The organism is Thiomonas delicata (genome assembly GCF_900088825.1).
Taxonomy (GTDB): domain Bacteria; phylum Pseudomonadota; class Gammaproteobacteria; order Burkholderiales; family Burkholderiaceae_C; genus Thiomonas_A; species Thiomonas_A delicata.
In genome coordinates, this window is record NZ_LT592170.1 from 1 (window position 1) to 54,773 (window position 54,773).

Consider the following 54,773-nt stretch of genomic DNA (forward strand, 5'->3'; position numbering starts at 1 on the left):
CCAACAAGCCAGTCAACACGCCATTCCGGCATGACTTAAACCAACTAGCCTCCACGAAACCCGGGGCGGTTCAATCACGAGTGCGGAGGTGGCCAGCCAGACCAAGGTGTTTGTCCAGCCCTCTGGGCGCTGCGCGACAGGTCTCAAGGACGCTAGCTTCCTGTAGTCATCGAGCTGCAGCCACGCCAGGCGCACTGGATTGAAGACTTCGAGATTCGAAGCCCGTCCGCGCTCTTCACGTCCGCCATGCAAGCAAAGCAAACGCTGCTTTCCTGGCGCGTTGTGCAAACGTCGAGCCTTCAATGCGGCCAACTCAGCCCGGGCGATGGGCAGCACGGCATCGGCGAGGTCATCAAAAGACAGCTTGACGACTTCCCCAAAAAACTCATCGACGAACAGGGGCCGACACGTCTCCGCAGCTTTGGGGTTCCACGTGCCAACCAGTCGCAGGATGCGGCTGGCATCCTGGGCGGAAGCGTCGGCACCGAGCGATTCAAACAGCTTCACGAGCGCCGATTGCACGGCAGCCCACCGTGGATATGCGGCTTTCGGGAGCGCCTTGGTCAAGTACCACTTGACAGCCAGGCCACGGCCCGTCCAGTACACCGCGGACGGCTGTGGCACCCCTTCGCCTTTACACCGAGCCAGGGTCAGCTTGAGCGCAGCGTCTGGGGAGAGACGCCTCAGATGCGGCGGCGAGTTTTCATGGCGTAGGTCAATGTCGACCCAGCATGCCGCGATATGGGCAAGGTTGATTTTCTGCCGGTTGGGCTGCGAAAACTCCGCTTGCGACAGCCAGATGCTGGTCGTCTCCGGCGAGTCTCCTGGGAGAAGGTCAATATATGCCCAGGGGTCGCGCATTGCTTCAGGCAAAGCAGTCAAGCGCAGTGGAACTTGCTTGAAGGCCTGGCCCTTTTGCGCGTTCAACTTCGCTTGGAGTGTCTCAGTCTCCCGCGGTGTCAAGTCCGTCGGGGGCCAATCGTGCCTCAGCCTTTGGAAGGCCTCGCGGGCGAGCGTCCGCCCGCTGCCGGTCGAGTAGCACAACGCGACAAAGCCGGGGCGCTTCGGTGAGTGATACAGCGCAACCTCGTGAACCGGTTGCGCGTAGATGGCGAGTGCTGACATCAGGGCTGTCTCAGTGACAGCCCCGGCAAGAGGCGAAATTCACATGCCCTGGCGCGACAAATGACGGTCGCTATACATGTCCGGCCCTTGGAAGGGGTCGGACGCTTTTGATGTCCTGCACGCCCCCTGGCCGGGGCGTGTTTTATGCGCTGACTTTGGCGGTGCCAGCAGGCGCGCACGCTGACTGGAGCGAACCCAGCCATTGCCGCACACCGTCATCCGGAAACCGCAGAAGCCGGCCGACTTTGACGGCAGGTGGCAGGTCCAGCCCCTTGGCTTTGCGGTGGTAGACAGTATGAATCGAGATGCCGAGCAGGGCGGCGAGGTCGGCGGGGGTCAAGAGCTTGGGCATGGGGCAGGTTGTTTGAGTTGTACGTACTGACCTGTAGCAACCGCTGTTTATTTGGAGAGGCTGCAAATACCCATCGTGCGTGCAAAACCGGCGTCATCGCTATCGCTACACGAAGTCCAAGGCCAACTTTCTTGGCAAAGGACCTAAGCATGAATAAGAAAACCTCACCACAAAGCGCCAACGTCACCTTCGGCACGCTTCTGTCAAGGCAAGAGCTCCAGCAGGAGTTCAATACGCTCAAGCAACTCCCGACCGCGACCAGCCACGCGCTGTACGCAACGCTACCGGACGCCATCGTCCGCCATCTTGAATCTGCACTGCTGCCGCAAGCGGCAGCGCTTGGCATCGCGCGCAGCCCCGGCGGCATCATCTGTGCTGTGCTCACGACCCAGGCTGGCTCAACACAAGTTCGGTTCATCGTGCCGTTGTTGACGGATAAGGCCAAGACGTGGCTCACAGAAGCCGCAGAGGAAAAGCACCAGATGCAGTGCGCCCTGGACATCGTCGAGACGCATCAACTTGCACTCGTGCAGGTCATCAACCCGCTCGCGGGTGACTCACGAGGTCAATGGCCCGCCGTCAAAGCCATGCTGGACAAGCCGATGCCTACAGTCGACGTTGCAAGCCAGGCTCAAGAACTGGTGTCCCTGGTTCATATCCTGGCCGGCGAGGGCGAGTCGCTGCTGCCCATTTTCTCGATTCAGGAGGTTTGGTACGTGCTTGTTGACGAGCTTCCACCGCCTCCAGCGCCGGGTTCGGCGTCAAACCCGAGCACCGCGTTGCATTAACCGAAGAGGCCACTACGGCACCATTCACCGGACCCTGCTAGGGTCCGGTCTTTTTTGTCGGCTCAATCCAGCTTGCGTGCGAGCTCTGTGGCATCCGTCTTGTAGTAACCCATCAGGCTTTTCAACGTTTTATGCCCGGTGATGGCGGCGAGCTCAATCACGTTGGGGACCCGTTTTGCGATACGCGACGTCGCCTCGTGCCGAAAATCGTGAAAATGTAAATCGTGCAGGAACCCAGGGCGCCAGTCGCCCTGCTCATTCGCCAGGCTGCGTGCGCGGCATTTCCCCCGATGGTCAGGTCAAACTGCTCCACCTTTGGCCGGTCAAACTGCTCCAGGCAGGACGGCTGGATTATGAGGCATCGGCGGTGACGGCGATGCGTGCGGCGGCCTCCTTGAGGCGGTAGCTGCGACCCTCGAACTCGAGCATGGTGGCGCGGTGCATGAGGCGGTCGAGGATGGTGGTGGCCATGGTGGCGTCGCCGAGGTAGCGGCCCCAGTCCTGCACGACGCGGTTGGAGGTCACGACGATGGATCGGCGATGCTTGTAGCGCTGGTGGACGATGGCCTGCAGCAGCTCGGCCGCGGCGTCGCCGATGCGCCGGGCGAGGAACAGGTCGTCGAGCACGAGCAGGTCGGGCTCGACCCAGGCGCGCAGCAGCGCGGCCTGCTCCTGGGTGCTGGCCAGGGCGTAGTGGGCGAACTCGGTGTCGGCCTCGACGTAGCGCACGTCGAAGCCTTGCAGGGTGGCCTGGTAGGCCACGGCCTTGGCGACGTGACTCTTGCCGGTGCCGGGCTTGCCGACGATCAGGGCGTTGGCGCCGTCGCCGATGAACTTGAGGGTATGCAGCTCGAAGCAGGCCGCGCGCGGCAGCTTGGGGTTGAAGCGCCAGTCGAAGTCGGCCAGGGTGGCCTTCTCGTCGAGACGCGATTGTTTGAAGCGCCGCTCGGTCAGGCGCGAGTGGCGCCGGTCGAGCTCGTCCTGCAGCATGGCGCCCAGGGTGGCCAGGAACGGCTCCTGGCTGCTCTGCGCCTGCAGCACGCGGGTGGACAGGGTGTCGGCGATGCCCGAGAGGCGCAGCTCGCGCAGGGTGCGTTCGATCTCATTGAGGGTCATGCTGGGGGCTCCGTTCATGGTTGAGGGATTCGGCGGCGGCGCGGGCGAACAGATCGGCGTACTCCTCGGCCGGGCGGATCAGTTCGTGCTGCTGGGTCAGGGGCTCGGCGGTCGGGCCGCGGTCGAGGGCCTGCAGGGCCTCGGTGACGAGGCGCTCGGTCAGCGCCTTGACATGGCGGTAGCTGTAGACCCCGTCGGCCAGGGCGGCGGCGCAGGCGGCATCAACGAGGCGGCGCGGATAGCGCCCGGCCAGCGAGACGATGCCCCAGAGCTTGCGCTGGCCCACGCGGCCTTCGACGGCGAACAGCAGCTCGCACAGGCGCAGGGCCTCGGCCCCGATGGCGCGCGCCTGGGCCAGGATGCGGCGGGTCTCGCGCGAGGGGTTGAACACGCGCTCCTCGGCGGGCAGGACCACGGTGCCGGGGTGCTCGGCGCGGTCATGGGTGCGCAGCAGCTCCTGGGTCTTGAGGTCGCGGATCTCGATGCGCCGGGCATAGATGCGCACCAGCACCTGGGTGCCGATGCGCGCCGGACGGGCGGCGTAGCTGCAGTGGTCGACGCGCACGCAGCTGTCGTCGGCGACGGTGCGCTCGACCTCGGTGAAGTACTGCATGCCCAGCACCGGCAGCGGCTGCAGGTGGGCTCTCTCCTCCTCGAACATGGCCTGCACCTGCCGGCGCGCGCTGCCGTGGATGCGCGGCGCCGCCCACTTGGTCTCCCAGTGCTCCAGAAAGGCGTTCTGCTCCTCGATGCTCTCGAAGCGCCGACCCTTGAGGGCCGTGGCCTGGGTGTGGCCGATGGCGTTCTCGACGCTGCCCTTGCGGTTGGGGTCGCGCACCCGCGCCGGGTCGGCGACGACCCCGTAATGCGCCAGCGTGGCGGCGTAGACCTTGTTGAGCTCGGGCTCGTACAGGTCGGGCTTGAGCACGCCCTCCTTGAGGTTATCGAGCACGACGTAGTGGGCCGAGCCTCCGAAGTAGCGCCAGGCCTGCTCGTGCAGCTCGGCCCAGACCTGCTGACTGGACTTCCAGACCACGCGGCGGAAGCTGCGCCGGGAATAGCGCAACGTGGCCACGAACAGGCGCGGGCGGCGGTAGCGGGCGGTGCCGGGCACGCGCGTGAGGGCGCCCTCGCCGTAATCGACCTGCATCTCCTCGCCGGGGGCGAACTCCAGGCGGTCGAACTGCTCGGGCTCGCGGACCTTGAGCCGGGCGACGAAGCGCTTGACCGAGTTGTAGTGGCCGGCGAAGCCGAACTGGTCGACCAGGTCCTGGTAGATCGCGGTGGCGTTGCGCTTGAGGCGCAGCTGGGCCTCGATGAAGGTCCGGTGCGGCTCGCACAGCGACGTCGTCGTGGCGGTCGGCGCCGGTGGCCGGGGTGGAGCAGTTTGCTCCTGCGAGCCGGTGGCCACCCCGGAGCAGTTTGCCTCGGACTCCTCGGTGAATCGATGCTGCCAGGCCCGGATGGTGTGGCGCGAGATGCCGGTGACGCGCTCGATCTCTCGCTGCGTGGCGCCGGCCTCCAGCAGCGTGCGAATGGTGGTTTGCAGATGCGGCTTCAAGACGTTCACTCCCGTGCCTCTCCCTCGACGTTGAGGGAGTGGAAAGTAACGTCCTGCCGGCTGGCCCCGAGGTGGTCGCCGTCGCCGCGATCAGCGGCTCAGATCACCCCGGCCAGGTGGAGCAGTTTGGGTGGCCAGAAGTGGGGCAGTTTGGGTGGCCGCCGGGGTTTCAATTTTTGCCACGCCTTTTGATAGCAATCGGACTTCTCGTACGCCGGAAAAATGCGCGCGGTTTCGTCCATCGCGCCCGGCTTGAGTGCATGAAGCAACGCCAGGGCGCGCGAGCTGAGGGGCACATCCCGGTCCTCACCGTTTTTGGTGTCGTAGAGCTTCACAAAACGCTCGTCCAGGCGCACGTCCCGCCAGCGCACACGAAGCATCTCACCCGCGCGCATAGCGGTCTCAACTGCGAGCTGCATGATGGGCAGAAGCGGTGAATCGTACTGACGCGCGGCCAGTAAGAGATACCGCTCTTCGTCGGCGCTCACCCGGCGTTTACGCTGTGCTGAGTGGGGCAATTTGGGGTTCTTGATGTTTTCCGCTGGATTGCTCGGTATCTTCAACCCCCAGGCCAGCCGTGCGTGGTTGATGACTGTGCGTAGGGAGTTCAAGTCATGAACGACGGTCTGCGCGGAACGCTGCGCCAAACGCCTGAGCTTGAAATTTTCGATGACCTCGGGCTGGAGCGCGGCTAAGGTGTAGTGGCCGAATTCGCGCTTGAGCATGCGCAGGCGCTGAGCTTCTTTTGCAGCCGATTTCTTGGTCGGCGTGACTTCGGCGATGTAGCGCTCGAGCAAGTCGCCCATGTGGGTCTTCACGGCGTGGCTGCGGTCGAAGTAGGTTCCCAGAATCACCTCAGACGAGATGACGTTCGCCCAGCGCTCGGCTTCAGCCTTAGTGCGCAGGGTCTTGGTGATGTAACGGCCTTCGATGCGTACGCGGACTTGATAGTGTCCGGAGGGACGATGCGTGATGGCTGCCATGGTGAACTCCAAAAAATGTGGAGTTCGTGTAGCGAGCGCGTTGGAGGAAACCTGTTTACGGCAGATGTCAGCAGCGTTACCGCGCCACGCGACTGGCATGGAATTGGCGCGGAATTGGCGCAGCGGCTGCGCGTTATATTTCAATGCGCTTATCGGTAAACGCTAAGCTATTGTTTAATCAAAAGAATTTGGTGCCGCTTATCTGACTCGAACAGATGACCTACCGCTTACAAGGCGGTTGCTCTACCAACTGAGCTAAAGCGGCGCGATTGATCTGGCTATGCGTTCACAGCAACCGCAGTACAAACTTCCTGCGGATTACTTCACCCGTTTCAGGTGCGGCCCCGAAGGCCTTGGCGGTGGCTCTGGCGGGTCGAGCTCATCCGCCGTGGCTGGCGCCGATGGCAGCACGGTGGGTTTGCTTTCCCCCTTAGGACCGCCGGAAGGAGACGCCGAGGGGTCAGGCACGGCGTGCAAGTGCACCGACTCTCCGGGATTCGACAGCGGCAGGTCAAGTTTGATCCGCGGTTGATCTGCTTCCCCCGTTTCATCGTGGCTGGCCTCGGGCACAGGGAAAGCCATGCCCTGCCCGTTCTCACGCGCATAGATGGCGGTGACATGGCTGACGGGGACCAGAATGTCGCGCGCGACGCCGCCGAAGCGCGCTCTGAAGCTGACATCATCGTTACCGATCTTCAAGCCGCTGGTAGCCCCGAAACTGATGTTGAGTACGATTTCACCGTTCTTCACATGCTCGCGTGGAACACGGACCTGGCCATCGACATGCACGGCCAGGTACGGCGTGAATCCATTGTCGGTGCACCATTCGTACAGTGCGCGCAGCAGATAGGGCTTGGTCGAACTCGGGCTTTCGGCGGCGTTGCTCATGACGGAAACGTGGGCCTCATTCCTTGCTACTTGCGCATGACCTTTTCTGAAGGTGTCAGCGCTTCAATATAGGCCGGGCGCTGAAAAATGCGTTCGGCATACTTGGCCAGTGGCGCGGCCGATTTCGGCAAATCGATGCCGTAATGGTCGAGACGCCACAGCAGCGGGGCAATGGACACGTCGAGCATGGAGAAGTCGTCGCCCAGCATGAAGCGGTTTTTGGTAAAAATGGGAACGAGCTGCGTGAGCCGATCACGAATGGCAGCGCGCGCCTTCTCCATGGCCTTTTCATTGGACCTGCTGGCACGCGACTCCAGGGTCGAGACGTGGACGAACAGCTCCTTCTCGAAATTGAACAGGAACAAGCGCACGCGTGCGCGCGCCACCGGGTCTCCGGGCATGAGCTGTGGATGCGGGAAACGCTCGTCGATGTACTCGTTGATGATGTTGGACTCGTACAGGATGAGATCACGCTCGACCAGGATGGGCACCTGGCCGTAGGGGTTCATGACGTTGACGTCTTCGGGCTTGTTGAAAAGGTCGACGTCGCGGATTTCGAAATCCATGCCCTTTTCGAAAAGGACGAAGCGGCAGCGCTGCGAGAACGGGCAGGTCGTGCCTGAGTAAAGCACCATCATGAGGGGCGACTCCTGAAAAAGCGAAGGGAGTGAGCAGGCTCACCCCCGAAAAACCTTCCGAAAGAAAGTCGGATGCGGGCGGGGCGCGGAGTTTTGGCGACTCGGCCCCGGCCTCGATTACTTCACATCTTTCCAGTATTCGGACTTGAGGCGCCACGTGATGAACGTGAACACGGCCAGGAACAGCAACACGATGACACCGAGTCGCTTGCGCTCGAGTTGGTCCGGTTCGGCCATCCACTGCATGTAGGCCACAAGATCGGCAATCTGTGAATCATACCGCCTTGCGCTCAAACTCCCCGGCGTGAGCTGCACATAGCCCGCGAAGGTCTTGAGTTGGACATGGGGGTCGGCGGGGTCGCTCTTGAGTTCGAACCGGGCCGCGCGCTCCCCTTGCAGAGGCCAAAGTGGATTGGGCATGGCCACATTCGGAACCACCAGGTTATTCCACCCGGAGGGCCGCGTGTCGTCGCGATAGAACGACAACAAATAGGTGTAGAGGTAGTCGGCCCCCGAACCGCGGTGCGAAGCCAGTGCCCGTTCGATCACGCTCAAGTCTGGCGGCGCCGCGCCGAACCACGCCTGCGCCTGTGCAGGCGTCATGGCGATTTTCATCGTGTTGCCGAGCCTGGGTTCGCTGAACATGAGATTCTTCTGGACCTGCTCGCCCGTCAGTCCGATGGCGCGCAGTTTTTCATAGCGCATGAATTCCGCGCTATGGCAGTTCAGACAGTAGTTGACGAAGAGCTTCGCGCCATTCTGTAGCGCGAGCAGGTCGTTCACACGATACGGCGCCTGTTGCAGCGGAACGCTCTCTTGTTCGGCGGCGGCAAGTGCGACCACCGTCGTGGAACCCAGTCCGAGCATGAGCACGAGGCGCAGGAGCGCACGAAAGATGTGGGACATGTTCATCGCTCAGTGTGGGTGGTAGACCAGACGCTCGGGCACAGGCCTAGGTTCCCCCAGCCTGCTCCACCACGGCATCAACCAAATGAACCCGAAGTAGATGAACGTACAAGTCACCGAAATCCAGTATCCCGTGGGGGATGGCTCCTCAATGCCGAAATAACCGAGCACGACGAAGGCCAGCGCAAACACAAGAAGCACAGAAAGATGCCACTTGGGGCGGTAGCGAATGGACTTGACCGCGGAGTGATCCAGCCATGGCAGGAAAAACAGGGAGATCACCGCCCCACCCATGACCACCACGCCCCAGAACTTGGCATCCACCGTGGCCAAAGCCCACAACAAGAAGGCCATGCCGGCGGCCAGGACGGCGAGCCGCAAAGGATGGCGCCGCAGGCTCCAGGCGCGCCACAGGCCTGCCACGCTCGCGACCGCCATCCAGATGTGCACCGAGGTACTGGTGGTGGCGCGCAGCATGGAATAGAAGGGAGTGAAGTACCAGACCGGCGCGATGTGCGGCGGGGTCTTCAGCGGATTGGCGGGAATGAAATTGTTGTGCTCAAGAAAGTATCCACCGAAGGTCGGCGCAAAGAACAACACGGCGCAAAAGATCGTGAGGAAGACCGAAAGTCCGAACAGGTCATGCACCGTGTAGTAGGGATGGAAGGGAATGCCGTCGCGCGGGTTCCCCCGCGCATCCTTGTTGGCCTTGATCTCGATGCCGTCGGGGTTGTTGGACCCGACCTGGTGCAGGGCGATGATGTGCGCACCGACCAGCCCGATGAGCAGCAAGGGAATGGCGATGACGTGGAAGGCGAAAAAGCGGTTCAGCGTGGCGTCGCTCACCACATAATCGCCCCGGATCCAGAGCGACAGATCGGGGCCGATGAAAGGTATGGCCGAGAACAGGTTGACGATGACTTGCGCGCCCCAGAACGACATCTGGCCCCAGGGCAGCAAGTAGCCGAAGAAGGCCTCACCCATCAGACTGAGGAAGATGAGACAACCGAAGATCCAGACCAGCTCGCGCGGCTTGCGGTAGGAGCCGTACAGCAAGCTGCGGAACATGTGCATATAGATGACGACGAAAAACGCCGATGCGCCGGTCGAATGGATGTAGCGGATCAGCCAGCCCCATCGCACGTCACGCATCATGTATTCGACCGAGCCGAACGCCAGTGCGGCATCGGGCTTGTAATGCATGACGAGAAAAATGCCGCTGACGATCTGGATGCCCAGCACCACGATGGCGAACGAGCCGAAGTAGTACCAGAAGTTGAAATTCTTGGGGACGTAGTACTCGGTCAGATGTGCGGCCCAGAGCGCCGAGAACGGGAACCGGTCGTCGACCCATTGACGCAAGCCCCCGCGCGGTGCGGCTCCTGGCACGGGGGTGTCTGGCAAAGTCTGTTCAGCCATGCTTGTCTCCTGTTCGAGGCGATCAGGCCTTGTGTTCGCCGAGAAGAATTTTTCGGTCGTTGACGTAGTGGTACGGCGGCACCACCAGATTGTCCGGAGCAGGCATGTTCTTGAACACGCGCGCCGCCAGATCAAAAATGGAACCGTGACAAGGGCAGAGGAAGCCCCCCTGCCAGTCGCTCGGCAGCGAAGGTTGCGGGCCGGGCGTGAACCGATCCACGGGCGAACAACCGAGATGGGTGCAAATACCGACGACCACGAGGTACTCGGGCTTGATCGAACGCCACTGGTTCTGTGCCCATGGCGGCGTAGGAAACTGGGTACGCTTGGACAGGGGGTCGGCCACCAGCGACTGCGTGATGTTGAGCGACGCCAGCATCTGCGGCGTACGGCGCAGGAACCACACGGGCTGGCCGCGCCAGAGGATGGTCATTTTCTCGCCCGGGCGGAGCTGGGAAATATCCACCTCGATAGGGCCGCCCTCGGCTTTGGCCTTGGCCGATGGCTCCATGGATTCGACGAAGGGGACGGCCGTGGCAACCCCGGCGACACAGGTGGCGGCACCTGTGGCAATCAACCAAGTTCTGCGTTGGGAATCCATCATGTGGGTGCGGTAGTGAAGCGATGGAATTCTGGTCCCGCAGCGCGAATTTGGCATTAGGAAAAGCCTGTATAAGAGATCACTGATTTAGGGCTCGCGCATTGCGTTTGATCAATAAAATGGATGTTGCGCCGCAATATTTAGGCTTCTCACCCCGTTTGGATGGAAAACATGAGGCATCAAGAATGACGTGCTTTACAGATATATCGAAATTTGCAGCATTGCTTTACATTCCAGCTTTCTCTACCGTTTGAACGGAGCGTGCTATGAGTTTCCTCAATGAGTTCAAGGAATTCGCCGCCAAGGGCAATGTCATCGACCTGGCAGTCGGCGTCATCATCGGTGGAGCGTTCGGCAAGATCGTCGACGGTTTGGTCAATGACATCATCATGCCGGTGGTCGGTGCGGTCATTGGCAAGATCGATTTCTCGAATTTCTTCATCCCGCTGGGCGTCGTGCCTTCAGGCACCGAGATGACGCTGGCTGCGCTGAAAAAAGCCAATGTCCCGGTGCTGGCCTACGGCTCTTTCATCACCATCGTGATCAATTTCCTGATCCTCGCGCTGATCATCTTCGTCATGGTCAGGCAGATCAACAAACTCAAGCGATCTCAGCCCGCGCCTGTGCCGGCCGCCACGCCCGAGGACATTGTCCTGCTGCGCGAGATCCGCGACGCGCTCAAACGCTGACCGCAGCGTTGCCGGCCGCCGCCGCGAGTCGCCGCGCCATGGCGATGGCACTGACCAGGCTGGCCGGATTGGCCTGCCCGCGCCCGGCAATATCGAACGCGGTGCCATGGTCGGGACTGGTCCTGATGAAGGGCAATCCCAGCGTGACGTTGACCCCTGCGTCCAGGCCGAGGTATTTCACAGGGATCAATCCGTGGTCGTGCAGCATCGCGACCACCACGTCGAACTCGCCGGGATGATCCGGCGCGTTGCGCGCCCGCATGAACACCGTGTCCGGCGCATGGGGCCCGCTCGCGTCGATGCCCTCGGAGCGGGCCTGCGCGATGGCCGGGGCGATGACGCGGCTTTCCTCGTCGCCGAATAGCCCCCCTTCGCCCGCGTGCGGGTTGAGTCCGGCCACCGCGATGCGTGGATGCTGTTGGCCCCAATGCGCGGCTGCGGATTGGGTCATGCGCAAGGTTTCCAGCACCGACTCCGTGGTGATCGCCTCGATCGCCTTGCGTACGCTCATGTGCACGGTAACGAGCACGGTTCGCAGCGCATCATTGGCCAGCATCATGCGGACCGGCGCTCCAGCGCAAAGGTTCTGGAGCAGTTCGGTATGCCCTGGGAAGGGCACGCCCGCCGCGTGCAAGGACTCCTTGTGGATGGGTGCCGTCACCAGGGCCGCGACGTCGCCGCGCAACGCCGCCTGGGCACCGGCGACGATGGCTGCGTGCGCGGCCGCGCCGGCGCGCGCGTCGACACGCCCCAGCGCCAAACCTTGCAATCCTCCTGGCGGCAGGCCCGGGGCCTGGATCACGGGAATCACGCCGACGGGCAAATCGGCACGCCGCAAGGGCGCGTCGATGCGGGCCACGCTCGGACGCCCCGTATCGGGGTCGAAGGCAAGCCGCATGGCCGCATCGGCGATCACTTGGGCGTCGCCATACACGACGCAACCGCCGGCCTGCCCGGCGGCAAAGGCCTTCACGATGATTTCCGGCCCGATGCCGGCGGGATCCCCCATCGAGATCGCCAGGGTTGCGGTGTGGTTCATGCCGGGTTGTCGATGTCGATGAAACGATGTTCGAGGCCGAAGCTGCGCGCCAGATGCTCGCCCAGGGCCTGGACACCGTAACGCTCCGTGGCATGGTGGCCGCAGGCCAGATAGGCCACGCCCATTTCGCGCGCATAGTGGGCCGTGGGCTCGGATATTTCTCCGCTGACATAGGTATCGGCGCCCGCCGCGTGCGCCTGCTCGATCCAACCCTGCGCCGCCCCTGTGCACCAGGCCAGCCGGCCAACCGGCGCCGACGCATCCCCCACCAACACGGGCTCGCGCCGCAGCCGCACACGGAGCGCGGCGGCCAGGTCGGCAAGCGTGGCCTGGGGCGCCGCTCCGAGTCGCCCAAGTCCCTGCTTGCCGAATGTGTTCTCGACACGCCACCCCATATGCGCCGCGAGCTGGACGTTGTTGCCCACCAGCGGATGCGCATCCAGCGGAAGGTGATAGGCGAACAAGTTGATGTCTGCGCCGAGCAGTGCCTTCAGGCGAAGCCGCTTTTGGCCAACGATGCGCGGGTCCTCGCCGCGCCAGAACCAGCCGTGGTGCACGAGGATCGCGTCGGCCCCGGCATCGATGGCACGCTCGATCAGTGCCAGGCTGGCAGTGACGCCGCTGACCACCCGGGCGATCCTCTCCTTGCCCGCGACCTGCACGCCGTTTGGGCCATAATCTTCAAAGGTATCCGTCTGCAAGAAATCGTGCAGATACGCGGCCAGTTGTTCGCGGTTGATCATGTTCCGGAAAGGTGCATATGCGCAGGTTGTGGTTGATTTTCGCTCAGGTGACGACAGTGGCCCTGGCCGTGCTGTTTGCGGTGCGCATGATCGCACCGCAATGGCTGGCGCGCCCCCATGAGGAATCCAGGCTCATGCTGCAAATCCCGAGCGCGCGCACGCCGGCACCAACTGCGGCGCCCGGCTCCTACAGCGCCGCAGCGCTCAAAGCCATGCCGGCCGTCGTCTCGGTCACCACCACGCGGGCACGCAGCCCCCGGGGAGGCTCACCGCTCGAGCGTTTCTTCGGCGGCCCGGATCCGAGTCAGCCGACGGTCGGGCTCGGGTCGGGCGTCATCGTCAGTCCGAATGGCTATGTGCTGACCAACAACCATGTGATCGAAGGCGCCGAGGAAATCGAAGTCAAGCTGGCCGATGGCCGGGAGGCCGCCGCCAAGGTGGTCGGGCGCGATCCCGACACCGATCTGGCCGTCCTGAAAATCGGCCTTCCGAATCTCCCCACGCTGGCCTTCGGCGACGACACCAAGGCCCATGTGGGCGACGTCGTGCTGGCCATCGGCTATCCCTTCGGTGTCGGTCAGACCGTGACGCAGGGCATCATCAGCGCGCTGGGCCGAACCCAATTGGGAATCAACACCTTCGAGAACTTCATCCAGACCGACGCGGCGATCAATCCGGGGAATTCCGGCGGCGCCCTGGTGGACGTCTACGGCAATCTTCTGGGCGTCAACACCGCCATCTTCTCGCGCTCCGGAGGGTCGCTCGGCATCGGCTTCGCGGTGCCGGCATCGACTGCGCGCAATGTCCTGCAACAGCTCATCGCCACCGGCCACGTGGTGCGCGGCTGGATTGGCGTGGAGCCCCAGGACGTCACCCTGCAGATGGCGCAAGCGTTGAACTTGCCCGAAGCCGAGGGCGTGATCGTCACGGCCGTGCTGCGCAACGGCCCCGCAGACCTGGCCGGCATCCGTCCGGGCGACGTGGTGATGGATGTGGCGGGCCAGCCGGTGCGCAACACCGGCCAGTTGCTGAATGTCGTTGCCGCCCTCAAACCCGGGAGCGACACAACCTTGCGCGTGCTGCGCAAGGGTCGCGAACAGAATCTGCGCGTCAAAGTGGGAACGAGGCCGCAGCTTCCCGCCCCCGCAAACCCGTCCGATGACGATCAGCCGTGAGCTGAAGCGCGCGGCACGCTTTCCGCGGGATGCGTGCCGTCACGCCGGAGGCTCTGCATCGGCTGGTTTCTCGGCCTCGTCCTCGGGCGCCCGGGCGTACTTGCCCAACATGCGCGAGCCGACGATCCCGACCTCGTAGAGCAGGATCATGGACACGGCCAGAGACGTCTGGGAGAACACATCGGGAGGCGTGATGACGGCGGCGATGATGAAGGCCACCACGATGAAGTAGCTGCGCCAAGCCTTGAGTTGGGCGATGGTCAGCACCCCGAAACGCACCAGCAGCATCAGGACCACGGGCACTTCGAAGGCCGTGCCGAACGCCAGGAAGAGCGTGAGCACGAAGCTCAGGTACGACTCGATGTCGGGCGCTGCGGTGATGACCTTGGGCGCCACGTCCTGAATGAAGGTGAACAACCTCCCCAGCACGATGAAATAGGCGAAGGCCACGCCGAGGTAAAACAACAGCGTGCTGATGAAGATCAGCGGCACGACCAGGCGCTTCTCGTGCGCATACAAGCCGGGAGCGATAAAGGCCCAGAGCTGATAAAGCACCACGGGCAGCGCGATCATCAACGCCACCAGCATGGTGAGCTTGAGCGGCACCAGGAACGGCGTGATGACGCCGATGGCGATCATGGTCGAGCCATGGGGCAGATGCGCGATGAGCGGTTTGGCGAACAGGTCGAAGAGTCCTGAAGGTCCGGGGTAAACGGCCAGAACGGCGAAGACGACACCCACGGACGCGACGGCCCTGATGAGCCGATCTCTCAGCTCGACGAGATGGGTCACGAAGGGCTGCTCGGCTTCCGGGGATGGGGAGTCGGACGGCTTGGGATCGGTCACTTGAACGGCGAAGAAGGGGAAAGCGGGCTCAAAGACCGGAGCGTGGACGGTGGCGCGCGACCCGGGCCGCGCCGGACAGGGCATGGCTGCGGACGCGGGCTTGGCGCCGGTACCACAGCGGCACGGCCTGGCCCGTGGATTTTTTCAAACGCTTGGGTTTGTGATTGTCCAGGATGAAGCCGTCGCTCGGGGCGTCCGTCGATTGCGCCTCGCCGGACAGACCGGCGGTGGCCTCTCTCCAGGCCGAATCGAATTCGTGATTCACCTCGCCGATATTCTTCGCCACCGTGCTTTGGATGTCCTGGGCGGCCGACTCGACCGTGGACTTCATGCTGCGCAGTTCCTCGAGTTCCATCTGCCGGTTGACTTCGGATTTCACGTCAGCCATATAGCGCTGCGCGCGGCCGAGCAGATTGCCGACCGTACGCGCAACCTTGGGCAGCTTTTCAGGACCGAGGACGATGAGCGCGACCACGCCGATCACGCCCAGTTCGGAAATGCCGATATCGAACATGGCTGCTTGTCAGTGCCTATCGCCCAGGCGCCTGGGAACAAAAAGGCCGGCTGCATGGCCGGCCCGGCGCCGCTGCGCGGAATTCAGATTTTTTCCTTGGCCTCGACATCGATGGCGTCCTTCTTCACCGCGCCAGCCTGGCCTGCAAGCTGCTTGTCGCTGGCCGCCGGTGTTGCGGACGCCGATGCGTCGGGTTCGGCTTCACGCATGCCGTCCTTGAAGCCCTTGACGGCCGAGCCGAGGTCGGAGCCGATGTTCTTCAGTTTTTTCGTACCGAACACCATCATCACGATGACCAGGACGATCAACCAATGCCAAATACTCAATGAGCCCATCACGATACTCCTTAGCGACTTTCAGATCGTCGCGCGTTTCCAGGGGCGGGGGCCCCCCAAGACATGAATGTGCAGGTGGTAAACCTCCTGCCCGCCATTCGGCCCGGTATTGATGACGCTCTTGAAGCCGTCACCGCAGCCCTGCCGCTCGGCCAGTTGCGGAACCAAGATCATCATTTTACCGAGCAAGGACTGGTCACCGGGTTCCACTGCCGCGAGCGTGGCGATATGCCGCTTGGGCACGAGCAGGAAATGAACCGGCGCGGCCGGGTTGATGTCGTGAAAAGCGAGGACTTCGTCGTCCTCGAACAGCTTGTTGCTGGGAATGGTCCCAGCAATGATTTTGCAGAAAACGCAGTTCGGATCGTGCATGGTTTGGATCAGGACGTAGTCGTGTGAATGTTGGCGACAGGCATGGTTTGCCCAAGGCGACGCCGAGGTTCAGGACTTGGCGCCGCGACGGGCGAACTCCTCGATGCCCGACAAGCCCTCGCGCCGTTCCAGTTCCGCCAACACCTCGTGCGGACGGATGCCGTGGCTGGACAGCGCCACCAGGGCGTGGAACCACAGGTCGGCCGCCTCGTAGACGATGTTCTGGCGCTGCCCGCCCTTGCAGGCGAGCACGAATTCGGTCGCCTCCTCGCCCACCTTCTTGAGCACCGCATCCTCGCCCTTGGCGAACAGCTTGGCCACATAGGAACCGGCGGGATCGGCCTGCTTGCGGCGCTCGATCACATCGGCCAGACGGCCAAGCACGTCCGCGGGCTGGACCGGCTCGGATTGGGCAGAGGGCTTCATCGGTAGATTTGCTCCGGATCCTTCAAGACGGGCTCGACCGAGGTCCAGCGCCCTTGCTGCAGTTCGCGGAAAAAACAGGAGTGGCGCCCGGTATGACAGGCAATGCCCGGCTCGTGGCCGAGCTGGCGCACGGTCAGCAGCAGCACGTCGCCATCGCAATCGAGGCGAACGGATTCAACCTTCTGCACGTGGCCGGATTCCTCGCCCTTGTGCCATAGACGCTTGCGCGAGCGCGACCAGTAGACGGCCTCGCCGAGTTCGAGCGTGCGCTTGAGGGCATCGCGGTTCATCCAGGCCACCATGAGGATGTCCTTGCTGCCGGATTCCTGCGCGATGGCCGGCACCAGGCCGGCGGCGTCCCAGTGAATGTCGTCGAGCCAGTTCATGCGGGAAGTGTAGTGATTGCGGCGCCACGCTGTTTTGCCGCGCGGCGTCCGGCTGTCGGGTCAGGCCGCCAGGCCGGCGTCGAGCCGCATCGGAATGCCCCGAGCGGCCATGAAACGCTTGGCTTCGCCGACCGTATGTTCGCCATAGTGGAAGATGCTGGCCGCGAGCACCGCGTCGGCATGCCCCTGGGTGATGCCGTCGGCCAGATGCTGCAGGCTGCCCACCCCACCCGAGGCGATGACAGGCACGGAAACCGCGTCGGCCACCGCGCGGGTGAGTTCCAGGTCGAAGCCCGCCTTGGTGCCGTCGCGATCCATGCTGGTGAGCAGGATTTCTCCGGCGCCGGCCGCGCTCATGCGGCGCGCCCAGTCCACCGCGTCCAGCCCGGTGTTGCGCCTTCCGCCGTGGGTGTAGACATCCCACCCCGCTGCGTTGTCCCTGCGCTTGGCGTCGATGGCCACGAGAATGGCCTGCGCACCGTACTTGCCCGAAGCGTCGGCGATCACCTGCGGATTGGCGACCGCGGCGGAATTGAAGCTCACCTTGTCGGCGCCGGCGTTGAGCAGGCGGCGCACATCCTCCACGGTCCGCACGCCGCCGCCCACGGTGAGCGGGATGAACACCTGCGCGGCAACCGCCTCGATCACATGCAGCAGCATGTCGCGCTCGTCGCTGGTGGCGGTGATGTCGAGAAAGGTGAGTTCGTCCGCCCCCTGGTCGTTGTAGCGCGCGGCGATGTCCACGGGGTCGCCGGCGTCGCGCAAGCCGACGAAATTGACGCCCTTGACCACGCGTCCCGCGGTCACGTCCAGGCATGGGATGATGCGTTTGAACAGCATGGGATTCCGATCGACCGGTGTGGACAGACTGCCCCGAATGGCCGGGCTCAGGCGGACTCGGCCTCGACGCGCTGCTGTGCCGCCTTGAAATCCAGGTCCCCGGTGTAGATGGCGCGGCCGCAGATGACGCCTTCGATGCCGCTGCTCTCGACCGCGATGAGGCGTTCGATGTCGGCCATCCCGGACAGCCCGCCCGAGGCGATGACGGGGATGGACAGCACTTCGGCCAAGCGCACGGTGGCCTCGATGTTCAGGCCGGTGAGCATGCCATCGCGGCCGATGTCGGTGTAGATCACGCCCTCGACGCCATAGTCCTCGAACTTGCGCGCGAGATCCACCACCTCGTGGCCGGTGAGCTTGCTCCAGCCGTCCGTCGCCACCTTGCCGTCACGCGCATCGAGTCCAACGATGATGTGGCCGCCGAAGGCGCTGCAGGCCTCCTTCAGGAAGCCGGGATTCTTCACCGCGGCCGTGCCGATGATGACATAGCTCAGGCCGTCGTCGAGATAGCGCTCGATGGTCTCCAGATCGCGGATGCCGCCGCCGAGTTGCACTGGAACGTCCTCGCCGACCTCGCGCAGGATGGCCCGGATGGCGGGTTCGTTCTCGGGCTTGCCGGCAAAGGCGCCGTTGAGATCGACCAGGTGGAGGCGGCGCGCGCCCTGCTCCACCCAGTGCCGCGCCATGGCGGCCGGATCCGAGGAAAACACCGTGGCGGCCTGCATTTCGCCTTGTTCCAGGCGGACGCACTGGCCGTTCTTGAGATCGATCGCGGGGATCAGCAACATGGGACGGAACGACGACGGTTCGGGGCCTTTTGCCAGCGTGTCGGCTCAAGGCCTCCAGTCGAGAAAATTGCGGTAAAGCACGAGGCCTGCCGCGGCGCTTTTTTCAGGGTGAAACTGTGTGGCGAAAATAGTATCCCGCGCAATGGCGCTTGCAAACGTCACGCCATATTCGGTACGGCCCGCGGTGTTGCGCCCTTCCGACGGCTGCGCATAGAAGCTGTGCACAAAGTAGAAGGCGGCACCGTCGGCGATGCCAGCCCACAAAGGATGGGGGCGCCCATCGTGGACCACCTGATGCACGGTGTTCCAGCCCATGTGCGGCACCTTGTAGCGGCTGCCGTCGGGCTGGATCTGACCGTCGAGTTGGAAGCGGCGCACGTCGCCCGCGATGAGCGCGAGTCCTTGAGTTGCCCCTTCCTCGCTGCGATCGAGCAGCATCTGCATGCCCACGCACACGCCGAACAGGGGTTTGCCGTCTCGCGCCTGCGCGCCAGCGGCCTGCAGCACCGCGTCCTGCAGGCCAGAGTCGCGCAACTCGCGCATGCAGTCGGGCATGGCCCCCTGGCCGGGCAGCACGATGCGATCGGCCTCGCGCACCTGCTTGGCGTCGGATGTCACGACGACACGCCAGGGCAGCCCCTTGGCGACATGCTGCACGGCCTGCGACACGGAGCGCAGGTTGCCCATGCCGTAATCGACGATGGCGACCGTTTTCATGCGGACGTCGGAAGCTGCGGAGAGGGGTGTGGGAGATTTAACGCGACAAGAAGACGGGGACGCTGCGACGCGCGGCGCTCACAGCGAGCCTTTGGTCGATGGTATGACAGAGCCCATGCGCGGGTCGATTTCAGCCGCGGCACGCAAGGCGCGGCCGAAGGCTTTGAAGACGGTTTCGCACTGGTGGTGGGCATTTTCGCCGCGCAGATTGTCCACATGCAGGGTGATGAAAGCGTGGTTGACCAGGCCTTGAAAAAATTCGTGCGCCAGATCCACGTCGAACTGGCCGATCATCGCACGCGCGAAGGGCACGTGCCACACCAGCCCGGGGCGACCGGAGAAATCGACCACCACGCGCGAGAGCGCCTCGTCCAGCGGCACATAGGCATGGCCGTAGCGGCGCACGCCCTTCTTGTCGCCAAGCGCCTTGGCCAGCGCCTGGCCGATGGTGATGCCCACGTCCTCGACCGTGTGGTGGCCGTCGATGTGCAGATCGCCCTCGGCGTGCACGGCAAGATCGACCAGGCCGTGACGCGCGATCTGGTCGAGCATGTGGTCGAAGAACCCGATGCCGGTGGCGAGCTTGGAAACACCGGAACCGTCGAGATCGAGCTCGACCGCGATGCGGGTTTCGGCAGTCTGGCGGATGACCTGTGCGGTGCGCATGGATGAGATGGAATGCGGCAGCGGCCAAGCGCCGCGCCATGCCGCCATGTTAACGAAGCGCGGACGCCGCCTCCGACGGAACGATGGCGGACAGGGCCTGCAGCAGCGCATCGCACTGCGCGTCGGTCCCCACCGTGATGCGCAGGAAGGATGCGATGCGCGGCGGCTGCGAGAAATGCCGCACCAGGATGCGGGCCTCGCGCAGGGCGGCGGACAGGACATCGCCGTCATGCAGGGGATGGCGCGCAAAGACGAAGTTCGCCGCAGACGGCAAAACCTCGAAACCGAGCGCCTGCAGGCCAGCCGTGAGTTTGTCGCGACTGGCGATGATGAGGCCGCGGGTGTGGGCGAACCAGGTGTCGTCCTGCATCGCGGCCACGCCGCCTGCGATGGCCAGGCGGTCCAGCGGATAGGAATTGAAGCTGTCCTTCACCCGTACCAGGGCCTCGATGAGATCGGGGTAGCCGAGCGCATAGCCCACGCGCAGGCCGGCCAGCGCGCGCGCCTTGGACAGCGTGCGCACGACCAGCAGATTGGGATAGCGGTCGATGAGCGGAGCGGCGGTGTGTGCGCCGAAGTCGACATAGGCTTCGTCGATCACCACGACCGAATCCGGGTTGCCAAGCAGCAGACGCTCGATCTCGGCAAGGTCGAGCGCGATGCCGGTCGGCGCGTTGGGATTGGGGAAGACGATGCCGCCATTGGGGCCCGCAGCCAGGTAGTCGTCCACCCGGATGCGAAAGTCCTCGTCAAGCGGCAGCGGGCGGGTGGCGATGCCGTAGAGCCGGGCATAAACGGGATAGAAGCTGTAGCTGATGTCGGGGAACAGCAGCGGCGCCTCGTGCCTGAACAATGCCTGGAAAACATGGGCCAGCACCTCGTCCGAGCCATTGCCGACGAAAACCTGGGCGGACTCCAGGCCGTGATGTGCGGCGACGGCATCCCTGAGCGCGCGCGCCTCGGGGTCGGGATACAGGCGCAGATCCTCGCCCGCTGCGTCGCGTATGGCCTGAAGCACGCGCAGGCTGGGGCCGTACGGGCATTCGTTGGTGTTGAGTTTCACCAGCCCGGGGATCTTGGGCTGCTCGCCCGGGACATAGGGTGTCAGGCCATGCACGACCTCGCTCCAGAATCGGCTCATGGCGTTCGCGCCCGATCCAGTCGCATCTCGGCCGCCAGGGCATGCGCCTGCAGGCCTTCGCCATGGGCGAGCACCGACGCGATGCGCCCGAGATGCTGCGCTCCGGCATGACTGACCTCGATCAAGCTCGTGCGCTTGATGAAGTCATACACGCCCAGCGGCGAGGAAAAGCGCGCGGTGCCCGAGGTCGGCAGGACGTGATTCGGACCGGCGCAGTAATCCCCCAGCGACTCGGAGGTGTAGGCGCCGAGAAAAACCGCCCCCGCATGGCGCAGGCGGTCGGCGATCGGCCTCGGATCCGCGGTGGACACCTCCAGGTGTTCGGGAGCGATGCGATCGGCCAGTTCGCAGGCCTCGTCCAGGTTGCGCACCTGGATCAACGCGCCACGGCCCGACAGCGACGCGGCGATGATGTCGCGCCGCGCCATGCCGGGCAACAGGCGGCGGATCTCGGTCGCAACCATCTCGATGTACCCAGCGTCCGGGCAGAGCAGGATGCTTTGCGCCAGTTCGTCGTGCTCGGCCTGGCTGAACAGGTCCATGGCCACCCATTCGGGCGGCGTGGACCCATCGGCGATGACCAGGATTTCCGAAGGTCCGGCGATCATGTCGATGCCGCAGACGCCGAACACGCGGCGCTTGGCGGCGGCCACGTAGGCGTTGCCCGGGCCGACGATCTTGTCCACCTTGGGCACGGTGGCAGTGCCGTAGGCCAGCGCCCCCACGGCCTGTGCGCCGCCGATGGCGAAGGCCCGGCGCACGCCGGCTACCGCCGCCGCCGCCAGCACCAGGGTGTTGCGTTCGCCGCCGGGTGTCGGCACCACCATGACGATGTCCTCCACGCCGGCCACGTGCGCGGGAATGGCGTTCATCAACACCGACGAGGGATATGCCGCCTTGCCGCCGGGGACGTAGATGCCCACGCGGTCCAGCGGCGTGACTTTCTGGCCCAGCAGGGTGCCGTCGGCGTCGCGGTATTCCCAGCTGCGCCCCACTTGCTGCATCTGGCGCTGGTGATAATCGCGCACGCGTTCGGCGGCCTGCTCGAGGGCCTGGCGCTGCTCGCTGGAAATGCTCGACAGGGCGGCGCGCAGCTCGGATTGCGCAATCTCCAGCGCCGCCATGTCGGGAGCGTCGAGACGGTCGAAACGTCGCGTGAATTCGAGCACGGCGGCGTCGCCGCGTGCCCGCACCGCGGCCAGGATTTCGCCCGCGCGCGCATCGATGTCGGCATTCTCGTCCGCCATGCGCGCAAACAGCTGGGCGTATTGCGCCTCGAAATCGGGCGAGGAGGTATTGAGCCGGCGCAGCAGCAATTCGGATGCGGAAGTGGTCATGCTGAAATCGGGATGTTGTTGGAAGCCTCGCGCAATCCGTCCACCAGAGGCTTGAGCGCGGCGGTCTTGGTCTTGAAGGCGGCCTGGTTGACGATGAGCCGGGCCGAGATGTCCATGATGGGCTCCACCTCGACCAGCCCGTTGGCCCTGAGCGTGCCGCCGCTGGAGACCAGGTCGACGATGGCGTCGGCCAGGCCGATCAGCGGCGCCAGCTCCATCGAGCCGTAGAGCTTCACCAGATCGACGTGCACGCCCTTGGCGGCGAAATGCTCGCGCGCCAGATGCACGTATTTGGTCGCCACGCGCAGACGCGACCCCTGGCGCACGGCGTGGGCGTAGTCGAAGCCCTGCGGGGTTGCCACGCTCAGGCGGCAGCGGGCGATGCCCAGATCCACCGGGCGGTACATGCCGTCCCCGCCCAGCGTGGCATCGGCCTCGAGCAGCACATCGAGCCCCGCCACGCCGAAATCGGCCCCGCCGTAGCGCACATAAGTGGGCACGTCGCTGGCGCGCACGAGCACCACGCGCAGATCGGCGCGATTGGTGGGCAGGATGAGCTTGCGGGTGGACTCCGGATCTTCGGCCACGGTGATCCCGGCGCGTGCGAGCAGCGGCAGGGTGTCGTCGAAGATGCGGCCTTTGGACAGCGCGAGGGTGAGCATGATGGCGAGGTTACCGGAAGCGGGATGTCTTGCGTGCGGCAAGGGTCGGAGGGGTCGGCGTTCAGCGTACGCGCTCGATGCGCGCGCCCAGTGCGGCCAGCTTGTGCTCCATGCGCTCGTAGCCGCGGTCGAGGTGGTAGATGCGTTCCACGACGGTCTCGCCCTCGGCGGCAAGGCCGGCAATCACCAAGCCCGCCGAGGCGCGCAGGTCGGTGGCCATCACGGTGGCCCCGGACAGACGCGCGACGCCCTGCACCACGCAGGTGTTGCCTTCGATGGCGATGTTCGCCCCCAGGCGCACCAATTCCTGCACGTGCATGAAACGGTTCTCAAAAATCGTCTCGGTGAGATGCGCGGCGCCTTGCGCGATGCAATTCACGGCCATGAACTGGGCCTGCATGTCGGTGGCGAAGCCGGGATACTCCGACGTGCGCGCCGACACCGCGCGCGGCCGCCCGCCGGGCATCGCGTCGGCCTGCACGCGGATCCAGTCGGCCCCGCGGCTCACGGTCGCGCCGGCCTCGCGCAGCTTGTCCAGCAGGCTGTCCAGATGATCGGGCGCGCAGCGCCGCACGGTCACGTCGCCGCGCGTGGCCACCGCCGCGCACAGAAAGGTGCCTGTCTCGATGCGATCCGGCACGATGCTGTGCGAAGCGCCGTGCAGGCGTTCGACGCCCTGGATGCGGATGCGCGAGGTGCCGGCGCCGTCGATGCGCGCGCCCATGCCCACCAGCATGGCCGCCAGGTCGGCCACCTCGGGTTCCTGCGCGGCGTTCTCGATCACAGTCTCGCCCTCAGCGAGGCAGGCCGCCATCATCAGGTTCTCGGTGCCGGTGACGGTGATCATGTCGGTGCTGATGCGCGCGCCCTTAAGCCGTCCGCCAGGCACACTGGCGACGATGTCGCCGTGCTCCACCTGCACCTGCGCGCCGAGCGACTGCAATCCCTTGATGTGCTGATCCACCGGCCGCGCGCCGATGGCGCAGCCGCCCGGAAGGCTGACCCGCGCATGGCCGAAACGCGCCACCAGCGGCCCCAGCACCAGCACGCTGGCACGCATGGTCTTCACGCGCTCGTAGGGTGCCTCGCAATGCGCGATGCGGTCCGCCTGCAGGCGTATGCGCTCGCCCTGCTGCTCGACCTGCGTCCCCATGCCGGCCAGCAGCTGGCCCAAGGTCCGCACGTCCATGAGCTGCGGCGCGTTGTCCAGCAGAACGGGCTGATCCGTCAGCAGGCTGGCGGCCATCAACGGCAGGGCCGCGTTTTTCGCCCCGCTGGCCTGCACGTCTCCGTGCAACGGGCGCTCGCCCTGAATGCGTAATTTGTCCATGAGGATCGGGGTTGTCCAACCGGCCGGGAATCAGGCGGTGGTTAGTCCTAGGAGCCGAACTCGGGGTGCGGCTCGACTGCGCCTGGCATCTCGGCCGGGCAAGAGATGGGCCATTTTAGGCGCCCAGCAACAAGACAAATCTAATCCGGCAATGGCTCGCCGGGCGCAAGGGTACGCATGGACAGGGCGTGGATTTCGGCGCGCATGCGCTCGCCGAGGGCCGCGTACACCAGCCTGTGCCTGGCCAGGCGCGACTGCCCGGCGAACGCCGGACTGACGATGGTGGCGAAGAAATGCTGGCCGTCGCCCTGCACGTCGAGCTGCGTGCATTCCAGGCCGGCGGCGATCAGCGCACGGAGTTGTTCGGGAGTCGGGAGCGCCATGATGAGCAACCAGGAGAATGGGGAAAACCGCTGCGCGGCGTGGATCAGTTGCGTAATTTATACCCGCGCTGCAGCCATGCCCAGGCCACGCCCCCGCATACGGCGTTGCCGATCAGCGCGGCGAGCAGGCACAGCCAGGGCGAAGCATCGGAGACGCCGAAAAAACCGTAGCGAAAACCGTCGACCAGGTAGAAGAACGGGTTGAGGTGCGAGATCGCCATCCAAAAGGGTGGCAAGCTCTGGACCGAATAGAACACGCCGGAGAGGAAGGTGGCGGGAACGATGATGAAGTTCTGGAACGCGGCCATCTGATCGAACTTCTCGGCCCAGATTCCGGCGATGAGCCCGAGCGACGCCAGCATGGAGGCGCCCAGCACGGCGAACACCGCGATCCACTGCGGATGCCGGAACTCCAGCGGAACGAACCACAGCGCCACGAAGATCAGGCCCAGCCCGACCGCCAGTCCGCGCACGATCGAAGCGGCCACATAGCCGGCGAACAGTTCCCAGGATCTGAGCGGCGACAACAGCACGAAAACCAGGTTGCCGGTGATCTTGGACTGGATCAGCGACGACGAGGTGTTGGCGAAGGCGTTCTGCAGCACGCTCATCATCGCCAGGCCCGGAATGAGAAAGGCGGTATAGGGAACGGACCCGAACACCTTGATGTGGACCGCCATCGCGTGCGAGAAGATCAGCAGGTAGAGCAAGCTGCTCAGCACGGGAGCCGCCACGGTCTGCAGGCTGACCTTCCAGAAACGCAGCAGCTCCTTGCGGAACAGCGTGAACAGGCCTGTCATCGGGCCTCCTTCGTGGCGCCTTGCGCCTGCCGCGCGTCGCGGCCCATGATCTGCATGAATGCGTCTTCGAGATCGGCGCGGCGCACCTCGAGTTCATCCACCACGCAACCCTCGGTGCGCAAAGCGCCGAGAATCTGCTCGACCTCGGCGGCGTCCCGCACCGTACAGCCAAGCCGGCCCGCGTCGGGTTTGCAGCGCGACGCCAACTCGGGCGGCAGGCGCCCCGCCTGCAGGCGGAACAGCATCTGCGTGGAGGCAAAGCGCGACAGCAGCGCCGTGGTCGAATCCAGCGCCACCAGCTGACCCAGCTTGAGCATGCCGATGCGGCTGCACAGCGCCTCGGCCTCCTCCAGATAGTGCGTGGTCAGCAGCACGGTATGGCCCTGGCGATTCAGCTCGGTGATGAACTGCCACAGGCTTTGGCGCAACTCCACGTCCACCCCCGCGGTGGGCTCGTCCAGCACGATGACCGGAGGCTTGTGCACCAGGGCCTGGGCCACCATCACGCGGCGCTTCATGCCGCCGGAGAGCTGGCGCATGTTCTGTTCGGCCTGGGAAGTGAGGCCGAGCTTGTGCAACAGCGCATCGATCCAGTCGTCGTTGCGGTCCAGGCCGAAATAGCCGGACTGCAGACGCAAGGTTTCGCGCACCGTGAAAAACGGATCGAACACCAGTTCCTGCGGCACCACCCCCAGCAGCCGGCGCGTGGCGATGGGATCCAGCGCGACATCGCGCCCCAGCACCTGAACCCTGCCCGCGCTGGCGCGCGTGAGGCCGGCGAGCATGCTGATCAGGGTCGTCTTGCCGGCGCCGTTGGCGCCGAGCAGGGCGAAGAATTCCCCTTGGGCGATATCCAGGCTGACGCCGTCGACCACGGCGCGCGCGCCGTAGCGTTTGACGATGGCATCGAAGCGGACCGCGGGAACCGAAGAAACGATCGTGGATGGATCAGACATGCAATGGCAATGGCTGCGGGACGGCCGCGACCGGAAGATTCTCAGGCATGCGTGGCTGGCACGGCGATGTCGACCAGCGCGAAGTCCAACCCGTAGGCCGTGGCGAGATGCGCCAGCCGCGGCGGCGCGCCGAGCACCTGCAGGCTGCGGCTGGCGGCGTGCCGTCGCAGCTCGAGCAACAGCGCCAGACAAGCCGAGTCGAAGGTCTGCAGGGCCGATGCGTCCACGGTCCAGGGCTGTGAGGGATCGCCGGCACGCAAGGCCTCCAGCGCATGCGAGACAATCGCGCCGGCCTCCGAAACCGTGACGCGCGTCGGGAGCGAGAAATCGGGCATGTTCAGCCCTGGCCCTGGCCACCGTGAGCCAGCTGCTTGTTGCGGGTTTCCAGCGTCTGGATCAGCCCGTTGATCCCCTTCTGGCCGATTTCCTGCGCAAAGACGCCGCGGTAGTTGTCCACCAACCAGATCCCCATCACGTTGACGTCGGTAATTTTCCAGTCATTGCCGACCTTCACCAGGCGATAGTCGAGCTGGATGGGTTCGCCGTTGTTCATCACGCGGGTTCGCACCACGACGTTCGTGGCATCGGGAGCAGCGCGAAACGGCAGGTAGTCGATCTTCTGGTTCCTGATCTGGCTCACGGCGCCGGAATAGGTGTGGATGAGCAGCAGCTTGAATTGCTGCTGCAGATCTTTCTGCTGTTCAGGCGTGGCCTGACGCCAGTAACGTCCGACCGCCGATGCCGTCATGTGCCGAAAGTCCACGAATGGCAGCACCGTGGTCTCGACCAGTTCCATGACCTTCTGCGGATCCCCGGACTTGATGGCAGGGTCGTTGTTCACCGCCGTCATCACGGATTCCGACAGTTTTTGAATGACCTGCACCGGGGCCGGGGTGTCAGCCTGCGCCGCGGGCGCAGCGAGCAGTCCCAGAGCCAGGACAGGGAATAGGAAAGCAGCTTTCAGGGTTCGAAACATGGTGTTCTCCGGAAGGTTCGGCTCAAGGACTTAACGCCCCCCGAGCAAGAACGATGACGCGCTCAGGGGCGCGCTGTGGAATGGACGGCAGCCGAGGCCGCAGGCGTGGCGGGCAGCGCCGATGAAGCCAGTGTCGCCGCGGGCACGGCCGGAGCGGCCGCGTCAGGGTTTAGCTCACCACCACTGTCGCCGCCCTCGTCGACAGGACCGGGAGACAGGATGCCTTCGCCGCGCACGGCCTTGACATGGGCTCTGCGCCGCTGCAGATAGGCGTCGCGCGTGAAAATGTAGGGGTCGAGGGAGATCTGCTCCAGCAAATCGGTGGTGGTCAGGAGATTGGCGCGTGAATTGATGAGATGCAGCGCCGAAGCCGCGTTGCGCACCGCGGTCTCGTTGGTGGTGTAGTTCAACGGCGCGTAGTACATGTCGACCCCGGTGCCGGCGGCGTCGCGCACCGTGCTGGGGCCCAGCAACGGGATGACGAAAAATGGACCGGACGGCACACCGTAGCGCGCGAGCGTCAAGCCGAAGTCATTCGGCTGTTTGTAAAGGCCCATTTCAGTGGAGATGTCGAGCACGCCGAACAGGCCGAACACGGTATTCACCCCCACCCGCATGAAGCCGTTGAGTCCGGTGACGATATGCCCCTGGAGGAAATCATTCGTCATGGACCAGACGTCACCCAGGTTGCCGAAAAAATTGGTCACGCCATGGCGCATGGGCGTGGGGACGACGTCCTTGTAACGGATGGCCACCGGCTTGACGACCGCCTTGTCGACCTTGCTGTTGAAGGTGAACATGGCGCGGTTATACGGTTCGAGCGGATCCTGCGGATTGTTCGTGGCACAACCCGCCAACAGGCTCGCGGCCAGCGCGAGAGCTGGCACTGCGCGCAGGTGCCGGCGCGGCGGATAGGGTTTGGCAGCGTGGCCTGGGTTCAACACTTGCTCCTGAAAAATTATTTCGCGCCCGATCCGGAGGATCCGGAGTTTCCGGAGGCGGCCTTGTTGTAGAGGAACTGCCCGATGAGATTTTCCAGCACCACGGCGGATTGCGTGTTTTGAATCATGCTGCCATTGTGAAGATTCTTCTCCGAGGCCCCGGGATCAAGCCCGACGTACTGGTCGCCGAGCAGCCCGGAGGTCAGGATCTTGGCCGAGGTATCGGTGGGAAATTTGTAGCGCTGGTCCAGCGCCAGCGTGACCTTGGCCTGGAAAGTCCGGTTGTCGAACTGGATGCCGGCCACACGCCCGACAACGACTCCCGCGCTTTTGACCGGTGCGTCCGCCTTCAGTCCGCCGATATTGTCGAACTCGGCGCTGACATCATAGGTCGGGCCGAAATTCAGGCTCAGCAGATTACCCGCCTTGAGCGCCAAAAACAGCAGAGCCGCCGCGCCGATCAGCACGAACAGCCCCACCCAGACATCGATCTTTTTACTCTCCATGCCAGACTCCTTTTCGCCCTCCCGGTTCGCTGCTGCACGCAGGAACGGCAGGGCGCCAAACATTCATGTGCTGAACATCAACGCCGTCAAGACAAAGTCCAGGCCCAGCACCGCCAGCGAGGCCACCACCACGGTGCGGGTGGTGGCGCGCGACACGCCCTCGGGCGTGGGTTGCGCGCGCCAGCCCTGGTACAAGGCGACGAAAGTCACGGCCACCCCGAACACCACGCTCTTGATCACGCCGTTGCCCACATCCTTGAACACATCGACGCCGCCCTGCATCTGCGACCAGAACGCTCCGGCGTCGACGCCGATCATCATCACCCCGACGATGTAGCCGCCGACGATGCCCACCGCGCTGAACACCGCGGCCAGCAGCGGCATGGCGAACATGCCGCCGATGAAGCGCGGGGCGAGGATGCGCGCAAGCGGATCGACGCCCATCATCTCCATGGCGGCGATTTGCTCGCCTGCCTTCATTAGGCCGATTTCCGCCGTCAGCGAGGTTCCCGCGCGTCCGGCGAACAGGAGTGCCGTCACCACGGGGCCGAGTTCGCGCACAAGCGACAGCGCCACGACCAGGCCCAGCGAATTGGCCGCGCCATAGTGCGACAGGGTGTAATAGCCCTGGAGGCCGAGCACGAAACCGACAAACAGGCCGGACACGGCGATGATGGACAACGAATAGTTGCCCAGGAAAAAAACCTGCTGCGCGATGAGTTGCGGGCGGCGCAAGGTGCGGGGCAGCAAAACCAGCAAGCGCAGGAACAGGCGCAGACCGTAGCCGAGATCCTGAAGCAGCCCGCGGGTTCTGGTCCCCACCGCGGCGACGAAATACATGGGAGTCTTCATGCCTTGTCTGGCCTCGGGTGGCGAGCGATGGCTTGGGACGGCTTGGAGAACATCATGCGGGGCCTATGCGTCTCGCTCATGCGCTGGTTCCGCGGCCGCCCAGGAAATCGGCCTGGAGCGGTGGCGCCGGGTAGTGGAACCCGACGGGCCCGTCGGGTTCGCCGCGCACGAACTGATGCACCAGCGGGTCGGCGCTGGCCCGCAGCGCGGCGGGTGGGCCCTCGGCGATGAGCGTCCCGTTGCCGAGAATGAACACCTGGTCCGCGATCGCGAATGTTTCGTCCACATCGTGCGAAACCACGATGCTCGTCAGACCCAAGGCGTCGTTCAAGGTCCGGATCAGCCGCGCCGAGATGCCCAGCGAAATGGGGTCGAGCCCCGCGAACGGCTCGTCGTACATCACCAAGGCCGGGTCCAGCGCAATGGCGCGCGCCAAGGCCACGCGCCGGGCCATGCCGCCGGACAACTGCGCAGGGTAGAGATCGCGCGCGCCGCGCAACCCCACGGCGTTGAGCTTCATGAGCACAAGATCCCGAATCATGCTTTCCGGCAGCCGCGTGTGCTCACGCAGCGCGAAGGCCACGTTGTCGAACACGGTTTGGTCGGTGAACAATGCACCCATCTGAAACAGCATGCCCATGCGGCGACGCGCGGCATAGATCTCGGCGTGGCTCATCGCGCCCACATCCTGGCCGTCGAAACGCACCGAGCCGGCGCGGGCGCGGACTTGACCACCGATCAAGCGCAGGACGGTGGTTTTGCCCCCTCCAGAAGCGCCCATGACGGCGACGACCTGCCCAGGCATGACGCGGAACGACACGTTGCCGAGAATCAGGCGTGTGTCGTAGCCGAAATCGACTGCGGCAAATTCGACCAGGGGCTGCTTGGATGGTTGGGACATGCGCTCGGGTTGAGGGTATCCGGGTTACCCCGAATCAGGATGTGCATTCTATTGAGCCGCGGAAATCGCGTTCGACCGTTGCCGCCCAGCCGGTGCAGAGCCGGCCTCGACCACCGGAAACGGGGCGGCCGGAGCACAATACCAAGCCGGCGACAAGGTCTTTCGAATCCGCTCGAGACTGCGCCGATCCATGGGAGACGCTATCCGTCATGGCTGGACCCGACCTTGAATTCTGGCAGCAACGCTTCGAGCAGGGCTCGACGCCATGGGATCGCGGCGCAGCCAACCCCCAACTCCAGGTCTGGCTGCGCGAAGGCAGCCTGTCGCCCTGCCGCATTCTCGTGCCGGGCTGCGGAAATGGGCACGAAGTCCTCGCGCTCGCCGCCGCCGGGTTTGATGTCACGGCGCTGGACTACGCCCCCGCGGCGGTGGAAGGCGTCGGGCGACGCCTCGGCCAAGCCGGCCTGAAAGCCACGCTCATCCAGGCCGATGTGCGCAGTTGGTCGCCGCAGACCAGGTTTGACGCCATTTATGAACAAACCTGCCTTTGTGCCTTGCATCCGGACGACTGGAGCATCTACGCGGCACGTTTGCGCGATTGGCTGGCCCCTCACGGGCGCCTCTACGCGCTCTTCATGCAGGCGCCCAAACCGGGAGCGGCCGAGGGCCTGATCCAGGGGCCGCCCTACCACTGCGATATTCATGGCATGCGCGCACTGTTTCCCGCATCACAGTGGCGATGGCCAGCTCCGCCCTACCCCCGGGTCGATCACCCATCCGGGCCCCATGAGATCGGCGTCGCGCTTCAAGCCGAGCCCCGGCGCGAACCGGGTTCAGCCGATATCGTCGAACTGAGCCGCAGGCTCCCTTGACGGCGCCGCGGCACGCAACTTCTGCATGTCGATGCCGAATGCCCGCAAACGCTGCGCATCGGCGACCTCGATCCCGCCGTAGCGCAAACGCAGCAGCCCAAGGCCCATCAGGCGTTGCAGGGCCTGATTCACGCGCTGGCGCGACAAGCCGCACAGTTGCCCGAGTTCATCCTGGGTGACGCGCAGCACATGACCGACCCCCGGATACAGCACGGGATGGAACATCGCCGCCAGGGTATGGGCCACGCGTTCGTCCGAACCCGACATGCGATCGAACTGCAGCTGGCTGATGAACTGGCTGAGCCGCTCGTTGATCTGATTGATGATGACGCGGTTGAACACAAGGCTGCGGTCCATCAGCCAGAAAAAAGTATCTGCCGGCAGCAATCCGATATGGCTTCGGCGCAGGGCGATGGCGTCGCACGGCCAAACGCCGCGTTTCAGCAGAGCACCTTCGCCAAACCATCCGCTTGGCGCCACGCCGGTGTAGGCCAGCGTCTTGCCTGCCGTCGATACGGCGGCAACCTTGACCAGCCCGCTAAGCACGCCCACCCATTGCCCCGCGACTTCGCCGCTGCGGCACAGCACATCCCCTGGCTCGGCAATCCGTACACTCAAATCCTGGTGTACGCGCGTGCGCTCGGATTCCTGCAAGTCCGCCATCCAGCGGCAGGACTGGATGATTTCGGCGTAGTCCTTGGGCTTCATCTCGATCAATTGTCACTTTGCTGACTAATATGCGCCAAATTTGCCCGAAATGAACATGACAGGATGTAAACACTTCAAGAAAACGCACTGAAACGACGAAATCCAGTGGCACCCTTGACGATTGCGGCCCATACGCGGCCTCGCCGCGCGCGGCGTAACAGCGCGCAGCAGGCATGCCGCGGCGCCGCGGCGACGGTCGCACCCCAGTTGCGTTGCGCCAGATCAAACAGCACGGAAACGATCGGAGCATGGCCTGTCTGCGCGCTGCGCACAAAGCTCCCGGCCCCTGATCGACAGGATTGGATACGCCCATACCCAAACGTACATGGCTCGATGAATATCAAGACACGCACCGGGACAGACAGTTAGGGCTCGGTCGTATTCCATGCGAAGAACGGCGATTCGACATCGTGATGCGGTCGGCGGTCTCGTACCGCGAGCCTGCCCATCCTTGAAGCCGTGCTTAAAGTTGGAACCCAGAAACGAAACGGCCCCGAGTTATGACTCGGGGCCGTTTGTGCATCAAACCCGCTGACCACGGTCACGGGTTGGCTCGACGCGCCTCAGGCGATGAGAAAATCTTCCTTGCGCTTGCCGGTATTGACTTCGCCCTGCAGCCATTTGGGCATCTTGCCGCGACCGGTCCAGGTGTCGCCGGTTTTGGGATGGCGGTATTTCGCGGCGACGGTGGTGCCCTTGCTGCGCGAACTGCGGCCCGTGGAGCCCAGATCGCTTAGGCTGATTCCGTACTCCTGCATTTTCGCGCGAATATCAGCCACGACTTGGGAGATTTCCGTCTTGCGCTGCGATTCGGCCTGCTGCTTGAGCATTTCAATTTGAGCGAGCAATTCTTTATAGGACGACATCGGGACCTCCTCGGGTTTGGACATGAAGAAAAATCAGAATGTTCACATCATAATCCAAAACCCGGCCACGAAAAAAGCCGCCCGAAGGCGGCCCTTGTGCAAAACCCCATTTATTCGATGGCTTTGGTAATGTCTTCGATGATCTTCTTGGCGTCGCCGAAGACCATCATGGTTTTGTCGAGATAAAACAAGTCATTATCCAAACCCGCATAGCCCGTGGCCATGGATCGCTTGTTCACGATCACGGTCTTGGCCTTGTAGGCCTCGAGAATGGGCATGCCGGCAATCGGCGACTTGGGATCGTTCTTCGCCGCCGGGTTGACCACGTCGTTGGCGCCCAGCACCACGGCCACGTCGGCCTGCGCGAACTCGGGGTTGATGTCGTCCATCTCGAACACCTGGTCGTAGGGCACCTCGGCCTCGGCCAGCAGCACGTTCATATGCCCGGGCATGCGGCCGGCCACCGGGTGGATGGCGTACTTCACGTTCACGCCGCGCTCGCCGAGTTTTTGCGCCAACTCCTTCAGCGCATGCTGCGCGCGGGCCACGGCCAGGCCGTAGCCCGGCACGATGATCACCGTTTCGGCGTTGCCCAGCAGGAAGGCCACGTCGTCCGGGCTGCCGGACTTGACCGTGCGCTGCGCCCCGCCCGTGGCGGCCACGGCGGCCTCGCCGCCGAAGCCGCCGAGGATGACGTTGAAGAACGAGCGGTTCATCGCCTTGCACATGATGTAGCTCAGGATCGCCCCGGAGGATCCCACCAGCGAGCCGGCGATGATGAGCATGCTGTTTTCCAGCGAGAAGCCGATGCCGGCGGCGGCCCAGCCCGAGTAGCTGTTGAGCATGGACACCACCACCGGCATGTCGGCGCCGCCGATGGGGATGATGATGAGCACGCCCAGCACGAAGGCCAGCGCCAGCATGACCAGGAAGGGCGTCCAGTTCGCCGTGGCCCAGAACGCCAGGCCGAAGCCGACGGTGGTCAGCGCGATGGCCAGATTGATCCAGTGCTGCGCGGCAAAGCGCACCGGCGCGCCCTGGAACAGGCGGAACTTGTACTTGCCGGAGAGCTTGCCGAAGGCGATGACCGAGCCGCTGAAGGTGATGGCGCCGACGATGGCGCCGATGAACAGCTCGACGCGGTTGCCGTAGGGCAGCGGATCGCCCATCGCGGCGACGATGCCGAAGGCATGGGGCTCGGCCACTTCGGCAACGGCGATGCACACCGCCGACAGGCCGATCATGCTGTGCATGAAGGCCACCAGTTCGGGCATCTTGGTCATCTCCACGCGCTTGGCCATGGTGGCGCCGATGGCGCCTCCCACGACCAGCGCGGCGAGCACATAGCCCAGGCCGGCGGCGCCGGCGTCACCGCCGATCTTGACGATGAGGGCGACGGTGGTGAGCGCGGCGATGGCCATGCCGGTCATGCCGAAGACGTTGCCGCGCCGGCTCGTGGCCGGGTGCGACAGACCCTTGAGGGCCTGGATGAAGAACACCGAGGCGACGAGGTAAAGCAGGGTGACCAGGTTCATGCTGAGGGTCATGGCAAATCCTTGCGTGCGATCTTGGCGTGGTTCATGGTCATTCGGCCTTCTTGGCGACGGGACGTTCTTTTTTCTTGAACATCTCCAGCATGCGGCGGGTGACGAGGAAGCCGCCGAAGATGTTCACCCCGGCCATGGCCACGGCCAGCATGCCCATGACCTTGCCCAGCGGCGTGACGGTGAGCGCGGCGGCGAGCATGGCGCCGACGATGATGATGGCGGAGATGGCGTTGGTCACCGACATCAGCGGGGTGTGCAGCGCGGGGGTGACGGTCCACACGACGTGATAGCCGACATAGATGGCCAGCACGAAGATGGTGAGGTTGATGATGAAAGGAGAAATTTCGTGCATGTTCAGTCCTTCGTGAAGGCAATGCTGGGAGCGGCGCGGCGCGCGGCGGCAATGCGCCGGCCTTGCGCCGCGCCAAACGGGGCAGGTGCGGCCATGGGATCAGGCCGCCTTGCGCTTGACCTCGCCGTCCCGGGTCATCAGGCAGGCGGCGACGATGTCGTCGTCCATGTTGACGATCAGGCCCTTGTCCTTGTCGAGCACGAGCTTGAGGAAGTCCAGCACATTGCGTGCGTACAGCGAGGAGGCGTCGGCTGCAACCATGGCGGGCAGGTTGGTCTCGCCGACGATGGTGACGCCATGCCTGACCACGGTCTTGTCGGCTTCGGTCAGCGGGCAATTGCCGCCTTGCGCAGCAGCCATGTCGACGATGACCGATCCGGGGCGCATGCCCTGGACCATGGCCTCGCTCACCAGCACGGGGGCACGCCGCCCGGGGATGAGCGCCGTGGTGATGACGATGTTGGCCTGCTTGACGCGCTCGGCCACCAGGGCGGCCTGGCGATCCAGCCAGGCCTTGGGCATGGGCCGGGCGTAGCCGCCCACGCCTTGGGCGATCTCGCGTTCTTCGTCGGTCTCGAAGGGCACGTCGATGAACTTCGCGCCGAGGGACTCGACCTGCTCCTTGGCGGCGGGGCGCACGTCGGAAGCTTCCACCACCGCGCCCAGGCGCTTGGCGGTGGCGATGGCCTGCAGCCCGGCCACGCCGGCGCCCAGAATCACCAGTCGGGCGGCTTTGACGGTGCCGGCGGCGGTCATGAGCATGGGCATGAAGCGGGGGTAGAGGTTGGCAGCCAGCAGCACGGCTTTGTAGCCGGCGATATTGGCCTGGCTGGACAACACGTCCAGGCTCTGTGCCCGCGTGGTGCGAGGGGCGGCTTCGAGCGCGAAGGCCGTCAGGCCGGCCTGGGCCAGGGCTTGCAGGCCTTCGGCGTTGAAGGGTTCGAGCATGCCCACCACGGTGGCGCCGCGCTGCATCTGCGCCAGCTCGGCGTCTTGCGGGCGACGCACCTTGAGCACGAGTTCGGCCCCCAATGCCTCGGCCGCCGTGACCATTTGGGCCCCTACGGCCTCGTAGTCGGCGTCCACCGCGCCAGCGGCCACGCCCGCCCCGGCCTGCACCACCACCACATGCCCCTGGGCCACGAGCTTCTTGACGGTCTCGGGAGTGGCGGCCACCCTGGCCTCCCCCGCCACACTCTCAGCCGGAACGCCGATGCGCATGAATCCTTCTCCTCAAATTGGATGGCTTTGGAAATTCGATCTAGCACGGCATTTTCGCCCAAGTACGGCATTCGGCCAAACGGGGGGCCAAGCTGACAAAGACATGGCAGCGGTCTTGGTGCAAGAATTCCGTCTCCTCGCCCGCCACAAACGTCCCTATGCGCCAAGTCTGGAAACCCAGCGTCACCGTCGCCGCCGTCATCGAGCACGATGGCCGCTTTTTGCTCGTCGAGGAACACACGCAGGAGGGTTTGCGGCTGAACAATCCCGCTGGCCATCTGGAGCGTGGCGAGAGCCCGGTGCAAGGCGTGGTGCGGGAAACGCTCGAGGAAACGGCCCGCGCCTTCGAACCCGTTGGCCTGCTCGGGATCTATCTCTCGCGCTTCCAGCGCCCTGGGGAAGACGTCACGTATCTGCGACTGGCCTTTCACGGCCGGGTCGGCGATCCGATCCCCGGGCAGGCCCTCGACACGGGCATCGTGCGCACGCTCTGGCTCACCCCGGACGAGATTCGGGCCAGTGCCGAGCGCCATCGCAGCCCGCTGGTGCTGCGCTGCGTGGAGGACCATCTGGCGGGCCGGCACTTCCCGTTGAGCGCCGTCTACACCCATCCTGACGTGCAGGCTCCGCGGGATTGAGAGCGCCTTCCCGCAAGGACGCGCGCCGCCGGGCGCGCTCCTAAAATGCGCCCATGCGTCACACCAAGCCCCGCGTCGTCGTCGGCCTCTCCGGAGGAGTGGATTCGTCGGTTTCGGCCTGGCTGCTCAAGCAGCAGGGCTATGAGGTCATCGGCCTGTTCATGAAAAACTGGGAGGACGACGACGATGGCGAGTATTGCTCGTCGCGCCAGGACTGGTTGGACGCCGCGAGCGTGGCCGACGTCATCGGCATCGACATCGAGGCCGTCAACTTCGCCGCCGAATACAAGGAGCGCGTGTTCGCCGAGTTCCTGCGCGAATACGCCGCCGGGCGGACCCCGAACCCGGATGTGCTGTGCAACGCCGAGATCAAGTTCAAGGCCTTTCTCGACCATGCCATGCGGCTGGGCGCGCAGAAGATCGCCACCGGGCACTATGCCCGCGTGCGCGAAACCGCGTCCGGCTTCGAGTTGCTGCGGGGGCTCGACCCTGCCAAGGACCAGAGCTATTTCCTGCATCGCCTGAACCAAGCGCAGCTTTCAAGAACGCTGTTTCCGGTCGGCGAACTGCACAAGACCGCGGTGCGCCGCATCGCCGCCGACATCGGTCTGCCCAATGCGCGCAAGAAGGATTCGACCGGCATCTGCTTCATCGGCGAACGTCCGTTCCGTGAATTTCTCAACCGCTACCTGCCGACGAAACCGGGCCCCATGAAAACGCCCGAGGGCCGCATCATCGGCGAACACGTGGGTCTGGCCTTCTACACCCTGGGACAGCGCAAGGGCATCGGCCTGGGCGGCAGCAAGGACGGCAGCGGCGAGCCGTGGTTCGTCGCGCGCAAGGACATGGCGAGCAACACGCTCTTCGTCGCCCAGGGCCACGACCACCCCTGGCTCTTGAGCCGTGGTCTGCTCGTCGCCGACGCCGCGTGGGTCGCCGGGCACGCGCCCCAGGCCGCCGAAACCCACAGCGCGGCTTTGAGCGCCAAAACCCGCTACCGCCAGGCCGACAGTGCTTGCCGCATCGGGGAATCGGGCGCGAACGGCTTCACGCTCGAATTCGACACCCCCCAATGGGCTGCCACGCCCGGGCAATCGGCGGTCTTGTATGCGGGGGAAATCTGCCTGGGCGGCGGGGTGATCGACGCCGTCGGCGCTGCGGCAGAGGATGGATTCTCGGCGGCCTTGCCGGCCGCCCCTTTGGCTTGATGGGCTGGTCGCCGTCGGCGGGAGCCCCCGGTGGCCACAAGCGCGGCGCCTGAGCCGCGCGGGCGCCCGATGTGACAAGGCGATCCGGGACGGATCAGGTCATGCGTGCGAGCAGGGTTTCCATCTCTTCCATCATGGATTCGAGCCGGACCTTCTCGGCCGGCCCGCCCTCGATGCGCGAGTCGAGTTCCTGCTCGATGTAGCACACGGTCATCCGCACGAACGTGCTGTCGAGCGCCTTGCGCACGGCCGAGAGTTGCTGCGCGACCTTCAGGCAGGGCTCGCCCTCGTCGATCATGCGCTGCACGCCGCGCAACTGGCCTTCCGCCCGCTTGAGACGGTTGAGAATGTCGGTGCGCGAGGCTTCGTTGGTGAGAACAGACATGGCAAACCCTCCAGGAGGCCGGTTCTTGGGCGAAATGGCTTTGATCATTCGATGACGCCTTTCATCATGATACTCAGCCAACTTGGTCCGGGCTCGGCCGCCGCATGCACGCGGTCAAGGGACGAGGCCCTGGCTGAAGGGCGACATACCCCCCAATCGCCGCCGCCCCGTGTCCGCATCGTTCCGCGCGAACGCCATGCGCCGCCAGCGGGGTTCAGCTGCCGCAGCTGAACTTGGATTCGGGCACCCCAAGTTTTTTCAGGATCAGGCCGAGCGGGCAGAAATTGGTAAAGCCGAACTGCAACAGGTTGGCGCCGACGAAAGCCGTGACCAACAAGAACCACTTGGACACGAAAATCGGGCTGCCTTCCAGGCCGAGGGCGAGCGAGAGAAGAATGAAGGTTCCGGCGAAAACGCGGATGTAACGTTCAACGGTCATGACGAAGCTCCAGCAGGTCAGGGAAAAAACATGCGAAAAAGTAGTGCAAACTCACCCGTGTATCAAGAGAGTAAATGACAGGATGCAAAAACGCGGACTTCATGCTTGTTCCGCGGCAGCCGGTTTCACGCGAATCTGCCACACGTAATACAGCAGCGGAATCACGATCAGGGTCAGGATGGTCGACAGCAAGGTGCCGAAGATCAGGGAGACCGCGAGGCCGCCGAACACCGGATCGGTGATCATGATGGCCGAGCCGAACATGATGGCCAGCGCCGTGAGCAGAATGGGCCGCAGGCGCACCGCGCCGGCCTGCGCCACCGACTCTTGCAGGCTGTAGCCGCGGGCGCGGTATTCGAGAATGAAGTCGATCAGCAACAGCGAGTTGCGCACCACGATGCCGGCCAGGGCGATGACCCCGATCATGGACGTGGCGGTGAACGACTGGTGGGTCAGCCAGTGGCCGGGGAACACGCCGATGAGGGTGAGGGGAATCGCCCCCATCACGATCACCGGGAGCAGGAAGGACTTGTAGTACGCCACCAGCAGCAGGTAGATGAACACCAGCGCCACCATGAACGCCGAGCCGAGGTCCCGGAACACGTCCAGGGTCAGGCGCATCTCGCCGCCCCACAGGATCTGGTAGCCCTTCAGATCGGACGGCGGCGTGTCGGCGAACCCAAGGTTGCCGGTGGTGAAGGTCGTGCCATCGGCAAGCTTCTTGCCGTCCAGCATGCCGTTGAGCGACAGGGTGGCGTACACAGGACTGGAGCGGACCATCTCGCCGCCCACATAGACCACCGGATGCTGGTCGCGGCTGTAAATGGGCTTGGCCAGGGTGGTCTTCTCCACCGTGGCGATGGCCGACAGCGGCAGAACCTTGCCTTGCGCGTTTTGGATCGGCACGTCCAGCAGCTGCTGCGGGCTCTGCCGATCGGCGCGCGGGATGCGCAGGATGATGTCGATCGGCTCCATGGCGTTGCCGTCGTGGATGGCGCCCACCTTCAGTCCGGACACGTCGTCGTGCAACAGCTGGATGACCTGCCCCGGCACGATGCCCGACATCGCGGCTTTCTGCCGGTCAATCTTGATGCGGTATTCGGCGGTCGTTGCCGTGACCGAGTCGTCCTGGTTCATCAGGCCGTAGACATGGTCGAAATCGCCCAGCACGTCCTTGGCCGATTTGCGCAACACGTCGTAGTTGGGGCCGTAGAGTTCGGCCATCACCTGGGCGCGCACCGGCGGCCCCGGCGGAGTCTCGAACAGCTTGATGGAGCTGCCGGGGAAGCGCGCGCGCACCGGGGCAAGCTGGTCGTAGAGCTTCTGCACGATCTCGTGCGAACTTTCCGAACGCGCGCTCTTGCCAACGAGATTGACGCGGATCTGGGCGAAGTTGTCGCCCCGCTTGAGCATGTCGCCACGCACCAGCGAGGCGAAATCGATCGGCGCCGCCAGGCCGACGAAGGTCTGGTAGTCCAGCACATAAGGATTGGTCGCCAGCACGTCGCCCACGGCGCGCGCCACCTCGTCGGTGCGCTCCAGCGTAGACCCCGCCGGCGTATCCACCTCGACCAAAAAGGTGTTGGTGTTGTCGTTCGGCAGCATCTTGAGCTCAACCCCCAAGGCCGACAACGGCCCGTTCATGCCGGAAGGCCGGATGAACTGCCAGGCCGGCATGAGCATGGCGCCGATGAGCAGCAGCGCCACCACCAGGAACATCACGTTGCGCCGGGTGCGGCTCCTCAGCAAGGGCTCGAAAAGCTTCAGATAGGCGCGGTGCAGCGCATCCTGCTCGCGCTGCCCCTCCTCCTCCAGGCTCTCGGTGCGCGCCAGGGCCTCGCGCGCCGCCTTCTTGCTCAACCACACCCGCGCCGCCCAGGGCACGACGGTGTAGGCGAGCACCAGCGAGGCGATCATCGCCACCGGAACGTTGATCGGAATCGGGCGCATGAACGGCCCCATCATGCCGGTGACGAAAGCCATCGGCACGAAAGCCAGGATCACCGCCAGGGTGGCCATATTGGTGGGATTGCCGATCTCGTTGGTGGCCTGCACCACGGTCTGGTTAAAGTCCTTGGCCGGGCCATGGTGGAGATGGCGGTGGATGTTCTCGATCACGACGATGGCGCCGTCGACCAGCAGGCCCAGCGACAAGATGAGCGCGAACAGGGTGATGCGGTTGATGGTCTGGCCGATGATGAGGTCGACCGTGAGCACGGCAAACAGCGTCAGCGGCACCGTGAGCGTGACGATGCCGGCCTCGCGCCAGCCGAGAAAAAACCACAGCAGCAGGGTCACGCTGATGATGGCGACGCCGAGGTGCTCCACCAGGGTGTTGACCGCCTCGTCGGCCTTGTGCCCGTCGTTGCGCGTCACCGTGACATGCACGCCCTGCGGCAGCGCGTAAGCCTTGATCGTGTCCAGCTTGGCCAGCACGTCGCGCACCACGACCACGGCGTTGGTGCCCGACTTCTTGGCGATGGCCAGGGTGACGGCGCTCATCTCCTGACCGTGCGGCCTGCCCTTCGCGGCGGCCCCCCAGGCGAAGTGCGAGAGTTGGTCCAACTCGGCCGGGCCGTTCTCGACCCGGGCCACGTCCTTGAGGTAGACCGGCTTGCCGTTCGGCGCGCCGATCAGGATGTCGCCCACCTGCCGCGCATCGCCCAGAAAGCTGTCGATGCGCACCGGCGTGACGCGGTTGTCGTCGACCACGTTGCCGATGGGCGCCGCGGCGTTGCTGCCTTGCAGGATCTTGTCCACCTGCTCGAGGGAAATGCCCGCCGCGGCCAGCCTGGACGGCGAGATCCAGACGTTCACCGCGCGAGGCGCGCCGCCCACCACTTCGGTGAACGACACGCCGGGAACGTTGCGCAGATGGGCAAGCACCTTCTCGCCGACGTCGCGCAGCTGCATGCCGTCGAGGCTGGCCGAGGACAGCGTGACGGTCAGGATGGGGACGTCGTCGACGTCGATGGGTTTGACCACGGGCTGCATCGCGCCGGGCGGGATGCGGTCCAGGTTTTGCATCAGCTGGTTGTACATCTTGACCAGGCTTTTCTCCTGATCCTGGCCCACCTTGAACTGCACCGTGACCACGCCGAAATCGTTGTTCGCGTAGCCGTAGGTGTGGTCGACCCCGGACATCGAGGCCATGATGGCCTCCAGCGGCTTGACCACCAGATTCTGGATTTCACGCGGATCGGCGCCCGGCTTGGCCACGATGATGTTGGCGGCCGGAACCACGATCTGCGGGTTGTATTCGCGCGGCGTCACCACGAGCGCCAGCACCCCGGCGAGGGTGAGCGCCACCATGATCAGCGCGGTGATCTTGGAGGTGATGAAGGCGCGCGCCAGCTTGCCCGCGCTGTTCATGGGGGCATGTTCAGCCACGGCTGCCTCCGCCGATTTTCACGCCGTTTTCCACTTCGGCCAGATTGCTGGTGACGATGGTGTCGCCGGCGTTCAAACCGGCCTGCACGTCCACCATGCGGCCAACCTGCGCGCCCAGGCGCACCAGGCGGAAGTGGGCGATGCCGTCCTTGTCCACCACGAACACCCCGGTCATGCCGGCACGGTCGACCACCGCGCTTTGCGGCACGCGCAACTGCGGCGCGCTGCCCACGGCGAAGCCGACGCGCACGAAGCTGCCGCTGTCCACGCCGGCATCGGCGGGAAGGTCGATCTTCACGGTGTGGGTGTGGCTCATCGGATCGGCCGCGGGCACGGCCTGGGCGATGGTGCCGGGGACGATCCTGTCACCCGCGTACACCTGGACCTTGTCGCCGATCTTGATGCGATCGAACACATCGCCGGGAACCTGGGTCTGCACCTGCAGCTTGCCCTGGCCTTCGATCACCAGAACAGGCCGCCCGGGCGCCGCCAGATCGCCAGGGTTGGCCATCTTCTGCACCACCACACCGGCGATCGGCGAGGTGACCGAGGCATAGCGCATCTGCGCGCCCGCGGTGTCGTAGCCGGCTTGCGCCGCGGCCACCTGCGCCTGCGCGACCTTGTAGCGCAGCTGGACCTGATCCCACTGCTGGCGGGGGATGGCCTGCTCCCGGTACAAGTTGCCGAAACGTTCGTAGTCGGCCTTGGCATTGGCCAGATTGGCCTGCGCCTGGGCCAAGCCCGACCGCGCCTGCGCCACCTGGCCCTGGATATCGGTGGGGTCGACCTCGAACAACAGCTCCCCGGCTTTGACCGTTTGCCCCTCGTGAACCTTGATGGCCCGTATATAGCCCATCAACCGCGAAGCCACCTGCACCTGGTTGCTGGAGACGACCGTCCCGGTCAGCAAGGTCTGTCCCTGCTGCTCCTGGGTGGCGAGCTTGGTGGTTTGGGCGGCGACGTTGCGCGGCGCCACGGCGCCGGATGTGGCGGCTTCGTCCTGGTGGCCACAGGCGGACAGCAGCGCGGCGGCCAGAACCAGCGCCACGGGCGTGCGTTTCAGACTTGGCAGGAATCGGGTTTGAACGTCATTCATGGTGTTCTCGACGTTGTGTTCGGTCGGATGGATGTTGTGCGATCAGGGCTGCGCCGGCACGGATGCCGCGGATGCCGCCGCCATGGGCGGCTGGGCCGGGACCTGCTGCAAGCCGGTCAGGTCGAGCTGGCCCATCGCCAGACGCAGGGCGGCGCGCTGCATATTGATCTGGTTGCGCGCCAGCACCAGGTCGGCGCGCGCCTTGTCGAGCTGGGCCTGCGCGCCCTGCATCTCCACCAGGGTCCCCACGCCGTCGGCGTAGCGTTTGGTGACGATGCGCGCGGCCTCCTCGGCCTGCTGCACGGCAAGCTCGCGTGTCTTGAACTGGTTCTGTGCCGCCACCGCCTTGCGGTAGGCGTCCTGGATTTGCATGCCGAGCTGGTTCTCCGCCGACTGCAGCTTGGCCCGCAGTTCCATGCGCGCGGCCATGGCCTGGTCCACCCCCTGGCGCGCCACGCCGCCGTCGAACAGAGTCCAGGTGAGCTGCGCGCCGATGGTGTAGCTGTGCGCGCCGAATCCCAGCGTCGGATCATTGGTGTCGAAGCGGGCCAGGGCGCCCACTTGCGGATACAGGTCGGATCGGGCCACCTCGACCTTGCCGCTGGCGGCCTGGATCTGGTGGCGCAGCGCGAGGATCTGCGGATTGTTCTCGAGCGCCTGCCCGATCCAGCCGTCAGGCTGGCCGGGCGGCATGTCGACCCGAACCTCGGGGCCGAGCTCGATCGGTTCGGCCAACGGCACGCCCAGCACCACGTGCAACGCATCCATCGCCTGCGCCCGCATGTCCGCCGCCTGCTGCTGCTGCAGCTTCACGTCTTCCAGATGCACCTGGGCCGAAAGCAGGTCGCTCTTGATCACCACGCCTTGCTTGTACAAGCTGTCCACCATCTTGACCTGGCTTTGCGCCGCGTCCAGCGCCTTGGCCGCCACGCCTTCGAAAGCCTGCGCGGTATACACGCCGTCATAGGCCTGCAGCGCTTGCGCGATGATCTGCTGGCGCGCGGCCTGGTCGCCCGATTGCGCGGCCAGCAGCATGGAACGCGCCTGCCGCATATACCCCTGCAGCTTGCCTCCGGTGTACAGCGGCAACTGGGCCTCCAGCCGGGTGCTGAAGTTGTTCACCGCGCTGGGCTCGTTGAGGTTGTCGGGCGCGATGTTCAGGACGCCGGGCACGGCGGGGTTGAACTGCCCGGCGCCGAAATCGTTGAACGTGGCACCGCGTTGGGACAGCTTGATGCCGAAGACGTTGAGCGGATCGTTGGTGCGGGTTGCGCCCACGGTGGCGGTGATCTTGGGCAGGCGCGCGCCTTCGGCCTGGGCCACGCCGGCCTTGGCCTGCGCGATCTGCGCCTGGACCGCAAGCAGATCTGGATTTTGACGCAGCGCGATATCGACCGCCTGGCGAAAATCCAGCGTCATGGCCGATGCCGCACCTTGAAACACCACGGCCCAAGCCAGAAACCCGATACCGATCCGGCGCGTTGCGGAATCAGTCATGCTGAGAACCCCCTTCGAATCATGATGCGTTCCGGGGGCGGCAAAGCGCCATGCGCGTCCAGCATGACCCAACCCGCCTGCTCGACAACCAGCCGAAGCATAGGCCGAGTAGGTCAACACCCCCAGAAATGCACGCTATCAAATACTGGTGCCAGTATATCAATACTGCATGGAGTATGCGGGGGATGGGCAATACACGGTTACATGGAATGGACAATCGCGCGCCCGCCGGGCGACGGTGGCGACAGGCTCAGGATTGCGGGGCCGTGCCGACTGGCGGTCTGGCGCCCAGCGCCAGTTCCGCTTGCTTGAGTGCGCGGTCAACGAAGGCGCCGTAGAAATCCGGCTGTCCAGCGCCTTCCAGGCGCTCGGCCACCTCGCGTCCGCCCGGGCCGAGAAACAGCACCGTCGGCGCCAGCTTGACGCCGTAATGCCGGGCAAGGGCCTTGCCTGTGCTCGGCTTGCCGTCGAAGCCGAGCAAACGGTCGCTCGAATCCATCTCGACCTGCCGCACCACATACCCATCCTTCACCAGCCATTGGTAGGTGCTCTTGCGCAGCCGCTCGCAATAGGTGCACCCCGGCAGGCTGAACATCACCACCACGGGCTGGTGCCTGGCGGCAGCCTGGGCCGCGGTGGACTGCAGGTCACGCGCCGGAGGAAGGTAGGTCTCGGCCTGCGCCAGCCCTGCCAGCCCCAGCCCCAGCGCCAACCCCGCAGCGACCCAAGCGCCCTGCAACACAGCGCGCAGGCGCAAGCCCTTTGCGGCGTGAAACGACGAAAACAAGGACGGCAGGCGAAGCATGGCAGGACTCCCGGTGTGCATGAACGCATGCACGGATAATGCGCCCATGCTAAATCCAGACCTTCATCCCCGGCGCCAGCGGGGATGGCCGCGCGCGGCGCTGCTCGTGCTGGCCGTTCCCCTGATCGCGGCCTGCTCCCCGGCGCTGAACTGGCGCGAAATCCGCCCCAAGGGCCTCGACATCCTGCTGAGTTTTCCCTGCAAGCCGCAGCAAATCACACAAGATGTGCGCCTGGCCGGCAACACGGTGAAGATGAGCATGACCGGCTGCACCGCCGACGACATGACCTTCGCCCTGGCCCATGCGGACGTGAAGGACGCGAGCCGGGTCGGGGCGGCCTTGGCCGTGCTGCACCAGGCAGCAGTCCACAATGTCGGCGGCACCGTCACGCGCAGCCGAGCATCGGCGGTCGACCACACGGCAGGCGGTTTGCCCGACGCGCTCGATCTGGAGATTTCCGGCAAATCTCCCACGGGCAAGCCGCTGCGCGAGCGCGTCGTGCTGTTCGCCCAGGGCTCGCAGGTGTACCAGGCCACGGCCTTCGGCCACGCCAAGGATTACAAACCCGAAGCGGCCCAGACTTTTTCCGGATCGGTCCGGCTGTCGGGCCACGGCGCAGGAGATTGACTTTCCGCAATGCAGCATTGCGGCTAAACTTGTCGATCTGCAGCCAGGCCGCGCCTTCGGCGCGCCATCTCGAGTTGCCCCCATGCCCGGCATCCTCATCATCGCCCACGCTCCCCTCGCCAGCGCCCTCCGGGACTGCGCGGAGCATGTCTACGCCGGCTGCCCAAGCCAGCTCGAAGCGCTGGACGTGCCCGCGGATGCCTCGCCCGAGAGCTTCCTGGCGCAGGCCCAGACGGCCCTGGCCCACGTCAGCGCCGACGGAACGGCTCTCGTGCTGGTGGACGCGGCCGGGGCCACGCCCTGCAACCTGGCACAGCGCCTGGCCCGCGCGCCTGCATCGGCCTGCGCCGTGCGCGTGGTTTCCGGCGTCAACCTGCCCATGCTGCTGCGCACCCTGTGCTACCAGAAGGAGCCGCTCGACGCCCTCACGGCCCGCGCCCTGGCAGGCGGCACGCGCGGCATCGCCGAACTCCACAACGACGAAGCACCCGATCCACCAACATGTTGAAACGCGAACTGCTCATCAGCAACAAACTGGGCCTGCATGCGCGCGCCTCCGCCAAGCTCACGAAGCTTGCCTCCGAATTCGTCAGCGACATCTGGCTGTCGCGAGGCTCGCGCCGCGTCAACGCCAAGAGCATCATGGGCGTGATGATGCTGGCCGCCGGCCCGGGCACCCGCATCGGGGTTGAAGCCGAGGGCGACGATGCAGAACAGGCGCTGGATCAGCTCGCCTTCCTGGTGGACAACAAGTTCGGCGAAGGCGAATAGCGTTTCGGCCCGAACCCGCGCGGTCGCAGCCGAGCCGAGGGCGCGCCTCGCCATGCCGAGTTGCCGCCCCCATGACACGATGCCGCCGGCGCAATATTCCGACACAATCGGGGCAAACACGCGCAAACTAGGCCGCGCATCATGCGCACATCCCCCTCGACGGGGCCCCACGGAGATCCGATCATGACCAAGTCACATGCTTCAACCCGCCCGCTTGCACAGCGCTTCGTTTCCGCAGGTGCGCTTGGCGCCCTCGCGCTGGGTTTGAGTCTCGCCGCCAGCACGTCGGCCCTGGCGCAGTCCGACGCGCCGCCGGCGGCTCCGGCTGCGGGAATGATGCAGCACGGCGGCCCGATGAACCACGACATGCGCTCCGGCGACATGGGCCATGGCCACATGCACCAAGGCATGGAGCGCATGATGGAACGGATGTTGGATCGCGTGCATGCGACGCCCGAACAGCGCACCCGCATTCGCGCCTTGCAGAAAAGCGCCTGGGAACACAATCGACCGCTGATGGAGCAAATGCACGGACTGAGACAGCAGAGCATGCAGCTGTTGTCCGCGTCCACGATCGACTTCGGCGCGCTGGAGAATCTGCGCAGCAAGCAGATGGCGATTGCCAATCAGCTCTCGCGCCAGATGACCCAGACCCAGTATGAAATCGCCCTGGTCCTGACCCCTGCGCAGCGCCAACAGGCCTACGCCATGATGCAAGAGCGCATGAAGCATCGCCTGGACCGCGACGGCCACGGCCCGATGGGGCACGGCATGGGCATGGACAAGGCCCCTGGCGATCAATAAGCGGCTGTGATCGCCGCATCGAAGCACGAGAACCCCGCCATGAACCAGCGCGTCCTGCTCGTCGAAGACGACGAGCGACTGGGGCGGATGGTGGATGACTACCTCGGCGCGGCGGGATGGAACGTCAGCCGCGTCGCGAGCATCGCGCAGGCGTATGCGGCGCTGAGCCTCGACGACGCCGTGGGCCATGGTCCCGGCTATGACGCCATGGTGCTCGACCTCATGCTGCCCGACGGCGACGGCCTGGATCTGTGCAAGCGTCTGCGCGGGACCGGCAGCGATCTGCCCGTCCTCATGCTCACCGCGCGCGGTGATCCGCTGGACCGCGTCGTCGGCCTCGAACTCGGCGCCGACGACTACCTGCCCAAGCCGTTCGAGCCGCGCGAACTCCTGGCCCGGCTGCGCGCGATCGTGCGCCGCCGCCAAGGAGCCGCAACGCCCACCCAGCTTCTACGCTTCGGGCGCCTCGAAGTCGACCCCGCGGCGCGCCAGGCACGGGTGGACGGGGAAGAACGCCCGCTGACCGGCTACCAGTTCGATCTGCTCCTGGCCCTGGCCAGACACCCCGGGCGCGTGCTGTCGCGCGACTTTCTCCTCGACGCGGTGAAAAGCAGCGATGCGCAAGACGTCTACGACCGCTCCATCGACGTGCACATCAGCCGCATCCGCGCCGCCCTGGAAGACGACCCGCGCCACCCGCGCCGCATCCTGACCCTGCGCGGCGCGGGCTACGTCTTTGCGCGCAGCCAGGACGGCACATGAGTTCCTCGCCCCCAGGGCCCCCGGCAACGCCGCCGCCCCTATCGGCACACGCGACCGTGGCGGCCCCGCAGCAAACCATCCCGGCGGATGACGTTGTGCGTTCGCCGCTGTGGGCGCGCCTAGGGTTGGCGCTGGCGTTGGCGCTGCTGCTGCAGGCCGTGGTCTCGGCCGTGGTCATCCACTGGCTGTTCTTCTCCGATCCCCAGCAACATGCCCTGCGGCGCGAAATGTTTCGGGCCATGATGCAAATGCAAGGCATCAGGCCTTCGCCGTGGCGCCACTTGCTGTTGTCCCCGCTGACCACCACCGTGCTCACCGCCCTCGTGGTCGGTGCCGTCACCTTCCCGCTGATGCAGCACCTGACGCGCCGCCTGCAACGCCTGCAACTCGGCGTGCAAGCGCTCGGCGACCTGGACCTCGGCGCGCGCGTGGCGGTCGAGGGGCGCGACGAAGTCGCCGCGCTCGCCGCGGCGTTCAACCAGGCGGCCGGGCGCATCGAAACCCTGGTCAACAGCCACAAATCCCTGCTGGCCTATACCTCGCACGAGCTGCGCACACCGCTTGCGCGCCTGCGCATGGCGCTGGAGACCCTGGGCCAGCCGCAGGCCGGCCCCACGCGCGACGCGGCTTTGCGCGAGGCGAGGCGCAATCTCGCCGAGTTGGACGAACTCATCGGCACCATCCTGCTCTACAGCCGGCTCGACGCTTCGGGACCGCGGGTTCTGAACGTGCGCGAGGTCGACGTGCTGGCGCTCGCCGCCGAGGAGGCTTCCCGCGAGAACGCCGAGGTCCAGGGGGACTGGGTCCGCCTGCTCGGGGACGAACGCCTGCTGCGGCATGCCATCCGCAACCTGCTGGACAACGCACGCAAGCACGCGCCCAACAGCCCGCCCGAGCTGACCGTGCAGAACACGCCGCAGGGCGTGCGCATCCGCGTGTGCGACCGGGGGCCGGGCGTGCCCGCAGCGGAAGCCGAACGCATCTTCGAGCCCTTCGTGCGCCTGCATGGCCGCGGCGACGGCAGTGGGCTTGGCCTGCCCCTGGTGCGCCGCATCGCGCGGCTGCACGGCGGAGACGTCCACTACGAACCGCATCCGGGAGGTGGCGCGTGTTTCGTGCTCGACGTGGCATCGCTCAATCCCGCTTCGCCCCAACGCGCATAAACGCCGGGAGGAAAAAGCGGGCGTCCGCCTCCGCGCCGGGAACAACCTCCCCCGGTTTCGCGACCACGGAGTTGCGCGCACGTCGCCCGCATGCCGACGCCGACGCCGAGGGCGCGCGCCGCATGCGCCGGGCCAAAGACGCGCGGGTCGAGAATACGCATGACGCCGACCCAATGCCACGCCCACCGCGACAGACCCCATTGACCCCCTCTACCATTGCACCCATGGCACTGCAAATCTTCGGCATTCCAGTCTCTCGCGGCGTCGCGGTCGGGCGCGCCGTGCTCATGTCCTCGGCGCGGCTGGACGTGGCGCACTACTTTGTCGATGCCGGCGACGAGGAACGTGAAGTCGACCGCCTGCGCGCGGCGCGCCAGGCGGTGCGCGCCGAACTCGACGCGCTGCAGGCCGAGCTGCCGGCCGATGCCCCCCCTGAGCTGTCCGCCTTCATCGACGTGCACAAGATGCTGCTCGACGACCCGCAGATCGGGCGCGAGACGGCCTCCTGGATCCGCAAGCGCCGCTACAACGCCGAGTGGGCGCTGACGGCCCAGCTCGAAGTGGTCGGGCGCAGCTTCGACGACATGGAGGACGCTTATCTGCGCGAGCGCAAGGCCGACGTCGAGCAGGTGGTCGAGCGCCTGCTGCGCGCGCTGCGCGGCACCGGCGGCCTGGCGCGCGGCATGGAAAGCGAGGAAGACCTGGTGCTGGTGGCGCACGACATCGCCCCGGCCGACATGATGCAGTTCAAGCAAGGCGTGTTCAGCGGCTTCGCCACCGATGTGGGCGGCAAGACCTCGCACACCGCCATCGTCGCGCGCAGCCTGGACATCCCGGCCGTGGTCGGCGCACGCGAGGCCAGCCGGCTGATCCGCCAGGACGACTGGGTCATCATCGACGGCGACAGCGGGCTGCTCATCGTCGACCCCTCTCCCATCATTCTCGAAGACTACCGGGTGCGCAAGCAGGAGTCGGAGCTTGGGCGCGAGCGCCTCAAGCGCCTGAAGAACACCCCTGCGCGCACCCTCGACGGGCAGATGGTGGAACTGCTGGCCAACATCGAACTGCCCGACGATTGCGAGTCGGCGCTCGACGCCGGCGCGGCGGGGATCGGCCTGTTCCGCACCGAGTTCCTGTTCATGAACCGCGCCCACCACCTCCCTGGCGAGGATGAACAATTTGAAGCCTACCGGCGCGTGGTGCAGGGCATGGGCGGGCGTCCGGTGACCATCCGCACCATCGACATCGGTGCCGACAAGCCGCTGGACGCCGTGGACGATTACCGCGACGGCGAGTTCACCCACCTCAACCCCGCGCTGGGCCTGAGGGCCATCCGCTACAGCCTGTCGGACCCCGCGATGTTCCGCGTCCAACTGCGCGCCTTGCTGCGCGCCGCGCGCTATGGGACGCTGCGCATCCTCATTCCGATGCTGGCGCACGCCGGGGAAATCCGCCAGACCTTCGCGCTGCTGGACACCGCGCGCGCGGAGCTCGCCGCCGCGGGCCAGGCCTATGGCCCTGCGGAGATCGGCGCCATGATCGAAGTCCCCGGCGCGGTGCTCATGCTGCCGCTGTTCCTCAAGTATTTCGACTTCGTCTCGGTCGGCACCAACGACCTCGTGCAGTACACCCTGGCCATCGACCGCGCCGACGAGAGCGTCGCCGCCCTCTACGACCCGCTGCATCCCGCTGTGCTCCAGCTGCTGGCGCAAACCATCGCCCAATCGCATGCGGCCGAGGCCTGGAAAGGCCGCCCGGTGCACGTGAGCGTATGTGGCGAAATGGCTGGGGATCCGAGTCTCACGCGTCTTTTGCTGGGCCTGGGACTGCGCAGCTTTTCCATGCATCCGGCCCAGATTCTCAGCGTCAAGCAGGAAATCCTGCGGGCCGACTGCGCCAGGCTCGCCCCGCTGGCCCAGGCCGTGCTGGCCGAGTACGAACCCGAGGGCCAGTTGCGCGCGCTGGCCGCGTTGACGGCCTAGCGCAGCAGGGCAGCACCAGCACGCCAGCGACCCACGGCATGACAGCGCCGCAACATCCCTCCGCCCGCGCGCCGCATCGGCCAGCCGATCCTGGGCGCCGTGGTCTGCTGCGCTGCGGCCTTTGCGGCTTTTCGCTGCTGCTTGGCATACCCGGTTCCGCGCGCGCCACGGAAGACGAATCGATCGCCCGCCTGCCGGCCCTTGGCGACGCCGCCCAAGGCGAGCTCTCGCCGGCCGTGGAAATGCGCCTGGGCCAGCGCATCATGGCCGACATGCGCAAGCAGCCCCAGTATCTGCACGACGTCGTGCTGCACGACTACCTGCAAGGGATCATCCAGCGCCTGACCCCGGCCGCCGACGCCGCGGCCGAGCCCGATGCGCCGCACCGCTTCGAGCTGTTCCTGCTGCGCGACGCCACCTTCAACGCCTTCGCCCTGCCCGGGGGCTTCATGGGCGTGCACACCGGCCTGGTGGAGGACGCGCGCGCCGAGGCGCAACTCGCCGCCGTGTTCGCCCACGAGCTTTCTCACATCACCCAGCGCCACATCGCGCAGCGCCTGGCGCGGGCCGGCGGCGACAACCTCCTGTCCATCGGCTCGCTGGTGCTGGCGATCCTGGCCGGCGCCTCGGGCAACGGCCAGGCCGCCGAGGGGCTGGCGCTGGGCGGGCAAGCCGCCGCGATGGACCGCGCCCTGCGCTTTTCGCGCAACAACGAACGCGACGCCGACCGCGTCGGAACCGGCATCCTGAGGGCGGCCGGCTATCCGCCGCAGGCCATGGCCAGCATGCTCGAGCGTCTGCAGAACATGTCCCGCCTCGACAACGCCGACGTCTATGCGTTTTTGCAGGACCACCCATTGACCAGCGAGCGCATCGCGGATGCCGAGGCTCGCGGCGGCAACCAGCCGCTTCCGCCCGATCATTCCCTGCGCTTCTGGCTGATGAATGCGCGCGCGCGCATGCTGACGTTCACGCATGCCGACGACCTGCGCCGACTGGCCGCGGAACTGGCCGACAAGCCTGCGGAATTCCCGGCGCAGCAGGCGGCCTGGGCCTACGGCCAGGCCTTGGCGCTTCAAGCCGTGGGCCAGAAGGACGCAGCCACGCTTGCCTTGCAGCGGGCCGATGCCGCCGCGGCCGGCTTCACGCCCAAGGACCGCCTGCCGCTCGACATCGAGCGCGGCGAGATGCTGCTGGCGGGACAGCAGGCCGCGCAGGCGCTTGCCCTGGCCCGCCAGTTGCGCCGAACCGATCCGGGCTCTCGCGCAGCGCTGCATCTGCAAGCCCGCGCCCTGCTCGCCATGCCGGACAAGCAAGCTGCGCGCGACTTCCTGCGCGAACAGACGGTCCTGCATCCCCACGATATCCAGATGTGGAAATGGCTGGCCCAGGCTTACAGCGAAACCGGCGAATTCGCCGCGCAGCACCGCGCCACCGGCGAGGCCTACGCGCTGGAGGGCAATATGGAAGGCGCCATCCTGCAGCTCAAGATCGCGCAGCGCACGCCTGGCGCCAATTATTTCGAAGCCTCGATCATCGACGCCCGTCTGCTCGCGCTGCAGCAGCAGTGGAAGCTGGACAAGCGGCTCGACAAACTCCTTCCCCAATGACCCCTCAACTCAGCCGACAAGTCGCCGCGCCGTCTGGCGCACTCACCGCCGCACGCGTGACCCAGGCCGCGCAAATTCTGCTTGCGCTGGCCCTGGCCCTGCCCTTCGTCTGGCCCGTCGACCCCGGCCCGAGCGCCAAGACCGGGACCATGCTGCTGGCCGCGACCCTCTGGAGCCTCGTGCTGATCGCCGCGGCCGCCACGGGCAGGCTGCCGCGCCTGGGCACGGCCGTGTGGGGCTTCGTCGCCCTTGCCGCGGTGATCGCCGCGCAAACGCTCGCGGGCCGGCTGGCTTATCCGGGCCAGGGTTGGATGGCCGTGCTGCTCCTGCTCGGTGCCGCCTTGGTGGCGGGCCTGGGCCTGGCCCTCTCGCGGCAAACGGGCTGGCTGCGCCTGGCTGCCGCGGCCTTGCTGGCGCAGGGCCTGGCCCAGGCTGCCATCGGCCTCGTACAGTTCGTGTTGTGGCAAAGCCCGGCACTCGGCCAATGGTTCAACGCGCACGCGCCCTGGTTCTATCAAATCGTCAGCTTCCCTGGCGACGGGCGCATCTACGGCAACCTGCGCCAGCCCAACCACTACGCCACCGCCGTGGCGCTGGGCCTGGCCGGCTTGGCCGGCTGGGCGCCGCGCCTGCGCCCGCGCACCGTATGGACCTTCTGCGCGATGCTGGCCTGGGCCCTGGTGGTGAGCGGCTCGCGCACCGGAACCGTACACGTGGTCGTGGTCGCGCTGCTGGTTCTGCTGGCGGTTCCCGGTGCCTGGCGCAGCGCCGCGTGGCGGCCGCTGCTGGCCGCCCCGCTCCTGTATGCGGCATGGTGGCTGGGGCTGCACGTGGCCGACCATCTGAAGTGGATCAGCTACCTCGACGCCGTGACGCGTCAGATCGACCAGCCGGTGAACGCCCGCGCCATCATCTGGCGCAACGCCTGGCAAGTGTTCCAGATGCATCCCGTCACCGGCTGGGGCTGGGGCCAGATCGGCTGGGGGCTGGAGCAGACGACGCTGGCCGGACGCCTGCACCCCCTGCCGCTGGACAACATCGACAACGCGCACGACCTCATCCTGCAATTGCTGGCCGAAACCGGCTTGGCCGGCACCCTGCCCGTCGTCATCGCCGCGCTGGCCTGGTTGTGGCAGATCGCGCAGCCCTGGCGCGCCGGCCTGGCTGGCGCGGCCCGGCGTATCGCCGCGCTGCCCGCGCTATTGGCGGTGGCCTTCATCGGCCTGCACAGCCTGGTGGAGTATCCGCTTTGGTATGTGTACTTCCTGCTCGTCTTCGCCTTCGTGCTGGGATGGTCGGAAGGCGCGACAGCCCCGGCCAAACAGGTGATC

General features: G+C 65.4%; 61 protein-coding genes and 1 tRNA gene (1 of these 62 running past the window's edge). 15 read left to right on the plus strand and 47 right to left on the minus strand.

The window, feature by feature from the left end:
- Positions 1–12: 12 nt before the first annotated feature.
- Both THIARS_RS00035 and THIARS_RS00040 read right to left on the minus strand, forming a co-directional pair.
- A complete protein-coding gene (locus THIARS_RS00035; RefSeq protein WP_094158952.1) occupies positions 13–1,125 on the minus strand; it encodes a hypothetical protein in 1,113 nt (370 codons plus the stop codon).
- 142 nt (positions 1,126–1,267) lie between these two features.
- Positions 1,268–1,477 (minus strand): helix-turn-helix transcriptional regulator, encoded by a 210-nt coding sequence (locus THIARS_RS00040; protein ID WP_094158953.1) that lies wholly within the window; start codon positions 1,475–1,477, stop codon positions 1,268–1,270.
- Between the two features lie 149 nt (positions 1,478–1,626).
- On the opposite strand from THIARS_RS00040, the gene THIARS_RS00045 reads away from it, so the two are divergent.
- Positions 1,627–2,265 (plus strand): hypothetical protein, encoded by a 639-nt coding sequence (locus THIARS_RS00045; protein ID WP_094158954.1) that lies wholly within the window; start codon positions 1,627–1,629, stop codon positions 2,263–2,265.
- 351 nt (positions 2,266–2,616) lie between these two features.
- On the opposite strand, the gene istB is transcribed toward THIARS_RS00045, so the two are convergent.
- The 9 genes from istB to petA form a co-directional block, all read right to left on the minus strand.
- On the minus strand, positions 2,617–3,381 hold the full coding sequence (gene istB, locus THIARS_RS00050) for an IS21-like element helper ATPase IstB (protein WP_094158950.1): 765 nt from the start codon (positions 3,379–3,381) through the stop codon (positions 2,617–2,619).
- Positions 3,368–4,951: an IS21 family transposase gene (gene istA, locus THIARS_RS00055; protein ID WP_094158951.1), complete on the minus strand. Its 1,584-nt coding sequence runs from the start codon at positions 4,949–4,951 to the stop codon at positions 3,368–3,370. Before istA ends, istB begins: the two co-directional genes overlap by 14 nt.
- Before the next feature lie 89 nt (positions 4,952–5,040).
- Complete coding sequence (locus tag THIARS_RS00060; protein WP_186436520.1) at positions 5,041–5,925, minus strand: tyrosine-type recombinase/integrase; 885 nt, start codon at positions 5,923–5,925, stop codon at positions 5,041–5,043.
- Positions 5,926–6,114: 189 nt separating this feature from the next.
- Positions 6,115–6,190, minus strand: a tRNA-Thr gene (locus tag THIARS_RS00065).
- A gap of 53 nt (positions 6,191–6,243) precedes the next feature.
- Positions 6,244–6,813, minus strand: a complete 570-nt coding sequence (locus tag THIARS_RS00070; protein WP_094158956.1) for a ClpXP protease specificity-enhancing factor — start codon at positions 6,811–6,813, stop codon at positions 6,244–6,246.
- 26 nt (positions 6,814–6,839) lie between these two features.
- Positions 6,840–7,451: a glutathione S-transferase N-terminal domain-containing protein gene (locus tag THIARS_RS00075; protein ID WP_094158957.1), complete on the minus strand. Its 612-nt coding sequence runs from the start codon at positions 7,449–7,451 to the stop codon at positions 6,840–6,842.
- 117 nt (positions 7,452–7,568) lie between these two features.
- The gene (locus tag THIARS_RS00080) at positions 7,569–8,357 is read right to left on the minus strand and encodes a cytochrome c1 (protein ID WP_094158958.1); all 789 of its coding nucleotides are present in this window, start codon (positions 8,355–8,357) and stop codon (positions 7,569–7,571) included.
- Between the two features lie 9 nt (positions 8,358–8,366).
- Entirely contained in the window at positions 8,367–9,776 is a 1,410-nt protein-coding gene (locus THIARS_RS00085) for a cytochrome b (protein WP_094158959.1), read from the minus strand.
- Between the two features lie 22 nt (positions 9,777–9,798).
- Positions 9,799–10,377, minus strand: coding sequence for a ubiquinol-cytochrome c reductase iron-sulfur subunit (gene petA, locus THIARS_RS00090; protein ID WP_094160517.1), 579 nt, complete (start codon positions 10,375–10,377; stop codon positions 9,799–9,801).
- A 266-nt stretch (positions 10,378–10,643) separates the two neighbouring features.
- Here petA and mscL point away from each other — a divergent pair, with 266 nt between their 5' ends.
- Entirely contained in the window at positions 10,644–11,066 is a 423-nt protein-coding gene (gene mscL / locus THIARS_RS00095; protein WP_094158960.1) for a large conductance mechanosensitive channel protein MscL, read from the plus strand.
- Here mscL and pdxA read toward each other — a convergent pair.
- On the minus strand, positions 11,056–12,105 hold the full coding sequence (pdxA, locus tag THIARS_RS00100) for a 4-hydroxythreonine-4-phosphate dehydrogenase PdxA (RefSeq protein ID WP_245845401.1): 1,050 nt from the start codon (positions 12,103–12,105) through the stop codon (positions 11,056–11,058). The genes mscL and pdxA overlap by 11 nt on opposite strands.
- Entirely contained in the window at positions 12,102–12,845 is a 744-nt protein-coding gene (locus tag THIARS_RS00105) for a Nif3-like dinuclear metal center hexameric protein (RefSeq protein ID WP_186436621.1), read from the minus strand. Before THIARS_RS00105 ends, pdxA begins: the two co-directional genes overlap by 4 nt.
- A 20-nt stretch (positions 12,846–12,865) precedes the next feature.
- Between THIARS_RS00105 and THIARS_RS00110 the strand changes: the two genes are divergently transcribed.
- Positions 12,866–14,023 (plus strand): S1C family serine protease, encoded by a 1,158-nt coding sequence (locus THIARS_RS00110; RefSeq protein WP_094158962.1) that lies wholly within the window; start codon positions 12,866–12,868, stop codon positions 14,021–14,023.
- Between the two features lie 39 nt (positions 14,024–14,062).
- Here THIARS_RS00110 and tatC read toward each other — a convergent pair whose 3' ends face one another.
- From tatC to THIARS_RS00225, 23 genes are all read right to left on the minus strand, one after another.
- Entirely contained in the window at positions 14,063–14,869 is an 807-nt protein-coding gene (gene tatC, locus THIARS_RS00115) for a twin-arginine translocase subunit TatC (protein WP_094158963.1), read from the minus strand.
- A gap of 28 nt (positions 14,870–14,897) precedes the next feature.
- Complete coding sequence (tatB, locus tag THIARS_RS00120) at positions 14,898–15,383, minus strand: Sec-independent protein translocase protein TatB (RefSeq protein ID WP_094158964.1); 486 nt, start codon at positions 15,381–15,383, stop codon at positions 14,898–14,900.
- A gap of 83 nt (positions 15,384–15,466) precedes the next feature.
- Entirely contained in the window at positions 15,467–15,718 is a 252-nt protein-coding gene (gene tatA / locus THIARS_RS00125) for a Sec-independent protein translocase subunit TatA (RefSeq protein ID WP_094158965.1), read from the minus strand.
- Positions 15,719–15,739: 21 nt separating this feature from the next.
- Positions 15,740–16,090 carry a histidine triad nucleotide-binding protein gene (locus tag THIARS_RS00130; RefSeq protein WP_094158966.1) on the minus strand — a complete coding sequence of 117 codons (351 nt, stop codon included), beginning with the start codon at positions 16,088–16,090 and terminating at the stop codon, positions 15,740–15,742.
- A 69-nt stretch (positions 16,091–16,159) separates the two neighbouring features.
- Positions 16,160–16,516 carry a phosphoribosyl-ATP diphosphatase gene (locus THIARS_RS00135; RefSeq protein ID WP_094158967.1) on the minus strand — a complete coding sequence of 119 codons (357 nt, stop codon included), beginning with the start codon at positions 16,514–16,516 and terminating at the stop codon, positions 16,160–16,162.
- Positions 16,513–16,902: a phosphoribosyl-AMP cyclohydrolase gene (hisI, locus tag THIARS_RS00140; protein ID WP_094158968.1), complete on the minus strand. Its 390-nt coding sequence runs from the start codon at positions 16,900–16,902 to the stop codon at positions 16,513–16,515. The genes THIARS_RS00135 and hisI overlap by 4 nt, the downstream gene beginning before the upstream one ends.
- A 60-nt stretch (positions 16,903–16,962) precedes the next feature.
- Positions 16,963–17,742 carry an imidazole glycerol phosphate synthase subunit HisF gene (hisF, locus tag THIARS_RS00145; RefSeq protein WP_094158969.1) on the minus strand — a complete coding sequence of 260 codons (780 nt, stop codon included), beginning with the start codon at positions 17,740–17,742 and terminating at the stop codon, positions 16,963–16,965.
- A gap of 47 nt (positions 17,743–17,789) precedes the next feature.
- On the minus strand, positions 17,790–18,530 hold the full coding sequence (gene hisA / locus THIARS_RS00150) for a 1-(5-phosphoribosyl)-5-[(5-phosphoribosylamino)methylideneamino]imidazole-4-carboxamide isomerase (protein WP_094158970.1): 741 nt from the start codon (positions 18,528–18,530) through the stop codon (positions 17,790–17,792).
- Between the two features lie 45 nt (positions 18,531–18,575).
- A complete protein-coding gene (gene hisH / locus THIARS_RS00155; protein ID WP_094158971.1) occupies positions 18,576–19,247 on the minus strand; it encodes an imidazole glycerol phosphate synthase subunit HisH in 672 nt (223 codons plus the stop codon).
- A gap of 78 nt (positions 19,248–19,325) precedes the next feature.
- Entirely contained in the window at positions 19,326–19,913 is a 588-nt protein-coding gene (gene hisB / locus THIARS_RS00160; protein WP_094160519.1) for an imidazoleglycerol-phosphate dehydratase HisB, read from the minus strand.
- Between the two features lie 49 nt (positions 19,914–19,962).
- On the minus strand, positions 19,963–21,054 hold the full coding sequence (hisC, locus tag THIARS_RS00165) for a histidinol-phosphate transaminase (RefSeq protein WP_094158972.1): 1,092 nt from the start codon (positions 21,052–21,054) through the stop codon (positions 19,963–19,965).
- Complete coding sequence (hisD, locus tag THIARS_RS00170) at positions 21,051–22,391, minus strand: histidinol dehydrogenase (protein WP_094158973.1); 1,341 nt, start codon at positions 22,389–22,391, stop codon at positions 21,051–21,053. The genes hisC and hisD overlap by 4 nt, the downstream gene beginning before the upstream one ends.
- Positions 22,388–23,053 carry an ATP phosphoribosyltransferase gene (gene hisG, locus THIARS_RS00175; RefSeq protein WP_094158974.1) on the minus strand — a complete coding sequence of 222 codons (666 nt, stop codon included), beginning with the start codon at positions 23,051–23,053 and terminating at the stop codon, positions 22,388–22,390. The genes hisD and hisG overlap by 4 nt, the downstream gene beginning before the upstream one ends.
- Before the next feature lie 61 nt (positions 23,054–23,114).
- Positions 23,115–24,383, minus strand: a complete 1,269-nt coding sequence (murA, locus tag THIARS_RS00180) for a UDP-N-acetylglucosamine 1-carboxyvinyltransferase (protein ID WP_094158975.1) — start codon at positions 24,381–24,383, stop codon at positions 23,115–23,117.
- 140 nt (positions 24,384–24,523) lie between these two features.
- Positions 24,524–24,766, minus strand: coding sequence for a BolA family protein (locus THIARS_RS00185; RefSeq protein WP_094160520.1), 243 nt, complete (start codon positions 24,764–24,766; stop codon positions 24,524–24,526).
- Between the two features lie 44 nt (positions 24,767–24,810).
- Positions 24,811–25,566, minus strand: coding sequence for an ABC transporter permease (locus tag THIARS_RS00190; protein WP_094158976.1), 756 nt, complete (start codon positions 25,564–25,566; stop codon positions 24,811–24,813).
- Positions 25,563–26,522 carry an ABC transporter ATP-binding protein gene (locus THIARS_RS00195; RefSeq protein WP_186436522.1) on the minus strand — a complete coding sequence of 320 codons (960 nt, stop codon included), beginning with the start codon at positions 26,520–26,522 and terminating at the stop codon, positions 25,563–25,565. Before THIARS_RS00195 ends, THIARS_RS00190 begins: the two co-directional genes overlap by 4 nt.
- 41 nt (positions 26,523–26,563) lie before the next feature.
- Positions 26,564–26,857 (minus strand): STAS domain-containing protein, encoded by a 294-nt coding sequence (locus tag THIARS_RS00200; protein WP_094158977.1) that lies wholly within the window; start codon positions 26,855–26,857, stop codon positions 26,564–26,566.
- A 2-nt stretch (positions 26,858–26,859) separates the two neighbouring features.
- Complete coding sequence (locus tag THIARS_RS00205) at positions 26,860–27,498, minus strand: MlaC/ttg2D family ABC transporter substrate-binding protein (RefSeq protein ID WP_094158978.1); 639 nt, start codon at positions 27,496–27,498, stop codon at positions 26,860–26,862.
- A gap of 62 nt (positions 27,499–27,560) precedes the next feature.
- On the minus strand, positions 27,561–28,439 hold the full coding sequence (locus tag THIARS_RS00210; protein ID WP_245845404.1) for an MlaA family lipoprotein: 879 nt from the start codon (positions 28,437–28,439) through the stop codon (positions 27,561–27,563).
- A 17-nt stretch (positions 28,440–28,456) separates the two neighbouring features.
- Positions 28,457–28,945, minus strand: coding sequence for an outer membrane lipid asymmetry maintenance protein MlaD (gene mlaD / locus THIARS_RS00215; RefSeq protein WP_094160523.1), 489 nt, complete (start codon positions 28,943–28,945; stop codon positions 28,457–28,459).
- A gap of 63 nt (positions 28,946–29,008) precedes the next feature.
- Positions 29,009–29,785 carry a lipid asymmetry maintenance ABC transporter permease subunit MlaE gene (gene mlaE / locus THIARS_RS00220; protein WP_094160524.1) on the minus strand — a complete coding sequence of 259 codons (777 nt, stop codon included), beginning with the start codon at positions 29,783–29,785 and terminating at the stop codon, positions 29,009–29,011.
- A gap of 88 nt (positions 29,786–29,873) precedes the next feature.
- Positions 29,874–30,698, minus strand: a complete 825-nt coding sequence (locus tag THIARS_RS00225; RefSeq protein ID WP_094158979.1) for an ABC transporter ATP-binding protein — start codon at positions 30,696–30,698, stop codon at positions 29,874–29,876.
- Positions 30,699–30,907: 209 nt separating this feature from the next.
- On the opposite strand from THIARS_RS00225, the gene THIARS_RS00230 reads away from it, so the two are divergent.
- Positions 30,908–31,570 (plus strand): methyltransferase domain-containing protein, encoded by a 663-nt coding sequence (locus tag THIARS_RS00230; protein ID WP_094158980.1) that lies wholly within the window; start codon positions 30,908–30,910, stop codon positions 31,568–31,570.
- Here THIARS_RS00230 and THIARS_RS00235 read toward each other — a convergent pair.
- From THIARS_RS00235 to THIARS_RS00255, 5 genes are all read right to left on the minus strand, one after another.
- Positions 31,532–32,278, minus strand: coding sequence for a Crp/Fnr family transcriptional regulator (locus THIARS_RS00235; RefSeq protein WP_094160525.1), 747 nt, complete (start codon positions 32,276–32,278; stop codon positions 31,532–31,534). The genes THIARS_RS00230 and THIARS_RS00235 overlap by 39 nt on opposite strands.
- Positions 32,279–32,841: 563 nt before the next feature.
- The gene (locus tag THIARS_RS00240; RefSeq protein WP_094160526.1) at positions 32,842–33,144 is read right to left on the minus strand and encodes an H-NS histone family protein; all 303 of its coding nucleotides are present in this window, start codon (positions 33,142–33,144) and stop codon (positions 32,842–32,844) included.
- 110 nt (positions 33,145–33,254) lie between these two features.
- Positions 33,255–34,691: an NAD(P)(+) transhydrogenase (Re/Si-specific) subunit beta gene (locus tag THIARS_RS00245; RefSeq protein ID WP_094158981.1), complete on the minus strand. Its 1,437-nt coding sequence runs from the start codon at positions 34,689–34,691 to the stop codon at positions 33,255–33,257.
- A gap of 37 nt (positions 34,692–34,728) precedes the next feature.
- On the minus strand, positions 34,729–35,043 hold the full coding sequence (locus THIARS_RS00250; RefSeq protein WP_094158982.1) for an NAD(P) transhydrogenase subunit alpha part 2: 315 nt from the start codon (positions 35,041–35,043) through the stop codon (positions 34,729–34,731).
- Between the two features lie 99 nt (positions 35,044–35,142).
- Complete coding sequence (locus tag THIARS_RS00255) at positions 35,143–36,264, minus strand: Re/Si-specific NAD(P)(+) transhydrogenase subunit alpha (protein ID WP_094158983.1); 1,122 nt, start codon at positions 36,262–36,264, stop codon at positions 35,143–35,145.
- Positions 36,265–36,422: 158 nt separating this feature from the next.
- Between THIARS_RS00255 and THIARS_RS00260 the strand changes: the two genes are divergently transcribed.
- Entirely contained in the window at positions 36,423–36,902 is a 480-nt protein-coding gene (locus THIARS_RS00260) for an NUDIX hydrolase (RefSeq protein WP_094158984.1), read from the plus strand.
- A 53-nt stretch (positions 36,903–36,955) separates the two neighbouring features.
- Positions 36,956–38,110 carry a tRNA 2-thiouridine(34) synthase MnmA gene (mnmA, locus tag THIARS_RS00265; protein ID WP_094158985.1) on the plus strand — a complete coding sequence of 385 codons (1,155 nt, stop codon included), beginning with the start codon at positions 36,956–36,958 and terminating at the stop codon, positions 38,108–38,110.
- A gap of 94 nt (positions 38,111–38,204) precedes the next feature.
- Here mnmA and THIARS_RS00270 read toward each other — a convergent pair whose 3' ends face one another.
- The 6 genes from THIARS_RS00270 to THIARS_RS00295 all read right to left on the minus strand — a co-directional run bounded on the left by THIARS_RS00270 (position 38,205) and on the right by THIARS_RS00295 (position 45,722).
- Positions 38,205–38,495 carry a metal-sensing transcriptional repressor gene (locus THIARS_RS00270; RefSeq protein ID WP_094160527.1) on the minus strand — a complete coding sequence of 97 codons (291 nt, stop codon included), beginning with the start codon at positions 38,493–38,495 and terminating at the stop codon, positions 38,205–38,207.
- Between the two features lie 214 nt (positions 38,496–38,709).
- On the minus strand, positions 38,710–38,934 hold the full coding sequence (locus THIARS_RS00275; RefSeq protein ID WP_094158986.1) for a YgaP family membrane protein: 225 nt from the start codon (positions 38,932–38,934) through the stop codon (positions 38,710–38,712).
- 99 nt (positions 38,935–39,033) lie between these two features.
- On the minus strand, positions 39,034–42,324 hold the full coding sequence (locus tag THIARS_RS00280; protein WP_245845405.1) for an efflux RND transporter permease subunit: 3,291 nt from the start codon (positions 42,322–42,324) through the stop codon (positions 39,034–39,036).
- Positions 42,317–43,420, minus strand: a complete 1,104-nt coding sequence (locus THIARS_RS00285; protein WP_094158988.1) for an efflux RND transporter periplasmic adaptor subunit — start codon at positions 43,418–43,420, stop codon at positions 42,317–42,319. The genes THIARS_RS00280 and THIARS_RS00285 overlap by 8 nt, the downstream gene beginning before the upstream one ends.
- 42 nt (positions 43,421–43,462) lie before the next feature.
- Positions 43,463–44,917: a TolC family protein gene (locus THIARS_RS00290; protein WP_094158989.1), complete on the minus strand. Its 1,455-nt coding sequence runs from the start codon at positions 44,915–44,917 to the stop codon at positions 43,463–43,465.
- A 250-nt stretch (positions 44,918–45,167) separates the two neighbouring features.
- Positions 45,168–45,722 (minus strand): thioredoxin fold domain-containing protein, encoded by a 555-nt coding sequence (locus tag THIARS_RS00295; RefSeq protein WP_186436523.1) that lies wholly within the window; start codon positions 45,720–45,722, stop codon positions 45,168–45,170.
- A 46-nt stretch (positions 45,723–45,768) separates the two neighbouring features.
- Here THIARS_RS00295 and THIARS_RS00300 point away from each other — a divergent pair, with 46 nt between their 5' ends.
- The 9 genes from THIARS_RS00300 to THIARS_RS00340 form a co-directional block, all read left to right on the plus strand.
- Complete coding sequence (locus THIARS_RS00300) at positions 45,769–46,350, plus strand: hypothetical protein (protein ID WP_094158991.1); 582 nt, start codon at positions 45,769–45,771, stop codon at positions 46,348–46,350.
- An 82-nt stretch (positions 46,351–46,432) separates the two neighbouring features.
- Positions 46,433–46,858: a PTS sugar transporter subunit IIA gene (locus THIARS_RS00305; protein WP_094158992.1), complete on the plus strand. Its 426-nt coding sequence runs from the start codon at positions 46,433–46,435 to the stop codon at positions 46,856–46,858.
- Positions 46,852–47,121, plus strand: a complete 270-nt coding sequence (locus THIARS_RS00310) for an HPr family phosphocarrier protein (protein WP_094158993.1) — start codon at positions 46,852–46,854, stop codon at positions 47,119–47,121. The genes THIARS_RS00305 and THIARS_RS00310 overlap by 7 nt, the downstream gene beginning before the upstream one ends.
- A gap of 183 nt (positions 47,122–47,304) precedes the next feature.
- Positions 47,305–47,925, plus strand: a complete 621-nt coding sequence (locus tag THIARS_RS00315) for a Spy/CpxP family protein refolding chaperone (RefSeq protein WP_094158994.1) — start codon at positions 47,305–47,307, stop codon at positions 47,923–47,925.
- Between the two features lie 39 nt (positions 47,926–47,964).
- The gene (locus THIARS_RS00320) at positions 47,965–48,687 is read left to right on the plus strand and encodes a winged helix-turn-helix domain-containing protein (RefSeq protein ID WP_094160528.1); all 723 of its coding nucleotides are present in this window, start codon (positions 47,965–47,967) and stop codon (positions 48,685–48,687) included.
- Positions 48,684–49,850 carry a sensor histidine kinase gene (locus THIARS_RS00325; protein WP_094158995.1) on the plus strand — a complete coding sequence of 389 codons (1,167 nt, stop codon included), beginning with the start codon at positions 48,684–48,686 and terminating at the stop codon, positions 49,848–49,850. Before THIARS_RS00320 ends, THIARS_RS00325 begins: the two co-directional genes overlap by 4 nt.
- Positions 49,851–50,074: 224 nt before the next feature.
- The gene (gene ptsP / locus THIARS_RS00330; RefSeq protein ID WP_094158996.1) at positions 50,075–51,832 is read left to right on the plus strand and encodes a phosphoenolpyruvate--protein phosphotransferase; all 1,758 of its coding nucleotides are present in this window, start codon (positions 50,075–50,077) and stop codon (positions 51,830–51,832) included.
- 38 nt (positions 51,833–51,870) lie between these two features.
- Entirely contained in the window at positions 51,871–53,442 is a 1,572-nt protein-coding gene (locus tag THIARS_RS00335; protein WP_094158997.1) for a M48 family metalloprotease, read from the plus strand.
- Positions 53,439–54,773, plus strand: partial view of a PglL family O-oligosaccharyltransferase gene (locus tag THIARS_RS00340; protein WP_094158998.1) — the 5' portion only. The gene runs 531 nt beyond the window's last position; the window shows 1,335 of its 1,866 coding nt (coding positions 1–1,335); it begins with the start codon at positions 53,439–53,441; its stop codon lies beyond the right edge, outside the window. The genes THIARS_RS00335 and THIARS_RS00340 overlap by 4 nt, the downstream gene beginning before the upstream one ends.

Bases quoted from the DNA above. Each gene is read 5' to 3' on its own strand.
- ptsP (WP_094158996.1), top strand. From the start codon at position 50,075: ATGGCACTGCAAATCTTCGGCATTCCAGTCTCTCGCGGCGTCGCGGTC.
- THIARS_RS00290 (WP_094158989.1), bottom strand. From the start codon at position 44,917: ATGACTGATTCCGCAACGCGCCGGATCGGTATCGGGTTTCTGGCTTGG.
- THIARS_RS00285 (WP_094158988.1), bottom strand. From the start codon at position 43,420: ATGAATGACGTTCAAACCCGATTCCTGCCAAGTCTGAAACGCACGCCC.
- THIARS_RS00060 (WP_186436520.1), bottom strand. From the start codon at position 5,925: ATGGCAGCCATCACGCATCGTCCCTCCGGACACTATCAAGTCCGCGTA.
- tatB (WP_094158964.1), bottom strand. From the start codon at position 15,383: ATGTTCGATATCGGCATTTCCGAACTGGGCGTGATCGGCGTGGTCGCG.
- hisH (WP_094158971.1), bottom strand. From the start codon at position 19,247: ATGAAAACGGTCGCCATCGTCGATTACGGCATGGGCAACCTGCGCTCC.
- hisF (WP_094158969.1), bottom strand. From the start codon at position 17,742: ATGCTGTTCAAACGCATCATCCCATGCCTGGACGTGACCGCGGGACGC.
- THIARS_RS00310 (WP_094158993.1), top strand. From the start codon at position 46,852: ATGTTGAAACGCGAACTGCTCATCAGCAACAAACTGGGCCTGCATGCG.
- THIARS_RS00130 (WP_094158966.1), bottom strand. From the start codon at position 16,090: ATGCACGATCCGAACTGCGTTTTCTGCAAAATCATTGCTGGGACCATT.
- THIARS_RS00275 (WP_094158986.1), bottom strand. From the start codon at position 38,934: ATGACCGTTGAACGTTACATCCGCGTTTTCGCCGGAACCTTCATTCTT.
- THIARS_RS00040 (WP_094158953.1), bottom strand. From the start codon at position 1,477: ATGCCCAAGCTCTTGACCCCCGCCGACCTCGCCGCCCTGCTCGGCATC.
- hisA (WP_094158970.1), bottom strand. From the start codon at position 18,530: ATGTTGCTGATCCCCGCGATCGATCTCAAGAACGGCCAGTGCGTCCGC.
- THIARS_RS00225 (WP_094158979.1), bottom strand. From the start codon at position 30,698: ATGTCCCAACCATCCAAGCAGCCCCTGGTCGAATTTGCCGCAGTCGAT.
- THIARS_RS00325 (WP_094158995.1), top strand. From the start codon at position 48,684: ATGAGTTCCTCGCCCCCAGGGCCCCCGGCAACGCCGCCGCCCCTATCG.
- THIARS_RS00300 (WP_094158991.1), top strand. From the start codon at position 45,769: ATGCTAAATCCAGACCTTCATCCCCGGCGCCAGCGGGGATGGCCGCGC.
- hisB (WP_094160519.1), bottom strand. From the start codon at position 19,913: ATGCGCACCGCACAGGTCATCCGCCAGACTGCCGAAACCCGCATCGCG.
- THIARS_RS00295 (WP_186436523.1), bottom strand. From the start codon at position 45,722: ATGCTTCGCCTGCCGTCCTTGTTTTCGTCGTTTCACGCCGCAAAGGGC.
- THIARS_RS00240 (WP_094160526.1), bottom strand. From the start codon at position 33,144: ATGTCGTCCTATAAAGAATTGCTCGCTCAAATTGAAATGCTCAAGCAG.
- THIARS_RS00250 (WP_094158982.1), bottom strand. From the start codon at position 35,043: ATGCACGAAATTTCTCCTTTCATCATCAACCTCACCATCTTCGTGCTG.
- THIARS_RS00205 (WP_094158978.1), bottom strand. From the start codon at position 27,498: ATGTTTCGAACCCTGAAAGCTGCTTTCCTATTCCCTGTCCTGGCTCTG.
- murA (WP_094158975.1), bottom strand. From the start codon at position 24,383: ATGGACAAATTACGCATTCAGGGCGAGCGCCCGTTGCACGGAGACGTG.
- THIARS_RS00185 (WP_094160520.1), bottom strand. From the start codon at position 24,766: ATGGCGCTCCCGACTCCCGAACAACTCCGTGCGCTGATCGCCGCCGGC.
- hisI (WP_094158968.1), bottom strand. From the start codon at position 16,902: ATGAACTGGCTCGACGACATTCACTGGGACGCCGCCGGCCTGGTGCCG.
- THIARS_RS00085 (WP_094158959.1), bottom strand. From the start codon at position 9,776: ATGGCTGAACAGACTTTGCCAGACACCCCCGTGCCAGGAGCCGCACCG.
- hisC (WP_094158972.1), bottom strand. From the start codon at position 21,054: ATGAGCCGATTCTGGAGCGAGGTCGTGCATGGCCTGACACCCTATGTC.
- THIARS_RS00080 (WP_094158958.1), bottom strand. From the start codon at position 8,357: ATGTCCCACATCTTTCGTGCGCTCCTGCGCCTCGTGCTCATGCTCGGA.
- THIARS_RS00320 (WP_094160528.1), top strand. From the start codon at position 47,965: ATGAACCAGCGCGTCCTGCTCGTCGAAGACGACGAGCGACTGGGGCGG.
- THIARS_RS00260 (WP_094158984.1), top strand. From the start codon at position 36,423: ATGCGCCAAGTCTGGAAACCCAGCGTCACCGTCGCCGCCGTCATCGAG.
- mlaD (WP_094160523.1), bottom strand. From the start codon at position 28,945: ATGGAGAGTAAAAAGATCGATGTCTGGGTGGGGCTGTTCGTGCTGATC.
- mnmA (WP_094158985.1), top strand. From the start codon at position 36,956: ATGCGTCACACCAAGCCCCGCGTCGTCGTCGGCCTCTCCGGAGGAGTG.
- THIARS_RS00035 (WP_094158952.1), bottom strand. From the start codon at position 1,125: ATGTCAGCACTCGCCATCTACGCGCAACCGGTTCACGAGGTTGCGCTG.
- THIARS_RS00045 (WP_094158954.1), top strand. From the start codon at position 1,627: ATGAATAAGAAAACCTCACCACAAAGCGCCAACGTCACCTTCGGCACG.
- istB (WP_094158950.1), bottom strand. From the start codon at position 3,381: ATGACCCTCAATGAGATCGAACGCACCCTGCGCGAGCTGCGCCTCTCG.
- tatA (WP_094158965.1), bottom strand. From the start codon at position 15,718: ATGGGCTCATTGAGTATTTGGCATTGGTTGATCGTCCTGGTCATCGTG.
- petA (WP_094160517.1), bottom strand. From the start codon at position 10,377: ATGGATTCCCAACGCAGAACTTGGTTGATTGCCACAGGTGCCGCCACC.
- THIARS_RS00070 (WP_094158956.1), bottom strand. From the start codon at position 6,813: ATGAGCAACGCCGCCGAAAGCCCGAGTTCGACCAAGCCCTATCTGCTG.
- hisG (WP_094158974.1), bottom strand. From the start codon at position 23,053: ATGCTCACCCTCGCGCTGTCCAAAGGCCGCATCTTCGACGACACCCTG.
- THIARS_RS00305 (WP_094158992.1), top strand. From the start codon at position 46,433: ATGCCCGGCATCCTCATCATCGCCCACGCTCCCCTCGCCAGCGCCCTC.
- pdxA (WP_245845401.1), bottom strand. From the start codon at position 12,105: ATGAACCACACCGCAACCCTGGCGATCTCGATGGGGGATCCCGCCGGC.
- THIARS_RS00200 (WP_094158977.1), bottom strand. From the start codon at position 26,857: ATGCCCGATTTCTCGCTCCCGACGCGCGTCACGGTTTCGGAGGCCGGC.
- THIARS_RS00110 (WP_094158962.1), top strand. From the start codon at position 12,866: ATGCGCAGGTTGTGGTTGATTTTCGCTCAGGTGACGACAGTGGCCCTG.
- THIARS_RS00245 (WP_094158981.1), bottom strand. From the start codon at position 34,691: ATGACCCTCAGCATGAACCTGGTCACCCTGCTTTACCTCGTCGCCTCG.
- THIARS_RS00315 (WP_094158994.1), top strand. From the start codon at position 47,305: ATGACCAAGTCACATGCTTCAACCCGCCCGCTTGCACAGCGCTTCGTT.
- THIARS_RS00195 (WP_186436522.1), bottom strand. From the start codon at position 26,522: ATGTCTGATCCATCCACGATCGTTTCTTCGGTTCCCGCGGTCCGCTTC.
- THIARS_RS00190 (WP_094158976.1), bottom strand. From the start codon at position 25,566: ATGACAGGCCTGTTCACGCTGTTCCGCAAGGAGCTGCTGCGTTTCTGG.
- THIARS_RS00230 (WP_094158980.1), top strand. From the start codon at position 30,908: ATGGCTGGACCCGACCTTGAATTCTGGCAGCAACGCTTCGAGCAGGGC.
- mlaE (WP_094160524.1), bottom strand. From the start codon at position 29,785: ATGTATTTCGTCGCCGCGGTGGGGACCAGAACCCGCGGGCTGCTTCAG.
- hisD (WP_094158973.1), bottom strand. From the start codon at position 22,391: ATGACCACTTCCGCATCCGAATTGCTGCTGCGCCGGCTCAATACCTCC.
- mscL (WP_094158960.1), top strand. From the start codon at position 10,644: ATGAGTTTCCTCAATGAGTTCAAGGAATTCGCCGCCAAGGGCAATGTC.
- THIARS_RS00135 (WP_094158967.1), bottom strand. From the start codon at position 16,516: ATGAAGCCCTCTGCCCAATCCGAGCCGGTCCAGCCCGCGGACGTGCTT.
- THIARS_RS00255 (WP_094158983.1), bottom strand. From the start codon at position 36,264: ATGCGCATCGGCGTTCCGGCTGAGAGTGTGGCGGGGGAGGCCAGGGTG.
- THIARS_RS00270 (WP_094160527.1), bottom strand. From the start codon at position 38,495: ATGTCTGTTCTCACCAACGAAGCCTCGCGCACCGACATTCTCAACCGT.
- THIARS_RS00075 (WP_094158957.1), bottom strand. From the start codon at position 7,451: ATGATGGTGCTTTACTCAGGCACGACCTGCCCGTTCTCGCAGCGCTGC.
- THIARS_RS00335 (WP_094158997.1), top strand. From the start codon at position 51,871: ATGACAGCGCCGCAACATCCCTCCGCCCGCGCGCCGCATCGGCCAGCC.
- THIARS_RS00235 (WP_094160525.1), bottom strand. From the start codon at position 32,278: ATGAAGCCCAAGGACTACGCCGAAATCATCCAGTCCTGCCGCTGGATG.